This is a genomic window from Stenotrophomonas sp. YJH_SMC_14-1 (genome assembly GCF_059372275.1).
In genome coordinates this window covers 1-56,075 of sequence record NZ_JCAFVK010000003.1, presented here as the reverse complement: position 1 = coordinate 56,075, position 56,075 = coordinate 1, and the positions used below count along the sequence as shown (strand labels likewise).

Here is a 56,075-nt window from a genome sequence, read left to right as displayed (position 1 = left end):
GACATCTACGGCAACGTCAATTCGACGCACGTGATGGGCACGCGGATCATGAACGGCATCGGCGGTTCCGGCGACTTCGCCCGCAACGGTTTCCTGTCGGCGTTCCTGAGCCCGTCCACCGCGAAGAACGGCACCATTTCGGCGATCGTGCCGATGGCCAGCCATGTCGACCACACCGAGCACGACGTGTCGGTGATCGTCACCGAACAGGGCCTGGCCGACCTGCGTGGCCTGACCCCGCGCAAGCGCGCGCAGGTGCTGATCGACAACTGCGCGCATCCGGATTTCCGTCCGCAGCTGCAGGATTACTTCGACCGCGCCAGCCGCGAGAGCTACGGCAAGCACACCCCGCACCTGCTGCCGGAAGCGCTGTCGTGGCACCAGCGTTGGCTGGATACCGGAACGATGAAGGGCTGATTGCGTTGGGGGTCAGAGCCCTTTTCTGCCAGAAAGGGATCTGACCCCAGCTACGGAATCGGGTAGAGCCGGCCGCTGGCCGGCTTCCCCAACAGCCGGCCAGCGCCCGGCTCTACCTTCACGCGAATCGCAGGCTCGCCAGCGATTCGGCCTGCAGCCGCTCGTAGATCTCGAACTCGTCATGCACCGCCACGCCCAGCGCCTGCTCGAAGGCCTCGCGGTTGGCATGTGCGGCATAGGCGCGCTGTTCTTCACCACCCAGGTTCGACTGGAAGATGCCCGCGGCACTGACCGGCAGGAAATCCTCGTAGACGATCGGGTCCGCCGTGGCCAGGCCGGCGGCCACCAGCACCTCAGCCGGCAGATCCGCCACGCGCTCCGGCGCGGTGCGGCCAGCGTCGGTCAGCTGGTAGCGGTAATAGCCCAGTCCTTCCTGGCGCAGCGTGTCATGGTCATCCGGGAAGCTGGCGAACACCGCCTGCAGGCGCTGGCCGTAGTCGCCGCCGGTGCTGCCTTCGCCACCGGCATCGCGGGCCTGCGACAGCAGCTGGTCGTACAGCGCGCGGCCCTTCGGGGTAAGCGCAAGGCCGCGCTGTTCGATCTCGCCGAAGCGCGCGGTGTGGGTGCCGGCATCGCCGCCTTCGCCGCCCGGGAAATGCACGGCCTCTTCCAGTGCCTTGAAGCTGGTCTGGCGCAGCAGGATCGGGCAGGCGCGGCGCGGCGGGCCTTCGATCACCGCCTTGGCCGCCATGCCGTGTTCGATCATCGCCGCCTGCGCAGCGTCGATGTCCAGCGTGCGCGGGGTCAGGTGATTGATGTGCGGGCCACGGAAACTGACTACGTCGGCCACCAGCCGATGCGCGTTGTGCAGCGCGTGGTAGGTCGGCAGGTCGACCGTGGCATCGCCGTGCCAGCGGAAGGTTTCCAGTGCTTCCTCGACGAAGCGCTCGGCATCGGCCTGCGCCAGGCCACCGTCACGCTCGGCCTGGTCGATCAGCGCCAGCGCGCCCTCGGTGAAGATGCGGCGGCCTTCGAGGATGCGCGCGGACTCGGCACGCAGCGCTGCGTCTTCGATCAGCTCCAGACGCAGCAGCGAGGTGAACACGCGGAACGGATTCTGCGCCAGCGCGAGGCCGGTGAGCGGGCGGAACGCGGTGGAATGCACCGGCACGCCCGCGACCGACAGGTCGTAGTAGCCGACCGGGTACATGCCCATCACGGCGAACAGGCGGCGCAGCGTCGCCAGCTCCTGCGCGGTGCCGACGCGGATCGCGCCATGGCGCTCTTCGTCCAGGCGCGCACGCTCGTCGTTGCGCTGCAGCTGCGCGGCCAGCGCCGGATCCTGCTCCAGCACCTGCGCGTTGATCCGCTCCACCAGTTCCACCAGCGTGCCGTACAGCGGCACTTCGGTGCGGTACATGCGGGACATGGCCTGTGCGAACAGGCGGCGGATCACATCAGGCGAAACCAAAGAGGCGCTCATCAGTCACTCGATTACGGGAACGGGGGAACAGCTCGGACCCGTATTGTCGCCGGAGCGCGCGGTGGCGGCGATATGCAGAGCAACATGAAACAAACCGGTAGTGCCGGCCGCTGGCCGGCAATCTCCGGATGCCTGGAAGGGTGCAATTGCCGGCCAGCGGCCGGCACTACCGCTTGAGCTGGCGCTTCAGGGTGGCATCCAGGGTGATCGGACGGTCCCAGTGCTGGTAACTGGCCACGATGGCGTGGCGCACGGCACGGTAATGCAGGTTGTCCGGCCTGGTGGGCATCCGCTTTACCACCACTTCCCAGCCGCCGTCCGGGTCCTGGCTGAAGGCGCGCACGCTGTCGCGGCAGGTCTGGCCACTGGCCTTGGCCCAGAAGCAGGCGAAATAGATGTCCCCGGCCTGCCAGCCATGAGTGGTGAACAGCGCGCTGATGTAGCCACGGGGCACGTCGGCATAGCGCGATACCTCATCGAGAAAGGCATCCGGGTAGCGTTCGGCGTAATGGTTGATGTCCTGCAGCTGGGCATCAACCCAGCTGTCGCCGGTTGCCACCTCATACGCAGCCGAACGCTCGGCGGTCTGCTGGGCCAGCACGGTGGCCGGCGCCAGCAGCAGGGACAACAGCAACACGCGCAGTCGGTAATTCATGCCCCGATTCTGCCGCAGCCGCCGGGCCCTGTCAGGCCGCCGCAGCGGCCTTGGCTTCGATCGCCGCCAGTGCGGCCGGCCAGTCGTGGGCGGTATCGGCGGTGACCATGCGAGGTTCATCGTCGGCCACGCCGTGCTGGGTCTCGTGGGCCCAGGTCACCGCGTACGGGGTATGCACGCCCCAGCCACCCAGGGTAACCACCGGCTCGATGTCCGAACGCAGCGAGTTGCCGACCATCACGAAGCGCTGCATCGGCAGGTCGAATTCGGCCAGCACGCGGGCGTAGGTTTGCGGGTCCTTCTCCGAGACGATCTCGATGCGCGGGAACAGCTCGCCCAGGTTGGCGACCTTGATCTTCGCTTCCTGGTGGAACAGGTCGCCCTTGGTGATCAGCACCACCGGGTAGTGCTCGGCGATGGCCGCCACGGCTTCGCGCACACCGTCGATCAGCTCGACCGGGTGGCGCAGGGTGTCGTGGCCGATATCGAGGATGCGCTGGATGTCCTTCGCTTCGATGCGCTGGCCGGTGATGTCGATGGCCGCTTCGATCATCGACAGGGTCATGCTCTTCACGCCGTAGCCGAAGGTGCCCAGGTGGCGCTGCTGCACTTCCAGCAGGTGGCGCGCGGTCTGGGTGTCATGCACGTCGACGTAGCGCGACAGCAGGTCAAGGTAATCCTGCTCGGCCTTGCGGTAGTAGTCCTCGCTCTTCCACAGCGTATCGTCACCGTCAAAACCGACCAGGCCGATGGCGCGCGACGGCGCAGGCGTGGAGGTGTTCATCGGCCAAGGATACAGGGGTGGCGATGACGAAAAAAACCCGGGCGGCCGAAGCCGCCCGGGTTCCCATACGCCCCGATACAGGTCTTACCTGCCCTGCGCACCCTGCGCTGCGCCGCCGGCGCCGGCCTGCTGGGCGGCCACATAGGCCTTGTACTCATCGGCGCTCAGCTCGCCGTCCTTGTTGGTGTCAGCCTGGTCGAACACCTGGGCCAGGCCCGCGTTCACCTGCGCCTCGGTCTTGCTGATGGTGCCGTTGCCATCGGTATCGATGCTGGCCCAGGTCTGGCCACCGCCGTTGGCCTGCGCCGATGCGGCTGCGGCAGCGTTGGTCGCCTGGTCGGCGGCCTGGCCGGCCTGTGCAGCCGCCTGCTGGGCCTGTGCGGCCTCGTTCTGCGCATGCGCCGCCTGCTGCTTGGCCGACTGGGCCATCGCCGGAATGGCCAGCACGCTGCCAGCGGCGACGATCAGGGCGATCAGGGGCTTGCGGTTGCGAATAGTCATCAGGGGTGTCTCCTGCCAATTGGGTGGTGTTGCGCGGCGTGTTGTCTCCGCACGGCACCTACCCTGCCACCCCGTTTCTGAATCGATTTTGCCCCGCGACCGGCGTCAGCACGCACCATTAACCACTCGCCCCCGCGCATGCATTAGCGCGGTGGTTAGCAGCAAGTGAGCAGCTCATAAGATGCGCATTCAGCGCTGCCGGATTTAACCGCCAGCCAACGAAAAACCTGCGTCAGTCGACGGTTTTTTCCGATGACCGCGAACTGAACAACACCCAGCCGAGCGCAACACCGGCGAGCGCACCGGCGATTTCCAGCACCACGCGGCTGCCGAGTTCGTTCGGATCGTGGATGGTTGCCAGGAACAGGCGCGCGTACAGCGGCGACTCCAGCCGCACGATGCCCATGTAGAACAGCTTCCATGCATCGATGCCGGCGGAGATGATCACGGCGATGACACAGGACCACCCGATCGCGTGACCCGCGGTCCAGTGCAGGAGCCGGCACAGCTGCGACCACAGGAAGTACACCAGCAGCCCGACCAGCAGGGCGATGGCGCCGGCTTCCAGGGTACCGAGCAGGCCGAAGTGCAGGGGAAGGTTCATCGGGTGGGCAGGGATGAAGAGGCGGCCAGTGTAAGGGATCTGCCCCGGACCCAATCCGGTAGCCCCAGTAGATCCACGCCATGCGTGGATGAATCTCCATCGAGATCGAATATCGCGACGATTGAACAAGAAGCAGCCGACGAACAAAGAGCAGCCGAGTATGGGCTCGGCTCTACAACGGACCGCGCGGGAAACTGTCAGAGGCTGGGCGGTGCCGGAGTGCGGGGTGTCAGCCGCATGGATGCGGCTGCCAAGCCTCCATGGACGGATTTACGGCGTCCCCGCACTCCGGCACCGCCCAGCCAACCCACGGAACGCACGCTGTTGCTGTTGCGTCTGATGTTGCCGGCCAGCGGCCGGCACTACCGCGGGTGCAGGGCGCAGCCCTGCCGATACCACCTAAAGCACTGGCACGTCGTACGCGGTGCCGGGATCCGGTTCGGGCTGCAGAGTGTAATGCCACCACTCCTGCGGATAGTTGACGAAGCCACGGCGCGCCATCGCCTGCACCAGCTGCTGGCGGTTCGCCTGCTGCACAGTGCTCAACCCGCTCGTCCGGGTATGCGCGCGCGGGCCGAAGAAATCGAAGTCGGTGCCCATGTCCAGCGGCGTGCAGGCGCCAGTGCGGCAATCCAGCAGGCCAAGATCAACCGTGGCGCCACGACTATGGCCAGAGCGCTCGGCGATGTAGCCGTCGGCCAGCAGCCGTGGCTTGTCCAGGTCCGGGTACTGCTGTGCCTTGCGCGAGAGTTCGCGCGGATCGTTCACCCAGGCCATGAAGGCCTGCACCGAGCGCACCGGCCGGTAGCAGTCGTAGAGGCGCAGGCCAAAGCCCTGCGCGCGCAGATCCTGTTCTACCTGCGCCAGCGCTTTCGCCACGGGCGCCAGCAGGTAGCAGGATGGCGCCTCATAGCCGGGCACGCGCGCGCCGGTGAAGTTGTTGGCATTGGCGTATCGGATGTCCATGTCGATGCCTGGCGACAACGTGCGGATCTCCACCAATCCGGCGCTGGCCGCATCGGTGGCCGGCGAAACGCGCGGTGGCTCAGCGGCGTTGGCGGTCGCCGCCAGAGCAGTCGCCAGTACGAGTGAAATGCAGGTCCTGGAAGTCATAGCTGAAGTCGATGTCAGGATCGATGGCGCGCAGGTCCAGTGTCGGTGCCGGGCCCTCGCCCGGCTGCAGCCACGCCTGCGCCTCGTCACCCAGCGTATCCCAGCGCAGCAGCCAGCGCCCCTGCAGTTGCAGCACGGCCGCTTGCAGCCTGGGCGACTTGTCCACGCTGAAGCGCAGGCCATCCTTGCCCGGGCACAGCGAAGCCGGGCCCAGCCAGGGGTCGGAGTAGCGGCCCTGCCAACGCGGCAGGTCATTGCCGCGTGCCGGCGGTGCGGCGGTGGTCGCTGACCGTTGATGGCCAGATGCTGCCTGCGCTGCCCGGTCAGCCTTCAGTTCGGCCAGGTACTCCATCGCAGGGCGCGCATCGTCTGGTGCGGTGAAGCGCTTCAGCGTGGCCTGCATCAGCGCCGTGCGTGCATCCTCGCCTTCGCCGTTGATCAGCATCACCACGCCGACCCTGCGGTCAGGAAGCAATGCCAGCGACGAGTACATGCCCGACAACGTGCCGGTATGCGCCACCTTCCACTGCCCGTCCATGTCCGACACCCGCCAGCCATATCCATAGCCGTAGAAATGCGCGTTGTCCCAGCGCCGCTGGCGTTCACCCAACGGCATCGGCATGTGCAGGGTCCACAGCGTGCGCCGCTGCTCGCTGCCCAGCCAGTCCGGCACCAGCGCGGGATCGAGCAGCACCTGCATCCAGCGTGTCATGTCGCCCAGCGAACAACGGATGCCTCCCGCCGCCATCGAGGGCAGGTCCGGGCTGATCGCAGCATCGGCGTTCACCACCTCGTTGCGTTCACCACGCCAGGCATGCGGCTGTGCCACGTTGCCCACGCGTTTCACCGACCACGCACCCACCTGGCAGCGCGTCATGCCCAGTGGTTCGAACACCTGCTCGCGCATCAGCTGGTCATACGGCTTGCCACCCGCTGCCGCCGCCACTTCGCCGGCCACCACATACATCAGGTTGTCGTAGGCGTAGTGACTGCGGAAGCTGCTGACCGGCTTGAGATGCGCCAAGCCGGCGATGATGTCGGCGCGGGTGAACGCGTTCGGCTCCGGCCACAGCATCAGGTCCCCGGCGCCCAGGCCAAGGCCACTGTTGTGGATCAGCAGGTCGCGCACCTGCATCTGCTCGCCCACCCACGCATCATGCATGCGGAAACCCGGCAGGTGTCGCTGCACTGGATCATCCCAGTGCAGCGTGCCCTGCTGCACCAGCCGCGCCAGCAGCGCGGCGGTCATCGCCTTGCTGTTGGAGGCGATCTTGAACAGCGTGTCCTCGTCGATGCGGCCGCCATCGCCACGCGCGCCCTCGGCGTGGCGATAGACCACCTGCCCGTTGTCGACCACCGCCATGGCCAGCCCGGGCAGATGCTCGGCCCGGACCACGGTCGCGATGTCGGCCTCGATGGCTGCACTGTCGACCGACGAAGCGGACGGTGCGGCCAGTGCCGCCGCGAGGATCAGCAGGTGGTGCATGCGGGCAGCCCCTCCATTGCCCGCGCCGTCACGGTGGACGGCGCGGATCGTGGCCTCAGAAGTTCCAGGTCACCACCAGCTGGGTGTAGCGCGGTGCCTGCCAGCGCGTACCGGTAGCGAACGTCGCCTCGCGATACTGGCCGGGCTGCGCCTCGTAGCGCTGGTGCACGTTGATGGTCTTCTGGTTGTTGAACAGGTTGTACACCGACAACCGGGCACTTAGGTCGATGCCCTCCACCGGCAGGCGCCAGGTCACGTTGGCGCCCATGGTCCAGGTCCACGGCAGGCGACCAAACGCGCCGCGCGGGCTGTACTCGAACTGGCGCTGGTTGTACGGGCCCGAACAGTTGGCCACGCACAGCCAACCGGTGCCACCACCACTGCCTTCACTGGACGTGCTGCCACCGGCGATGGAGTCGTTCGGCCACATCACGCCGTAGGCGGTGATCGGGCCACCGGACTGCACCTGCAGCGTGGTGCCGAACGACCACTGCTTGTTCAGCGCATACGCGGCACGCAGCTTGAACTGATGGCGGAAATCGTTGAACAGAACACCATAGCGTTCATTGGTGGCCGGGTGGTCCCAGAACTGCACCATGCCGGTGTCGCCGTAGTTGGTATCGGAGTTTACCGGGCCTTCGAAGTTGCCCTCGCTCTTCGACCACAGGTAGGACGCGTTGAACATCCACTTCTCGTCCCAGGCGCGGTCGATCTGGAACTCCAGCGCCTTGTAGGTGCGCTTGGGCTTGGAGTAACCGATCACCTCGCCACTGCCGCCCTTTCGATAGCCGCTGTTGGCGGTGTCGATGGTGATCCAGCCTTCGTTGGCGCAACCGATGCTCTTGTCGCCCCAGATCGTCAGGCTCTCGCCCGGGTTGGCGATCGGCCACAGCGTGCTGGGGGTCGGGCCGCACGGGGTGTAGTTGATGCGGATGTCATCCAGCGCGCGGGTCATGCGCCGGTAGGTGGCATTGACGCCCCACGACCAGGCCTGGTTGATCATGTTCTGGAAGCCCAGGATGTATTCGTCCTGGTAGACCGCCTTCAGGTCGCGGTCCACGCTCTGGCGCAGGTCGGCACCGCCGGTGTTCATGCGGGTGTCGGTCGGCCCGATCTGCTGGCCGACGATCGGTGCCATGTACGGCGAACCGGTCGGCGAGGTTTTCTGCTCCCAGCCGTTCAGCACGTAATAGCTGTATTCGTCGGTCAGGCCACCGGCGAAGTTCACGTTGATGTTGTTGGTGACCGGCAGGTAGTAACGGCCGGCGTTGCCGAACAGCTTGGTGCTGCCATCACCGCGCATGTCCCACGAGAAACCGACGCGTGGCGCGATCAGGTCGTCCATCTTGATGAACGCCTTGCCGGCGGCGGTGCGGTTCTCGAAGCGGTCCCAGCGCACGCCGAGGTTCAGCATCAGGTTCGGGGTGATGTTCCAGATGTCTTCCAGATAGAAGGCATTGGCCTCGGTCTCGAAGGTGCCGCCGGAGCGGCGGTTGCGAGCGCGCAGCATCTCGGTGACGCCAGCCGGTACGTAGGCGTTGGCGCCATCCCACACTTCATCGCCGGGGCGCGCCACGTAGGCGGTGTAGCTCAGCTCGGTCGGCCCTGGATAACGGGTGGACTGCTTGGTGGTCATCAGTTCGCGGTCGACACCGAAGCGCAGCAGGTGATCACCGAGCTGCCATTCGAAATCCAGGCGCGCGACATCGCGGGTGTCATCGCGCTCGGCCACCGCCGCGCCGGTCGGGTGGCAGCCCGCGCGCAGCCCCTGCAGCTTGCCCAGCCGCGGGCCGTAGGTGCTGTCGGTGAACACCGGGCTGCAGGCCTGGTCCAGCGACGAATTGGTGAAGGCACGCTGCTTGTTCTGGCCGACCATGGCGCGCGCGGTGAAATTCTGGCCGAAGTGGCCGGTGTAGGTGGCCGACCAGTTGCGGCCGCCGGTCTCGGTGACCGAGTCGCCGCCCCAGGAACCGATCCGGTCCGCATTCCAGTTGTAGCCGTACGACGCGTTGGTGACATCGCCCTCGTCGGAGAACGCCAGCAGCGCCAAGCTGTGGTTGTCGTTGATGTTCCAGTCCAGCTTGGTGCCCCAGAAGCCGTTGCCGGAGTCGTTCTTGAACCAGGTACTGCCATCGGACGAGGTGTTGTGGCCCTTGTCGCTGCGGTCCTCGTACATCGCGAACAGGAACAGCTTGTCCTTGACGATCGGCCCCGAGCCCCAGACGTTGGTCTTCAGGAACGAGTTGTTGTCGCGGCTTCCGTAGGAATGCGGGGTGCCATCGCGGTGGAAATGATCGCCGCCACTGGCGCGCCACGCACTGGGCTCGGCGGTGACTTCAACGCCGCCTTCGAACTCGTTGCTGCCCGAACGAGTCACTGCATTGATCACGCCACCGGTGGAGCGGCCGAACTCGACCGAGTAGCCACCGGTCTTGACCTGGAATTCCTTGAAGAAGGCGAACGGCGCGGTGCTGAAGCCACGACGGGTATACATGTCGGTGACATTCAGGCCGTTGATGAAGACCGCATTCTCGGCCACCGATGAACCGGCGAACGACAGGCCTCCGAATGACGAGTTGCCGCCGACCACGCCCGGCGCCATCAGCGCGACCGCGGACAGGTCCTGCGCCACCGGCAGCCGCGAGATCTCCTGGCGGTTGATGTTGAACGAGGTTTCGGTGGAGTACACATCCACGCGGTTGACCACGCGGGTGCCAACCACCTGCAGTGCATCCAGGTTGGTGACACCGCCGCCGCTGCCCAGGTTGACCGTGGTGGTACCGCCGACGGCAACGCTCACCGATACCTGGTCGCCCAGCTTCTGGCCATCGCGGCTGAGCTGCAGCTGGTAGTCGCCCACCGGCAGCTGGCCGAGGCGGTAGCTGCCATCGGCGCCTACGGTGACGGTACGGGTCAGGCCGGTGCTGCTGCTGACCACGGTCACCTGGTCACCGGCGGTTGCACGGCCGGCGACTGCACCGCTCACGTTCTGTGCCATCGCGATGCAGGGCAGCACTACGCCCAGACACGCCCCGAGGGCGACGCACAACGCCGCCCGCTTGATGCTGTAAGCCTTCATCCCCTGCTCTCTCCTGCAAGAATTGAATGGTGTGGAATGCGATGTGTCGCGCTAGCGTTGCCTGGCTGGCAGTACCCGCCACTGGAAGTCGTAGGTCCATTGGTCGAAGTACAGGTTGCCGCCTGCCCACTCGGCCTCGCCGCGCTGCGAGTCGACCGTTTCCGAGCGGAAGTGCTGCTTGGCCGGCACCAAGGGCTGGCCGAAATCGTCGTTGAAAGCAATGCGGTAGCCGTCGAGGCCACCCAGATAGAAATCGCGCAGTGCCGGCACATCGCTGGCAAGCGCGCCGGTGGTCACGTCCATCGGCAGCCAGCCGTATGGCGCCAGGTAGACCTGTCCCCAGTCATGCAGGTTGTTGTAGCCGCTGCCATCGTCGGAGAACACCATGCCCGACTGCCAGCGTGCAGGAATGCCGTTCATGCGCAGCAGCGCGATAAGCAGCAGGGTCTGCTGGCCGCAATCCGCATGGCCGGCGCGCAGCGCATGATCGCTGATGTTGCTGAGCGTCGAGTATTCGCGCGCACCGGCCCATGGAATGCGGTCCACGGCGGCAAACAGCTTGCGCACCACTTCATAGGGGCGCGTCTCGCCCTGCAGCACCTGGTCGGAGAACAGCTTCAGCGCCGGGGTGAAGCGCACATGCGGCAGCTGCTCGGCCAGATAGGGCTTCAATGCGGGATCATTCGGGGTGGCCAGCACCTTCGCGGGATCGATCGCGGTGTGTCGCGCGAAGACCGTTACCGCATAGCGTATCTCGAACCGGGTCGGCTTGCCGGCTACGGCTTTGGCTTCCAGGTAGGCGGTGCGCTGCAGGGTACTGGCCGGTGCCACCCGTGCCTTGCCCGGGGCGCTGCCCAGCCACTGCACCTGTTCCTGCTGGCCCGGGATCTCGCGCGGGTATGGAATCCAGGCGCGTACGGTTTCACCCGCCGGGACGGCATCGGCTTTCACCGTGAGCGACTGGGTGAACTCAATGCGCTGCGGCAGTACGGACGCCTGGCCACTCTGTTCGGCTGCGGCAAGCACGCGCGCGTGGTGCGCGTTGAGCACTTCGTTCTGGCCCGGCGGTGACATCGGTGCATCCGCGCGGCGGCGTGCGCGTGCTTCGTCACTGAGCAGGAACAGGTTCGACGGTGCGCGCTTGAAATACCAACGCGTGCCATCGATATCCAGATGCTCGATCAGGCCGAGCTGGTCCCAGCGCGCGAATTCCTCGTCGGTCAGGTCCGGAATCCAGCGACGCACGGCAGACTTGGCGGCGGATTCATCGAGGGAAAAATCCAAGCGGATGCGGCGCATGCGCTCACGCTGAAACGTGCCTTCGGCAGCATCGCTCCCGGTCGCCAACAGCGCATCGGCGTCGCTGAAGCGGCCGCTGTCGATCAGGTCGATCACCTGCGTTTCGCGCGCACGCTGCTGGCTGCTGCGCCCGTCTGCCGCCTGCGTGGCCGACGCCCACAGCAGCAGCGCGGCACACAGGCCGGCAGCAGCAGGCAGACGCGGTTTGCGAACGGCAGGATCCACAGCGACACTTCCCCAGCGCGGGTGGTAACGGCTGTGTAACACGGGCCGGGATGCCGGTCAATAATTTATTCTTGCTTTCGATGCCAAAAGGAATAAATATTCCAACAGGCATTCGAGGAGGGTGTGCACCGCATGAGCCTGGCTTCCCGCGAACCGCACCGGCGTTGGCCGCGCCGGTTGACCCTGGCCCTGTGCCTGCTGGCCGCACCAGCCTTTGCACAGGCGGCACCACCGCCCGACCCGGGTGCGCCGCTGCCCTATGTGATCGGCCTGCACGAGGCCTACCTCACCCCGCAGTACTGGGCCGCGCGCCTGGACAACGCTGATGCGCCGATTCTGGATCGCGCGCAGATCGAGGCGCAGAACGCGCGGATGCGGGCGCAGGACAGCCATATCCAGGACATCGCCACACTGCCCGCCCAGCTTGATGCGGCGACGGTGCGTGCCAGCATCAGCGCGCTGTCCAGCTGGCCCACGCGTGCACTGTTCAACGAGACGGGCCAGGCCATCGCCCCCGCGCTGCGCAGCGGCATCGAAGCCAACCTCGGCCTCGATGCGATTCCTGCCCAGGTGGCACCGGCCTATGGGCTGGTGGTGAAGCGCGCGGCACTGCGTACCCTCCCCACCCGCGAGCGCGTCTTCAGCACCACCGGTGACACCGACATCGACCGCTTCCAGGAATCGGCGCTGTTCCCCGGCGACAAGGTCGCGGTGGTTCACCGCAGTGCCGACGGCCGCTGGCTGTTCGTGCACAGCGAGCGCTACAGCGCGTGGATCGAAGCCGACGCCATCGCCAGCGGCGACAAGGCCACGGTGCTCGGCTATGGCACGAAGGGCCCGTACCGCATTGTCACCGGCGCCACCGCGCAGACCGCCTACACCCCGGAGGAACCGCGCGTATCGCGCCTGCAGTTGGACATGGGCGTACGCCTGCCGGTGCTGGCCGACTGGCCCGCTTCAGAACCCGTGAACGGCCAGCAGGCGCATGCCTCGTGGGTGGTGCAGCTGCCGGTGCGCGAGGCCGATGGGCGTCTGAAGCTCGTACCGGCGCTGCTGCCGCGCTCGCAGGACACCGCCGCCGACTACCTGCCACTGACCCCGCGCCTGCTGCTGCAGCAGGCCTTCAAGTTCCTGGGCGAACGCTACGGCTGGGGCCATGACTACGACACCCGTGACTGCAGCGGGTTCGTCTCCGAGATCTACCGCAGCTTCGGCGTGCTGCTGCCACGCAACACCAGTGCACAGGCGGTCAGCCCGGCACTGGATCGCCTGCCGTTCACCGACAAGGTCGGCAAGGCCGCGCGCGACCGTGCGGTCAGCGAACTACAGGTCGGCGACCTGGTCTACATCCCCGGCCACGTGATGATGGCCATTGGCCACGTCGACGGCCGCACCTGGGTGATCCACGATACGGCGGGCGGCAGCTGGTTCGGTGCCGACGGCAGACGTGTGCAGGCCCATCTCAATGGTGTTTCGGTCACGCCGCTGGAGCCGATGATGGCCAGCGATACCGTCCGCTACATCGACCGCATCACCAACATCCAGCGCCTGCGGGCCAAGACCCCCTGAATGAAGATCACTGCCATCGAACTGGGCATGCTGCGCGTGCCGCTGAAGACGCCGTTCAAGACTGCCCTGCGCACGGTGGAAACCGTGGAAGACGTGGTCGTACTGATCCGCACCGACACCGCCAACACCGGTTACGGTGAAGCCCCGGCCACCGCGGTGATCACCGGCGATACGCACGGCTCGATCATCGAAGCGATCCGCCACTTCATCGCCCCGCGCCTGATCGGCCAGGACGTGGTCAACCTCAACCATCTGTGCACGCTGGTGCAGACCGCGATGGAGCGCAACACCAGCGCCAAGGCAGCGGTGGAGATCGCGCTGTACGACCTGTGGGCGCAGCTGCACGGTGCGCCGCTGTACCAGATGCTCGGTGGTGGCGACCCGGTGATCACCACCGACATCACCATCAGCGTGGACTACATCGACAAGATGGTGGCCGATTCGCTGTCGGCGATCGAACGCGGCTTCGAGTCGCTGAAGATCAAGGTCGGCAAGGACATCGGACTGGACATCGAACGGGTCAAGGCGATCCATGCCGCCGTGGAAGGCCGTGCCCTGCTGCGACTGGATGCCAACCAGGGCTGGACCGCTAAGCAGGCGGTGCATGCGATGCGTACGCTGGAAGAGGCCGGCGTGGTGCTGGAGCTGCTGGAGCAACCGGTGAAGGCGGCTGACATCAGCGGCCTGAAGTACGTCACCGATCGCGTCAACACGCCGGTGATGGCCGACGAGAGCGTGTTCAGCCCGAGCCAGGTGATGGACCTGATCCAGCAGCGCGCGGCCGACATCATCAACATCAAGCTGATGAAGACCGGCGGCCTGTCGAATGCGATCCGCATCGCCGACATCGCCGGCATCTACGGCGTGCCGTGCATGATCGGCTGCATGATCGAGTCGAGCATCAGCGTGGCCGCCGCCGTGCACCTGGCCGTGGCCAAGAGTGATGTGATCACCAAGGTTGACCTCGACGGTCCCTCGCTGGGCCAGTTCGACCCGGTCAGCGGCGGCGTGCATTTCAACGAATCGGAGATCAGCATCAGCGACGTGCCGGGGCTGGGCATTACTGAGGTGCGTGGGCTGGAGATGCTGGGTTGAACCGATCAGTCGAGCATGGCTCGACTCTACAGGGACCATGGGTGACTGACGCCTGGTCGGGCGTTACTTTTCTTTTCGCGAAAAGAAAAGTAACCAAAAGAAACGCTCCGCCGGCCGCGAGCCGACGTGCTTCGCACGTCGGTGCCCTGCGCTCCTCGGTCCACCGAGGGACGGCGCGGAACTCGCTGCGCTCAGACACCCGCGCCTCTTCGCCCTCGCCGGACCTGCGGTGCTCGGCTCGCTTGAAGGCGGACTCAACAGCAGCTCCGGGTAGATCCACGCCATGCGTGGATGCTCTTGCTCTTGCTCTTGCTCTTGCTCTTGCTCTTGCTCTTGCTCTTGCTCTTGCCCTACCCCGTATCCCCCTCGCGGCTGGCACGCGCGCGATCTGTTTGGGGTCGGGCGGGTGGGGCTTGCGGGGGTGTCCGCCGCATGGATGCGGCGGCCAAGCCTCCATGGACGGATTCACGGCGTCCCCCGCAAACCCCACCCGCCCGACCCACTCCATGAAACGCTCTACGCTGCCAACCGCAACGCGCCTACACATGCCCGGACATCCCGCATGCCGCCCCTGCTGAAGATCCGTTCCGAGCGCGGGCAGATGTCGGCCATCGAGCGCCGCATCGCCGACTTCATCCTCGACAACGCCCACCTGCTGCGCGACTACTCGTCCCAGCAACTGGCCAGTGCGCTCGGCATCAGCCAGTCCAGCGTGGTGAAGTTCAGCCAGAAGCTTGGCTTCAAGGGCTACCCGGACCTGAAGTACTCCATCGGCCAGGATGTCGCCCGTGCTGGCGCCGATCCGCAGCAGGCCCCCAGCGAACCCGACAGCGGCGACGACTACCTGCGCCTGGGCGACACCCTGCGCCGCAGCAAGGCGCAGGCCGAAGAGGAAACCCGCCAGGCCAACCCACGCGAGGAGATCGAGCGCATCGTGCAGCTGCTCGACGGCGCGCCGAAGCTGTTCGTGTACGGCCTGGGCGACGACGGCCTGTTCGCGCGCGAGTTCGCCATGCGGCTGTCGCTGCTCGGCCTGCTGGTGGTGCCGCATACCGACCCGATCCTGATGCTGGCCAACCTGTCGGCCGCGCGCCCCGGTGATGCGCTGCTGGTGTTCTCCGAATTCGGCAACCTGCCTCAGCTTTCGCAGCTGTCGCGCCAGTTCCAGGACATGGGTGGCAAGGTGATTTCCATCACCCGCCATACCGCCAACCCGCTGCGCGCGCATGCTGACGCAGCGCTGGTGGTGTGTGCGCACGAGCGCACGCCGCAGGTCGCGCAGCTGCTGTACCGTAGCGCCATGCACGCCCTGCTCGATTTCCTGTTCGTGCTGCTCTGCCACACCAATCCGGACCGCCAGCAGCAGCTGGCGGTGAACCTGGAGCGGATCGACCACCTGCTGGATTCCTGACCGGAGCACCTGTTGATGAAATCGCTGGTCCGTCTCGCTACCGCTGCACTGCTGCTTGCCGCGGCGGCATCCGTCCACGCTGCGCCGCTGCAGGGTGCGCGCCAGCTGATCGTGGTCACCAGCGAAAGCTGGGACAGCACACAGGGCCAGCTGCAGGCCTATGTGCGTGATGGCAAGGGCTGGCATGCACATGGAGAGGCGTTCCCGGTGGCACTGGGCCGCACCGGCAGCGCCTGGGGCCTGGGCCTGCACCCGGCGCAGGCCGATGGCCCGCAGAAGCAGGAAGGCGATGGCCGCAGCCCGGCAGGCGTGTTCGCGCTCGGCAGCGCGTTCGGCTATGCCGTCACCCGCCCCGGCACCGCCATGCCCTACCAGCCGATGCTCGACAGCAGCTACTGCATGGATGTGCCGGCGTCGCCGTTCTATAACCGCATCGTCGACGCGAAGAAGGTCGGCAAGGCAGCTGTGGAAGGCTCCACCGAGCCGATGCGGCTGGATCTGCACAACAAGGGCGACGTGCGTTACCAGGAGGGCTTCGTGATCGCCCACAACCCGGACAACCAGCCCGGCAAGGGCAGCTGCATCTTCGCCCATCTGTGGCGCCAACCCGGTGAGGCCACGGCCGGCTGCACCGCCATGCCGCAGGCCCGCATGCAGGCCCTGCTGGACTGGTTGCGGCCGCAGGATGCGCCGCGCTTCGTGCTGCTGCCGCGCGCCGAGTACACGCGCCTGCAGGCCCAGTGGCAACTGCCCGCACTGCGCGGAGACGCCCGTTGAGCGCGCAGGACGAACCGCAGCTGCAGCGCGCGGTCAGCCGCTGGCAGATCGTCGGCCTGTCGATCAACGATGTGATCGGCAGCGGCATCTACCTGCTGCCGGCCGCCACCGTCGCCCTGCTTGGCCCCTTCAGCCTGTGGGGCGTGGTCGCTGCCGGCATCGTGGTCGCCCTGCTGGTGCTGTGCTACGCGCAGGCCGCCAGCTATTTCGACGAGCCCGGTGGCAGCTACCTGTATGCACGCGAGGCGTTCGGGCGCTTCGCCGGGTTCGAGATCGGCTGGATGATCTGGCTGACCCGCATCAGCTCGGCGGCCGCACTCAGCAACGCGCTGGCCGATGCGGTCGCGCGTTTCTGGCCGTGGGCCGGTGCCGGCATGGGGCGCATCGCGGTGATCGTGGTGTCGCTGGGCTTCCTCACCGGCGTCAACATCATCGGCGTGCGCTCGGCCGCGCGCACCGGCGTGGTGCTGGTGATCGGCAAGATGTTGCCGCTGCTGCTGTTCGTGGCCATCGGTGCGTTCTATATCGACCCGCAGCTGGCCTTCTCCGGCCAGCGCCCCGACCCGCACGACCTGCAGCGCATGGGCGAGGCCGCGTTGCTGCTGCTGTACGCCTACGCCGGCTTCGAGAACATCCCGGCCGCCGCCGGCGAGTACCGTAATCCGCGTCGCGATATTCCGTTCGCGCTGATCACCATGATCATCACCGTCACCGTCATCTACGGCGCGGTGCAGGTGGTGGCACAGGGCACGCTGGCCGGCCTGGCCAGCTCGGCCACGCCGCTGGCCGATGCCGCTGCCGGCTTCGGCGGCGAAGCACTGGCGCTGATCCTCACCGTAGGCGCGACCATCTCCATCCTCGGCACCAACAGCAACACGATGATGATGGGCCCACGCTTCCTGTTCGCACTGGCCCGCGATGGCTATGGGCCGAAGATCCTGGCGCAGGTGCATCCGCGCTTCCACACCCCGGCCGCATCGATCCTGTGCCAGGGTTTGATCGCACTCGGCCTGGCCCTGTCCGGTTCGTTCGTGCAGCTGGCCCTGCTGTCGATGACCACGCGCCTGTTCGCCTACATCGGAACGGCCGCTGCGGTACTGGTGCTGGCCAAGCGCTATGCGGACCGGCCGGGTGCACTGAAACTGCCGGGTGGCCCGCTGATTCCGGTACTGGCGCTGCTGCTGTGCCTGGCGCTGTTCGCCAGTGCCAGCTGGCAGAACATCGCTGCTGCGCTGGTGGCGTTCGCCATCGGCGCGGTGATCTACAAGCTGCCGCGAAAAGATGCCGACGCCGGATGACCAATAGCGCCGGGCCATGCCCGGCGGATTGATCTGGTGATCACGCTGCCGGACCGGGCCGTTAACCGCCACACAGGCAGGATCAGGCTTCGTCCACAACGGAGCCTTCCATGACCGAGTACCAGATCCCCGGCCGCGTACCGGACGACAGCACGCCGCGTGATGCGGTCAGCAACTACTGGCGTGAGCGCTACACGGCCGAGCCGTATTACGACGACCAGCTGTTCTTCGAGGATTATGAACCGGCCTACCGCATCGGCCACGCCGCGCGTGCGCAGGACATGATCCGCGCCTACGAACAGGTCGAAGCTGAACTGGAGTCGCGCTGGGCCAGCGAGCGTGGCCGCAGCCGGCTGGAATGGGCGCAGGCGCGCGGTGCCGTGCGCCGTGGCTGGGAGGATGCGCAGTTGGCGGATCCGCGGTTGAAGCGATAACGCCATGCTTTTGTCGGGCCGAGCCTACGCTCGGCTCGACTCCACAAACGCCGCAGGACAGCCGAGCATTGGCCCGGCTCTACACATTCACTCCTGTTCCGGCAGCGGCGGCACGGCCGCGCTGCGCTTGCTCTCACCGCCACCGGCGGCGATCAGGTCGCGGGTGTTCTTCTGCACCGCCACCGCGCCGAACAGCGACAGTGCATACGCCATGCCGTAGAAGCCCTTCTCGCTCGGTGCCAGCGTGGCATTCCACAGGCCAACCAGCAGCAGCATCAACGCCGACAGCAGTGCGAACCAGCACAGCGCGTAGTACAGGCCACTCACCGGAATGCCCTCGACGCGGTCACGCACGCTCTTCTGCAGCGACACCGCCGCGAACAGGCCGAACAGCAGCAGGGTCAGGTAGTAGCCCTTTTCGTTGAGCGCCATCGTGGCGTTGAACAGACCGATCAGGTAGGCCGCCGCACCCAGCAGCAGGGCCACCCATGAGGCGGCGATGAAGGCGGTGGAGGGCTTGTGGGGCATGGCAGTGTTCATTGCAGATCCTTGGCAGGCAGACGGGCACGCTTTGCCCGGGCGTGCCCACCCTAGACGATCCCGCCGCGCTCGCACAGGGGTCGCAGGACCTTCGGGCCACGACGCTCACGGCGCCAGTGGTATACAAGGGACAGCCCGGCCATCCGCATCCCCGCACTGGAGATACCCATGACCCGCACGCCCCTGCTGCTCGCCCTCGGCCTGGTGCCGATCCTTGCCACCTCCGCCTGCAATGCCGCCGACCCGGCCGCCAACGGCGCCCAGACCGCAGCGCCCGCAGCCTCCACCACTGCCGACCAGCGCCCGTTCACCGCCACCGAAATCAGCCGCTTCGACCAGCCGTGGGCGATGACCTTCCTGCCGGACGGCAGCCTGCTGGTCACCGAAAAGCGCGGCAAGCTGCAGCACCTGGACCTGGCCAGCGGCCAGAAGCACGAGATTACCGGCGTTCCGAAGGTCGCTTACGGCGGCCAGGGCGGCTTCGGTGACGTGATCCTGCACCCGCAATTCGCGAGCAACCACGTGATCTACCTCAGCTATGCCGAGGAAGGCACGCTGGACACCCGCGGCGCCGCCGTGGCCCGTGCCACGCTGGCGCTGGACGCCAACGGTGCCGGCCAGCTGAAGGACCTGAAGGTGATCTGGCGACAGAGCCCGAAGGTGAGTGGTGAAGGTCACTACGGCCATCGCCTTGCTTTCGGCCCGGACGGCAAGCTGTGGATCAGCTCCAGCGAGCGCCAGAAGTTCGATCCGGCGCAGGACATGGGCGGCAACCTCGGCAAGATCATCCGCCTCAACGATGATGGCAGCCTGCCCGCCGACAACCCGTTCGCCTCGCAGGGCGGCGTGGCCGCGCAGGTGTGGTCACTGGGCCACCGCAACATCCTCGGCATGGCCTTCGATGCCAACGGCAAGCTGTGGGCACACGAGATGGGCCCGGCCGGCGGTGACGAACTGAACCTGATCGTGCGCGGCGCCAACTACGGCTACCCGATCGTTTCCAATGGTGACCATTACGACGGCCGGACGATTCCCGACCACGACACGCGCCCGGAATTCGCCGCGCCGAAGGTGACCTGGACGCCAGTGATCTCGCCGGCCGGCTTCGTGATCTACAGCGGCAACCTGTTCCCGCAGTGGAAGGGCAGCGGCTTCATCGGCGGCCTGTCCTCCACCTCGCTGGTGCGCGTGGCCTTCGACGGCGACAGCGCGCGCGAAGCCGAACGCTTCAACATGGGCGAGCGCATCCGCGAAGTGGAACAGGGCCCGGATGGCGCCCTGTGGCTGCTGGAAGACGGCAGCAAGGCGCGCCTGCTGAAGCTCACCCCGAGCACCTGAGGTAGTGCCGGTCGCTGGCCGGCACGTTTGTCCGCAACGGCCCCGCACGCGGGGCCGCCTGCGTTCATTGGATGGTGATGACCTTCACCTCGGTCTTCGTGCAGGCCTGGTCCAGGCACTGCCCGTTCAACCACACCTGGCCGCTGCCGATCATCACGCCCTGCTGGTTGACGAACACCTTGCCGAAATCCTGCTCGGACACCGCCTTGACCACCGCCGGGGTGATGATCTTCTCGTAGTTGCGCTGGAACTCACCGGGGCCGGTGATCTTCTTTCCGCCACCGACGTTCAATGGAAAGCGCACTTCCTCGACCACCGCAGCGCGATCGCCGCCAACCACGGCGGCCTTGAACGCATTGAAGACCTTCTCGAACTGCGCCGCATCGCCAAGCAGCGTTTCGATGCGCGCGCGTGCGTCTTCGGCGGGCGCTTCCGCTGCGGGCGCGGCCGGTGCCGAAGCAGCGGGTTCAGTGGCAGATGCCGCAGGCGTTGCCGGGGCGCTGGCCTCCATCGGCGGCGGTGCATCCGCCGCAGGCTCGGCCGGCGGTGCCGCCGGCTGCGAGCAGGCGGCCAGCACCAGGGCGGGAATCAGACAAGCCATCCGGCGCATGCGCGCACTCCATCGAAACAGGGAGCCCGATGGTAGCGCCGCCGCGGTGAGGACAACAAAAAGGGGACGGAGGGGATTAAGTCGTTAGTGGCACAAACGACTTAATCCCCTCCGTCCCCTTTTTCTTCGATCAGGCCTTCAGCAGCTCGAACTGCACGGCTTCGCCGGCCGCCGAGGACGCGCAGACCCACAGGTCGAAGTGGCCCGGCTCGGCACGCAGCACGCCGTCGCGGCCGGTGAAGGCCAGCTGCTCGCGGGTGAGGGTGAACACCACGTCGGTCGACTCGCCTGGCTGCAGTGCCACCTTGCGGAAGTCCTTCAGTTCACGCACCGGACGCACGCGGCTGGCCACGCGGTCGTGGATGTACAGCTGCACCACTTCCTCGCCGGCCACGTCGCCGCTGTTGGTCAGGGTGGTGGTGATGGTGAGGGTGTCGTCCCAGCCGAGCTGCGCGGCACTCAGCTGCGGCACGCCGTAGGCGAAGGTGGTGTAACCGATGCCGTGGCCGAACGGGTACAGCGGCTCGTTCGGAATCTCGCGCCAGCGAGCCTTGAACTCCGACATGGTCGGCAGTTCCGGGCGGCCGGTGCGCGGGTGGTTGTAGAAGTACGGCTGCTGGCCGGACACCTGCGGGAAGCTGACCGGCAGGCGGCCGGACGGGCTGTAGTCGCCGAACAGCACATCAGCCACGGCATGGCCGGTCTGCGTGCCCAGGTACCAGGTCACCGCCACGGCCTGCGCATTGCGCACCGCGCCCTGCAGTGCCAGCGCGCGGCCGTTGCGCAGCAGCACCACCAGCGGCTTGCCGGTCATCGCCACCGCCTCGGCCAGTGCCTGCTGTGCCGGCGGCAGGGTGATCTCCACGCGCGACTGCGCTTCACCGCTGTAGCGCTGCGGTTCGCCCAGCGCCAGCACCACCACGTCGGCGCGCAGCGCGGCAGCCACCGCTGCTTCGGTGCCGCCCGGAATGGCAGTTTCCAGTTCGCAGCCCGGCACGATCTCCAGCAGCGCTTCATCGCCGATGGCGGCGCGCACGCCGGTTTCCAGGTCCACGTAACGCTGCTTGTCGCCGAACAGGGTCCAGCAGCCTTCAATGTTCTCGCGGTCCTGCACGAACGGACCGATCAGCGCGATCTTCTGCCCGGTCTTCTGCAACGGCAGCACGTTGTCGCGGTTGTTCAGCAGCACGATCGAACGGCGCGCGGCATCGCGCGACAGTTCGTCATGCGCGGCGAGGTACGAGGTATCGGCTTCGCGCGCCGGGTCCAGCGAACGGTACGGGTCGTCGAACAGGCCGATGGTTTCCTTCAGCCACAGGATGCGGCGCACGCCCTCATCCAGCACCGCCATCGGCACCTCGCCGCTCTCGACCAGGCCCGGCAGGTGCTCGGCGTAGAAGCCGCTCTGCATGCTCAGGTCCAGGCCGGCGGTGAACGCCTTGGCGGTGGCATCGCGGTCGTCGGCGGCATAGCCGTGCGCGACCAGTTCCATATCGGCGGTGTAGTCGGAGATCACCACGCCCGGGAACTTCCATTCACCGCGCAGGATGTCGGTCAGCAGTTCGGCGTTGGCACTGGCCGGCACGCCGTTGATGTCGTTGAACGAGGACATCACGGTGATCGCGCCGGCGTCGAAGGCGGCCTTGAACGGTGGCAGGTGCACGTCGCGCAGGGTCTGCGGCGAGATGTCCACCATGTTGTATTCCATGCCGGCCATCACCGCGCCATAGGCGGCGAAGTGCTTCGGCGTGGCCAGCAGCGAATCGGCGGCGCGCAGGTCGCCGCCCTGGAAGCCGCGCACGCGGGCGGCGGCAAAGGCACAGCCCAGCACCACGTCCTCACCGGCACCTTCGGCGCCACGGCCCCAGCGCTGGTCGCGGGCGATGTCCACGGCCGGGGCATAGGTCCAGTGCAGGCCGGCAGCGGTGGCCTCGATGGCGGTGGCGCGCGCGGTGCGCTCGGCCAGCGCCGGCTCGAAGCTGGCGGCCTCGCCCAGCGGAATCGGGAACACGGTGCGCATGCCGTGGATGACGTCGGCCGCCAGGATCACCGGGATGCCCAGGCGGCTCTCTTCGGTGGCGACCTGCTGGATCCGGCGGCCCAGTTCGGCGCCCACACCATTGAACAGCGAGCCGACCTTGCCCTCGCGCACCTGCTGCAGCACCTGGTCGGCATTGCGCACGTTGGCTTCCGGGTTCACGTCCGGGGCGAACGGGCGGACCATGTCCGCGAAGACACCCAGCTGGCCGACCTTTTCCTCGACGGTCATCTGGGCAATGAGGGATTCGATGCGATCGGAGGCCACCGGCAGTCCTTGATGAAAACGTTTACAAGCCCGGCATTCTAGCGATCCCGGGCGATTTGGCGAGGGGTTTGTTCATTCAGTTTCAGCCACCAGCGGGGTCCGTATGGCCCCGCCGGGGGCACCGCAGCTTACTCCGAGCCGGCCAGCTGGCGCTGCCCGGCCATCAACATGGCGTCGCTGGAGGCCTGGAACACCCGCAGGCCGAAGGCCGGCAGGATCGCCAGCAGGTGGTCGAAGATGTCCGACTGCACCGCCTCGTACTCGCCCCAGGCGGTGCTGCGGGTGAAGCAGTACAGCTCCAGCGGCAGGCCTTCGGTGGTCGGCTGCAGCTGGCGTACCAGCAGGGTCATGTCGGTATGGATGCCCGGGTGGCTGCGCAGGTAACGCTCCACATAGGCCCGGAAGGTACCCAGGTTGGTCACCCGGCGGCTGTTGACCTCGGCCACGCCCTGCTCGCGCAGGCGCCCGTTCCACTGCCCCAGCTCCTGCTCCTTGGCCTGCAGGTAGTCGCGCAGCAGCGCGAATTCACCGAGGAAGGCCAGGTCGCCCTCATCCAGGAAGCCGACGCTGTGCTGGTCCAGGTACAGCGCGCGCTTGATCCGGCGCCCTCCCGCCTCCTGCATGCCGCGCCAGTTCTTGAACGACTCGGTCACCAGCTTCTTGGTGGGGATGGTGGTGATGGTCTTGTCGAAGTTCTGCACGGTGATGGTGTGCAGGGCGATGTCGATCACATCGCCATCGGCGTTCTGGCTGGGCATCTCGATCCAGTCACCGATGCGCACACGACCATCGCCACTGATCTGTACGCTGGCCACCAGCGACAGGATGGTGTCCTGGAAGACCAGCATCAGCACTGCGGTGGCGGCGCCGAGACCGGTGACCAGATAGCGGAGGTCGACGCCGGCCAGGGTGGCAACGATCGACAGGCCGGCGATCACGAAGATGACGATCTTGGCGACCTGCAGGTACCCCTTGATCGGCTTGTTGCGTGCCTCGGGGCGGCGCTCGTAGAGATCATTGGCCGCATCCAGCGCATGCGAGATGGCCAGCACCACGGTCAGGATCGCCCACGCCTGGCAGGCGCCGATGATGAAGCTCACCAGCCCCGGCGGCAGGTCCGGCACGATGCGGATGCCCGAGGCGATCACCTGGCTGGGCACCACATTGGACAGACGCGAGATCACCCGCATCAGGTGGCTGCCGCGGCCGGTATCAGCACCCGGCAGGCGGCTGAGCAGGCGTCGCAGCCCGCGCAGCAGGATGCGCTTGGTCACCCAGTTGGCCAGGCCAGCGGCGATCAGCAGCGCCGAGATCATCAACGCCAGGTAGGCGCCAGGATAGGGTTCCAGTGTGTTCTGCAGCCGTTCCAGCCACTGTACTGCCACCACCGCGTCCACCATCGGTTGTCTCCTGTCTGTTTCGTTGTTGCCAAGGTTGCCGGCCAGCGGCCGGCACTACCGGGGTTGCTGGCCAATGGCCGGCACGACCGGGTCAGTCCCGCGTGCGTTCGATGATCACGCCCACAGCGCGCGCGCCGCGCACCGCGCCCGGCTTGCTCAGCTTCAGGCGCAGCCACTTCACGTCGAATTCGTCCAGCACGATCTGCGCGCAACGTTCGGCCAGGGTCTCGACCAGGCCGAACTCCGACTCGCGCACGAACTGTTCCAGGCGCTTGCTCACCGCCTTGTAGTTCAGGGTGTGGGCGATGTCATCGGTGGCTGCGGGGCGACGGTTGTCGAAGCCCATTTCCAGGTCGAACACCAGGTCCTGGCGGATCCGCCGCTCCCAATCGTAGATGCCGATCAGGGCGTCGATCGTCAGCCCCTCGATGAAAACCTTGTCCATTGCGGTTACCAGCCGAATACAGACGGCCATGGTACCGGCACGGCGGTGAGCCTGCCCGGAACGGGCGGCGGGCCACCGGCGTGGGGCGGTCCGGAAAAAACAAAGGGCCCTGCTAGCGGGGCCCTTTGGTACCTCTCAACGTCCCCGGGGGGAGCTGGAATCCAGCCGCGAGTCCCGGAGCACACGATGCAGATCGTGACGTTCATTTCCTCTACGGTCCAGAGTCAATCACGACATACTGGAGGAAGCCCAAGGCGATACAGGAATTTTGCTGCCTGACACGGCGGCATTGCCCGATATCACGCCTGCGGCAACCAGCGCAGGCTAGTGATCCGCCATGTGGTCCCGTATTTGATGAGAGAGCAACGAATCCTGCAGGCAGCGCTGTCACGCCCACGGTGGGCGACGTACAAACGCATTGCATACCGGCACTGTTTGGACGCCGCCTCACTTTACGTATGGAACATGCAGATGTGCGGCGCGCTGCTATCTCCCCTGCACGTCTGTGAAATCGTAATCCGCAATGCGGTGGCCGCGGCGCTGGCGCATACCTTCGGGCCGCGCTGGCCCTGGCATCCTGCACTGCTGCAGCGGATGCCAGCAGATGGCGCGTTGTCGGCCTTGCAGGATATCCATAGACAGGCAGATCCTCGGATGGACACTCCGGAGATCATCGCCAGTCTTCGTTTCGCTTTCTGGCAGCAGCTTTTCACGCGGCGCTTTGAGGGAGCCATCTGGGCGCGGGGCTTGAAGATTGCGTTGCCGAACGCGCCACAGGATGCTCTCAGCGTGGTCCGCACGAACATCCACGCTGACCTCGACCGCATCCGCCACCTGCGCAACCGCATCGCCCATCACGAGCCCATCCTCAAGCGCGACATCGGCGCCGACCTGGCCGCGATCGGGCGGCTGATCCATGCCCGCTGCCCACACACGCTGGGCTGGCTGCAGCGCCATGAGCGGGCGACAACCGTGCTGGCGGCGTCGCCGTTGGCAGTGCATCGGTAATGCGTCCGCCGGCCGTGGCCCGACGCTACCGGTTCACACCGCCGGCAGGGTCGCCATGTCCCAGCGCGGGGTCACATCCACCTTCGGCGGGCTGTGCTGGCCAGCCTGCAGGCGCAGCGCGCCGGCGAAGGCGATCATCGCGCCGTTGTCGGTGCACAGTGCCGGCCGCGGGAAGCAGGCGCGGCCGCCGAGGCGCTCGGCCATCTGCTGCAGGCGGGCGCGCAGGCGCTTGTTGGCGCCGACGCCGCCGGCCACCACGATCACGTTGGTGCCCGCCGCTTCCAGCGCGCGCTCGCACTTGATCGACAGGGTCTCGACCACCGCATCTTCAAAGCCCCGGGCGATGTCGGCACGGGTCTGCTCGCTCTGGTCGCTGTCGCGCCAGGCCATCAGGACCTGGGTCTTCAGGCCGGAGAAGCTGAAATCCAGCCCCGGGCGGTCGGTCATCGGCCGCGCGAAGCGATACGCGCCCGGCGTGCCCTGCTCGGCCAGCCTGGCCAGCTGCGGGCCACCAGGGTACGGCAGCCCCATCAGCTTGGCGGTCTTGTCGAAGGCCTCGCCGGCCGCATCATCCAGGGTTTCGCCCAGCAGGCGGTACTGGCCGATCGCATCCACCGCCACCAGCTGGGTATGGCCACCGGACACCAGCAGTGCCACGAACGGCGCTTCCGGCGGGTCGTCTTCCATCAGCGGGGCCAGCAGGTGGCCTTCCATATGGTGTACGCCCACGGCCGGTACCTCCAGCGCCCAGGCCAGCGAACGCGCCACGCCCGCGCCCACCAGCAGCGCGCCGACCAGGCCGGGACCGGCCGTATAGGCCACGCCATCGATATCACCTACCCCCAGACCGGCTTCGGCCAGGGTCTGGCGCACCAGCGGCAGCAGCTTGCGGACGTGGTCGCGGCTGGCCAGCTCTGGCACCACCCCCCCGTATTCGGCGTGCAGGGCGATCTGGCTGTAGACCGCATGGGCGCGCAGGGCCGCGCTGCCGGACAGGCCGGTGTCATACACCGCCACGCCGGTCTCATCACAGGAAGATTCGATGCCAAGGACTCGCATGCCTGCTATTATGACGCCCCTGCCGCCCCCTCGGGGGATGTGCAGATCTCACTGCTTTCGAACTTCCGGCCCGTATTCAGGGTTGGCCGCTTGCAGTTTGTCTATTCGCCGCTATAATGTGCGGCTCGCCGGGCGTGACCCGGTTCTACTGTGTCCCGGAGATTCCATGCCCAGCGTCAAAGTCCGCGAGAACGAGCCCTTCGAGTTTGCTCTTCGCCGCTTCAAGCGCACTTGCGAAAAGGCCGGTGTGCTGGCCGAAACCCGCAAGCGCGAGTTCTACGAAAAGCCGACCCAGGAGCGCAAGCGCAAGGCCGCCGCTGCTGTGAAGCGTCAGCTGCGCCGCTCGTCGCGCGACGTCACCAAGCGTCAGCGCCTGTACTGATCGGACGCATCTTCATTGCGGCGGGCCTGCCTGTCGCGATGGAGCCGAAGCCGGCACGCGCGAGCGTCGCCGGCTTTTTGCGTTTCCGGGTTCGGGCATCCGCGCCCGCCCCACCTACCACCACGAGGTTCCTCATGAGCATGAAGCAGCAGCTCACCGAAGACATGAAGGCCGCCATGAAGGCCGGCGAGAAGCACAAGCTGGGCGTGATCCGCCTGATCAATGCCGCCATCAAGCAGCGCGAAGTGGACGAGCGCATCGAACTGGACGACACCGCCGTGATCGCCGTGCTCGACAAGATGGTCAAGCAGCGCAAGGACTCGGTCAGCCAGTACGAAGCCGCCAACCGCGAAGACCTGGCCGAGATCGAGCGCGCCGAGATCGTGGTCATCGAAGCCTACCTGCCGGCCAAGATGGGCGAAGCCGAGATCGTGGCCGCCATCCAGGCCGCCATCGCCGAAACCGGCGCCTCCGGCCCGGCCGACATGGGCAAGCTGATGGGCGCACTGAAGCCCAAGCTCGCCGGCCAGGCCGACATGGGCCTGGTTTCCAAGCTGGTCAAGCAGCTGCTGGCGTAATCCAGCACTTGCGGTCGGATCCCTTCCGCGACACGGAAGGGCTCTGACCCCATTGATGCACCCGCTTCACCGCACCTTCGTCGGTCGCCTGCTACAACCGCACACATGGTTGAACCCGAGCCCAACGTTCCCGTGTCACTGCGCAAGTACATCAAGCGCCTGCAGGACAGCTTCCCGATGGCGGTGGCCAAGCGCTTCATCGACGTCGACGTGCTGACCCAGGCAGCTTCCGTCTCCTTCTACGCCCTGCTGTCGATGGCACCGTTGCTGGTGCTGCTGCTGTGGCTGACCGCCTCGCTGTACCCGCCGGCCCAGCAGGCACTGATCGACCAGATCAGCTCGGTGGCCGGCAGCAGCGCGGCCACCGTGGCCGAAACCGTTCTGAAGAACGCCGACAACCAGCCGGATGTCGGCTCGCTGGCGGGTGTGTGGAGCACGCTGCTGCTGTTCGTCGGCGCCACCGCCGTGTTCGCCCAGCTGCAGAACGCACTGAACCTGATCTTCCGCACCAGCGGCGAGCGCCTGGAAGGCCTCAAGGCCTGGCTGCGCAAGCGCGTGTTCTCGTTCGGCGTGGTGCTGGCGCTGGGCTTCCTGCTGATCCTGTCGATGACCGCCACCACGGTGCTGCAGGTGGCCTTCGCGCAACTGCCCTCGATCCTGCCCGCGCTGGGGTACGTCACGAGCCTGCTGCTGTACGCAGTCGGCTTCGCCTTCATGTACCACTACCTGCCCGACCGTCGCGTGGCGTGGCGCCAGGCCTTCATCGGCGGCGTCATCACCTCGGCACTGTTCGCACTGGGCCGGTACGGCATCGGCGTCTACATCGCCACCGTGGCCCCCGGCAGTGCCTACGGCTCGATGGGCGCGCTGGTGATCTCGCTGGTCTGGATCTACTACGCCACCGTCGTGTTCTTCGTTGGTGCCCTGATGACGGCGGTGATCGATGAGCGCCTGCGCGCGCGTCATCACCTGGCCGCAGCCGGCATTGATCCGGCAACCGCCAGCCAGGTGCCCGACAGGGGGTAAACTAGGCCGACCGCCCCCGGTTCCGTCGCGTGGTCCTGCACCGCGCCCTGCCCTGTTGCCCATGGCCCGTATCCCCGACGCTTTCATCGACGACCTGCTCGCCCGCACCGACATCGTCGAGGTGGTGGGCAGCCGCGTGCCGTTGAAGCGCCAGGGCAAGGAGTACGCCGCGCGCTGCCCGTTCCATGACGAGCGCTCCGCGTCGTTCACGGTCTCGCCCACCAAGCAGTTCTATCACTGCTTCGGCTGCGGCGCGCACGGCACCGCGATCAGCTTCCTGATGAACTACGACCGCCTCGAGTTCCTCGACGCGGTGGATGAGCTGGCCAAGCGCGCGGGCATGGAAGTACCGCGCAACGAGAACCCGCGCAGCCCCCAGCAGCAGGACGACAGTCGCGAGCTGTATTCGGCACTGGATGCCGCTGCCCGGTTCTTCCAGAAGAACCTGGAAGGCAGCGACAAGGCACGCAGTTACCTTGATGGGCGTGGCGTGGACGAAGAGAACCGCGCGCGCTTCCAGATCGGCTACGCCCCGGATGGGTACAGCGGCCTGCGCGATGCACTGGGCAAGGACGAGCGGCGCATGAAACTGCTCGACCGCGCCGGCCTGTTCTCGAAGAACGACCGCGGCCACGTCTACGACAAGTTCCGCGACCGGGTGATGTTCCCGATCTTCGACCGCCGTGGCCGGGTGATCGCCTTCGGTGGCCGCGTGTTCGAGAAGGACGACGGCCCCAAGTACCTCAACTCGCCCGAAACCGCGCTGTTCCACAAGGGCCGCGAACTGTACGGCCTGTGGCAGGTGCGCCAGGCCAACCAGAAGATCGAGCGGCTGATCGTGGTCGAGGGCTACATGGACGTGGTCTCGCTGTTCCAGTTCGGTGTCACCCAGGCGGTGGCAACACTGGGTACCGCAACCACGCCGGACCATGCCGAGCTGCTGTTCCGCAACGCGCCGGACGTGTTCTTCTGCTTCGACGGCGACGCCGCCGGCCGACGCGCCGGCTGGAAGGCGCTGGAGTCGGTGCTGCCGCGCATGAAGGACGGCCGCCAGGCCTTCTTCCTGTTCCTGCCCGATGGCGAGGACCCCGACACCATCGTGCGCAAGGAAGGCGCCGAGGCCTTCAACGAGCGCCTGAAGCAGGCCACGCCGCTGTCGCAGTTCTTCTTCGATGAACTGACCCGCGAGATCAACCTGGGCACGCTGGACGGCAAGGCGCGCCTGGCCGAACGCGCAAAGCCGATGCTGGCGCAGATTCCCGACGGTGCCTTCGGCGACCTGATGAAGCAGCAGCTGGCGCAGCTGACCGGGCTCGGCGGCAACGCCCAGGCTGCACGCACGCCGATGCCGCAACGCCAGCCTTCGCGCACGATCCAGCCAGTGGCCAGGCGCAGCCTGGTGCGCGGCGCGATCGCCGTGCTGCTGCAGCAGCCGTCGCTGGCGCTGACCCTGGGCGGCAAGCATCACTTCCAGGGCCTTCGCCTGCCGGGTGTGGAACTGCTGCTGGAGCTGCTGGGGCTGGTCGAACAGCGCCCGGACATCAGCACCGGCGCCCTGCTGGAACATTTCGACGGCCGCGAGGAACAGGCCTCGCTGCATACATTGGCCGCACAGACGCTGCCCGGCACCGAAGCCAGCTGGACCCAGGAACTGCACGACGCAGTGGCCCAGCTGGAGAAACAGCTGCTGGTGCAACGTCTGGAGGAGTTGTTGGCAAAGCAGCGCCAGCAGGGCCTCGACGATACTGACAAATACGAACTGCGCGAGCTGTTGAAGGCCCGCGCCGGACTGCGCTTGTAGCGGCAGGACGTTTTCACGGAGAGGACCATGCTGCTGCGCCTGACCTGCCTGCTGTTGTTGTCGCTCTGCCTGCCACTGACGGCCCTGGCCGAAGACGTGCCTCTCAACGAAGTCCGTCCCGGCCTGTATGCCGGTGGCCAGGCCAGTGCCGCACAGCTGCAGGCCTTGGCCGCACGGGGCGTACGCACGGTGATCGACCTGCGCCAGCCCGACGAGGACCGGGGCTTCGATGAAACCCGCGCGGCCGAATCGCTGGGCCTGCGCTATGTGCGCATTCCGGTGGCCGGCGCCGAGGGCCTGGATACGGCCAATGTGCGCGCGGTGCACCAGGCCCTGCAGCAGAGCCAGGGGCCGGTGCTGCTGCACTGCGCCTCCGGCAACCGCGCCGGTGCCGTGCTCGGCCTGGTCAATGCCCACTACGAACATGCCAGCCCGGAGCAGGCGCTTCAGCTCGGCCAGCGCGCCGGCCTGAAGTCGCTGGAAGCCGCCACCCGCCAGCGCCTGGCCACACCGGTCACTTCGCCCTGAACAACCCTCCGCACCAAGGACTCTGCCCACCATGACCCGCTGGTGGTCGCGCCTGCGACCGGACAACTTCACCCTCGCCCTGCTGTGCACCGTCGGCCTGGCCTCGCTGCTGCCGATGAAGGGCGCCGCCGCCATCGTGCTCGACGATGTCACCACCGTCGCCATCGCCGCGCTGTTCTTCCTGCATGGCGCGCGCCTGCCGCGCGAGTCGATCATCGGCGGCATGCTGCACTGGCGGCTGCACCTGACCATCCTGGCCTGCACCTTCCTCCTGTTCCCGCTGCTGGGGCTGATGTTCAAGCCACTGTCGGGCTGGCTGCTGACTCCGGAGCTGTACCTGGGCGTGCTGTTCCTGTGCACCCTGCCGTCCACCGTGCAGTCGTCCATCGCGTTCACTTCGATGGCCCGCGGCAACGTGCCGGCAGCGGTGTGCAGCGCCTCGCTGTCGAGCATCCTCGGCGTGTTCCTGACCCCACTGCTGCTGACCGCGCTGGCCGGCACCTCCGGCGGCGTGCATGACCCACTGCACGCGATCGGCGGCATCATGCTGCAGCTGCTGGTGCCGTTCGTGGCCGGCCACCTGCTGCGGCCGTGGATTGCCGGCTGGGTGGAGAAGCAGCGCGCGCTGCTGCGCTACACCGACCAGGGCACGATCCTGCTGGTGGTGTATTCGGCGTTCGGCGAAGCGGTGACCGAAGGGTTGTGGAGCAAGACGCCGCTGCTCTCGTTGCTGGCCGTGGCCGTGGTGGCTGCCGTGCTGCTCGGCATCGCCATGCCGCTGATTACCTTCATCGCCCGCCGGCTGCGCTTCAACCGCGAGGACGAGATCGCCATCGTGTTCTGCGGCTCGAAGAAGAGCCTGGCCACCGGCGTGCCAATCGCCAAGGTGCTGTTCGCCGGCGGCAGCCTCGGCGCGATCGTGCTGCCGGTGATGATCTACCACCAGATCCAGCTGATCGTCTGCGGCGTGATCGCGCAGCGGTATGCGCGGCGCAAGCCCTGACAGGGCACGCGGGTTGTTCCGGGTAGACCATCCACGCATGGCGTGGATCTACTCCAAACCACGGATGGCGTGAACCACCAGTAGATCCACGCCATGCGTGGATGGGTTGCCTGACACTACGAATCCACGAGCGTGCCGACGCTCAGCTCCGGCATCCACACCCACAGGTCGTACGCCCGTTCCGCATGGGTATCGCCCCGCAGCCGCGGGGCCACCTGCTCTGGAAGTGGCCGCGCCATGCAACGGTCCGCGCACGCCCACGCCTGGCCACGCAGCGCACCCAACCGCACGCTGTAGATATCCAGGTCCCGCAGCTGGGAGGCCATCGGCCGCCTCTGCATTTCCGGCGGCATACCTTCCGGCCGCCGCAGCATGGCGTGGACATTGCCAGTCAGCACCAGCATGCGTGCATTGTCTGGCAACCCTCGATAGAGCCGTCGCAATTCGGCTGCCATGAAGTCATCGCGCGTCTGGTTGCCGCCACTGCTGGCATTGACGTCATAGCCAACCACTTCGATCACGCGCCCCTGCGCCTTCAGCACACGGAGGCCTTCGATCATCGCCAGCATGTCGCGGCTACGGCGACCATCATGCTGGTCATCGCGCACGGTCCAGAACGCGCGGCCGTGCAGGTGCCGGCGCGCCCTGGCCCCGCCATCGGATTCCAGATAGTCGCGCAGCACAGGGTTCTCGGCGCGTGGCAGTTCCAGCGCCAGCAGGACCGGGCCGTTGCGGCTGTAGTCGTCCACCAGCTGACGTACCAGCAACGGGGTCTCGCGGGTGCCGTGGAATTCGCCCAGTACCAGCAGGCGGTGCTCACCGGCATGCTGGCGGATCTGTGCGGCGGTGTCATCGGCATGCGCGGTGAGGGCCACACCCAGCGCCAGCAGCAGCGCGGTGGTCCAACGGAAGATCGAATGCATCCCTGCGCCTTCCTTTCCTTTGCGGTCAGGAACAGCAATGGCGACGCAGCAACCGCGGTTCAAGTAGATCCACGCCGTGCGTGGATGCTCCCGCCATCAGACCGGGCCTGAGTCGAGCGTGGCTCGACTCTACAAAGGGCAGCCCCTCACAACCAGGGCAGGATCCAGTGGTCCACCAGCAGGAAGGCGAACAGCGCCATCAGGTACACGATGGAGTAATAGAACATCTTCATCGAGAACAATTCGTCCGGCGGGTTGAGCATGCGCCAGGCATACCAGAGGAACACCGCGTTGAGCACGATCGCGCCGCCCAGGTAGAACGCACCGCTCATGCCCACCAGGTACGGCAGCAGGCAGACCAGCGCCAGCACCACCGAATACACCATGATCTGCTTGCGGGTATGCACCACGCCGTGGGTCACCGGCAGCATCGGGATCTCCGCCTTGGCGTAGTCCTCGCGGCGGAAGATCGCCAGCGCCCAGAAGTGCGGCGGGGTCCAGATGAAGATGATCAGCACCAGCAGCGACGAGTACGCCCAGTCCGACGAACCCTGCATGCCGGTCACTGCGGCCCAGCCCAGCATCGGCGGCATCGCGCCGGCCAGGCCACCGATGACGATGTTCTGCGAGGTCGCACGCTTGAGGTACACGGTGTAGATCACCGCGTAGCCGATCAGCGAGGCGAAGGTCAGCACGGCGGTGATCAGGTTCACCCACAGCACCAGGATGGTCATCGACAGCACGATCAGCACGCCGGCAAACACCAGCACCTGCCATGGCTTGACCTTGCCCACCACCAGCGGACGCCACGAGGTGCGCGCCATCTGCGCATCGATGTGTGCGTCCAGCAGCTGGTTGATGGCGGCTGCGGCCGAGGCCGCCAGCCAGATGCCGAGGAAACCGAGCACACCGGCGCGCACCTGCTCCCAGCTCGGCACGCCCGGAATGGCCAGGACCATGCCGACCAGGGCGGTGAAGACGATCAGGGCAACGACCTTGGGCTTGGTCAGGTCCCAGTACTGGCGGTAATTGGAAAACATGGAGTCAGTCCGGGGCGCGCAGGCGGGCCAGCAGGCTGACCAGCACGAACAACAGGGCAACGGCCACGCCGTTGTGGGCCACCGCCACTTCCAGCGGCAGCGCCAGCTTCACGTTGAGGATGCCGAGGGTGACCTGCAGCACCAGCAGCGCGATCAGCGCGCTGGCCCAGCCACGCATGCTCGGCAAGCGGAACAGGCGCACGCCCAGCCACAGCAGGTAGACGGCCACCACCACCGCGAACAGCCGGTGCGCCATCTGGATGGCGATACGCGAGGCGCCATCCAGCACGCCGCCTTCGTAATCCACGCCGATGCCGCGCCACAGGGTGAAGCCTTCGACGAAGTTGTGCTGCGGCCACCACTGGTTGGCACAGCGGGGGAAGTTGTCCAGCGAGGCGCTGCCGCCGCCGCAGGCCAGCGCCGCGTAGTTGGCACTGACCCAGCCGCCCAGTGCGATCTGGGTGACCAGCACCGCCACGCCGATGCGCAGCACCCACTTCAGCTTCGGCGCTTCGGCCAGGGTGATCGGCATGTGCGTGGCGCGCCAGGCCATCCAGACCAGCAGCGCGAACATCAGCATGCCGCCCAGCAGGTGCCCCATCACCACGATGGGCTTGAGCAGCAGGGTCACCGTCCACATGCCCAGCAGGGCCTGGAAGATCACCACGGCCAGGGTCAGCAGTGCAGCGCGCGCCAGGTCGATGTTGCTCCAGCGCAGCGCGGCGATCAGCAGGATCGCCTCGCCGATCAGAGCCAAGGTACTGGCGGTGCCATGCCAGCCCATCATGTACAGGGGTATGCCGGCGGCCACCAGCACGCAGGCGGTCACCACCGCCGTGCTTCCGAATCGCCGCTTGCGCGTGGCCAGCAGCGCCAGGGTCAGGATCTCGATGCCCAGTGCGCCGGCCAGGAAGCGGTGCACCTGTTCACGCCAGGCCTTGTGGGTCTCCAGCGGGCGGATCTCCGCCGCCGGGTGGCCGATGGTCTCTTCCACGTGCTGCGGCCAGGTGGCCTGGCCATAGCAGGTCGGCCAGTCCGGGCAGCTCAGGCCGGCATCGGACAGGCGCACGAAGGCGCCGAACATGATCGTGCTCGCGGTCATGATCATGGCGAACCACGCCAGGCGGTGGAAATTGCGGTGCAGCGCCGGACGCGCGGAAAGGCTCATCAAACGGGACTCACTTCAGTTTCAGCAACGTGGCCATGTCCTTGCGCAGGCCACCGAGGTCGGAACCCGGGGCATGGCGCATGATCACGAAGCCGTTCGGATCGATCACGTAGACCGGCAGTCCCGCCGGATCATCGACGCCCGGCAACGCCGCGCGCAGGGCTGGCGACGGAGCCAGCGGCCGCAGCGCGGGCAGCGAGGCGATCGACGCCGGTGGCGTACCCAGCCACAGGATCTCGACATTATCGGCGTTATGGCCGAACAGCTGCCACACCTTGCCCAGTCCCTGCGACAAAGTGACGCACTGCGCGTCGCAGGCACCGGCCGGCGCCACCAGCAGGCGCCAGGTACGGGCTTCGGGGTTCCACGGGTACGGCTGGCCGTTGGCCAGGGTCGGCGCCTGCTGGCGCAGGTCCACCGGCGGCTTCAGCAGCTGGCCGGCATTGCGGTGCCCGGTGGGCTGCCAGCCAGAGAAGCGCAGCACGGCGGCCAGCGCCATCGCCCCGAAGAACACGGCAAACAGCAGCACCAGGGTCCGGCGGCCGGAGCCGCGCGCCTGCGGGGACGTAGCAGTGTTCATGCGGGGCATTTTCTCATGGTTGGGTGAGGGATGCGGGTGTGACGCCGCGGTAGTGCCGGCCGCCGGCCGGCATCCAGGAATGCGGGGGTTGCCGGCCAGCGGCCGGCACTACCGGGCAGCACGTCGCCTGCGCCACTCCAGTACCAGCGCGACCACCAGCACGGTCAGGGCCAGCCCGAACCACTGCACGGCGTAGCCCAGGTGGCGCTGCGGCGGCAGCGTGTTCGGCAGCAGGTCCAGGTCGCGTTCGTCGCCAAATGGCAGCGCCGGGTCCAGCCGCAGGACGCGATCGGGCAATGCCGGCAGGCCAAGCGCCGCCGCCAGGCCCTCGTCGGGCAAGCGGCTGGCCAGCCAACGCCCGGCCTCATCGGTAGCGGAGAACGCCGGGCCCAAGGCCAGCCCCGCCGACGGCGGCGGCGCCAGCAGGCCACGCACCGCCGCCGGCGAAGGCGGCGACGGCACATCCGGCAGCCTGCGATCGGGCGGCAGCGCGCGCCAGCCCAGATCGACCAGCAGCACGCTGCCCTCGTCACTGCGGAACGGGCGATAGATCTTCACGCCCGCGCGGCCGTGCCGGGTCTGGTTGTCCAGCAGCACCACGCCGGGCAGGAAACGGCCGTGGTCGGCCACGCCGTGCAATGCGCCAGGTGCAGCCAGGGCCTGCGCCAGTGGCATCGCCTGTGCCACAGCTGGACCTTGTGCATCCAACATTGCCTGTTTGGCATGCATGCGCTGCAGCTGCCACAGCCCCAATGCGGTGAAACCAACCATTGCCAGCACCGCCAGCAGCCATGCGATCACGCGCGTGTGCTGGCGCATCATGACAAGTCCGCGCAAACGCGGTCAGATAGGCGCATCCACCCTGCCCTCGAGCCGCGCATGAGTGATTCGCTGAAGACCCTGCTGGTAATCGCGTTTCTGATCGTCATCGTCTGGAATCTGGGCGCCGGCCTGTATTACCTGCTGGTCGACCGCGGCCAGACCAAGCGCACGGTCAACGCACTGACGCGCCGCATCGCGGTGTCGGTTGCGTTGATCCTGCTGGTGATCGTGAGCATCTACATGGGCTGGATCAAACCGCACGGCATCGGCGGCTGAGGTCACCGATGCGTGCGCGGTCAAAGCACGTAGACGAACATGAAGAGCATCAGCCACACCACGTCGACGAAGTGCCAGTACCACGCGGCCGCTTCAAAACCGAAATGATTGTCGCGGGTGAAGTGTCCCTTGGCCGAACGCAGCCACATCACGATCAGCATGATCGTGCCCAGCAGCACGTGCGCGCCGTGGAAGCCGGTCAGCATGAAGAACGTTGAACCGTAGATGCCCGAGCCGAGCGTCAGGTTCAGTTCCTTGTAGGCGTGGATGTACTCCTCCGCCTGCAGGGTGAGGAAGCCCAGGCCAAGCACCACGGTCAGGCCCAGCCAGATCAGCAGCTGGCGGCGGTTGCCGGCCTTCAGCGCGTGGTGGGCGATGGTCAGGGTCACGCCGGAGGTCAGCAGGATCAGCGTATTGATCAGCGGCAGGCCCCAGGCCGGGATGGTCTGGAACGCGCCGCCGATCGCCGCGGGGCCGTTGGTCGGCCAGCCGGCGGAATAACCCTGCCAGAGCAGCTCGTTGGTCATCACCCCGCGGCCTTCGCCGCTCAGCCACGACAGGCCCAGGTTGCGGGTGTAGAACAGCGCACCGAAGAAGGCGCCGAAGAACATCACTTCGGAGAAGATGAACCAGATCATCCCCATCCGGAACGAGCCATCGACCTGGTGGTTGTAGTTGCCCGCCTGCGACTCGCGCACCACGTCGCTGAACCACCAGAACAACGTCAGCACCAGCATCGCGATGCCGATGTAGAAGGTCCAGCGTCCCCAGCTGGCATCGTTGAGCCAGCTGGCCACGCCCACCATGGTCACCATCATCGCGATGGAACCCACGAACGGCCATTTGCTCTGGGCCGGGACGAAGTACACGTTGGCGTCGGTCGGTGTCTGGGCCATGTCGGTATCCGGGTCAGGGTGCGGCGTGCGCGCCTTCCGAGGTGGCGGCCGGGGCCAGCCGATCGGACAGCGCGTCGTTGCGATAGAAGGTGTAGGACAAGGTGATCGTCTTGATCTCGGGCGGCAGGTCCGGATCGACGATGAAACGCACCGGCATGTCGCGCTTCTCGCCGGCCTGCAGCGTCTGCGCGGTGAAACAGAAGCACTCGGTCTTGCTGAAGAAGCCCGAGGCACGCGCCGGCGCCACCGAAGGCACCGCACTGCCGACCACCGCCTGCTGGCTGTCGTTGCGGGCGAAGTACAGCGCTTCGTTGAGTTCGCCGGGCACCACGTCCATGGTCAGCTGTTCGGGATGGAACGACCACGGCAGGCGCGAATTGACGCCGCCATCGAACTCCACGCGCACGGTGCGCTTGCCGGTGGCGGCGCCTGCACTGGCTTCGCCACCGGGGCCGCGTTCCAGGCGCACACCGAACACCTTCTCGCAGGCGATGCGGTACAGCGGCACCAGCGAGAACGTGAGCAGGAACACCGCCACCGCCACACCGATCAGGCGCGGCAGCCCCGCACTGCGAGACGGTGTGCTGGCTGGCGCCTCGCTCATCGGCCGATCACCCCGCTGAGGATGAAGCCGACGTAGACCAGCACGGCGATGGCGCCGACCCACATCGCCGTGCGCCTGGCGCGCTGGCGTTGCTGTTCGATGCTTCCGCCCTGGTAGAGCCGACCGCTGGTCGGCTGCTTTTCGTCAGTCAAGCCTGGCTCGACTCTACCGATCGGCAGCGGGCTCTCGTTATGCATGCCCCACCTCAATGCGTGATGTCGTCATGCGCCAGATCTCCCGGGCGGATGGTCGGCGGCGTGGTGAAGGTGTGCGCCGGTGCCGGCGACGGCAGCGTCCACTCCAGGCCGCGCGCGCCTTCCCAGGAACGGGCCTCGGCCTTCTCGCCGTTGCGCAGCGAGGACAGCAGGATCGCGGCCATCATGAACGGGGTGACGAACATGCCGAACGCACCGATCGAGCTGATCAGGTTCCAGTCGGCAAACGCTACGCTGTAGTCCGGAATGCGGCGCGGCATGCCGGCCAGGCCGAGGAAGTGCTGCGGGAAGAACAGCAGGTTGACGAACACGATCGACCACCAGAAGTGCACCTTGGCCCACTTCTCGCTGTACATCCGTCCCGTCCACTTCGGCCACCAGTAATACACCGCCGCGATCAGCGCGAACACCGCACCGGTCACCAGCACGTAGTGGAAGTGGGCGACCACGAAGTAGGTGTCGTGGTACTGGAAGTCGGCGGCGACGATCGCCAGCATCAGGCCGGAGAAGCCACCGATGGTGAACAGGATGACGAAGGCCACCGACCACAGCATCGGTGCCTCGAACGTCAGCGAGCCACGCCACATGGTGCTGACCCAGTTGAACACCTTCACGCCGGTCGGGATCGAGATCAGCATGGTGGCGAACATGAAGTAGATCTCGCCGCCCAGCGGCATGCCCACGGTGAACATGTGGTGGGCCCAGACGATGAACGACAGGAACGCGATCGCGGCGGTGGCGTACACCATCGCCTGGTAGCCGAACAGCGGCTTGCGGCTGAAGGTCGGGATGATCTCGCTGACCACGCCGAAGGCAGGCAGGATCATGATGTAGACCTCGGGATGGCCGAAGAACCAGAAGATGTGCTGGTACATCACCGGGTCACCGCCACCGGCGGCATTGAAGAAGCTGGTGCCGAAGAACTTGTCGGTCAGCAGCATGGTCACCGCGCCGGCCAGCACCGGCATCACCGCGATCAGCAGGAAGGCGGTGATCAGCCAGGCCCAGCAGAAGATCGGCATTTTCAGCAGGTCGATGCCCGGCGCACGCATGTTGAGCACGGTGGCGATGATGTTGATCGCGCCCATGATCGAACTGATGCCGGCCACGTGGATGGCGAACACGCTGAAAGCGACGTTGTAGCCGCCCTGCAGCGACAGCGGCGGGTACAGCGTCCAGCCACCGGCCGGTGCACCGCCCGGCAGGAACAGGGTCAGCAGCAGCAGGCTGAATGCCACCGGCAGCAACCAGAACGACCAGTTGTTCATGCGTGGCAGCGCCATGTCCGGCGCGCCGATCTGCAGCGGGATCATCCAGTTGGCCAGTCCGACGAAGGCCGGCATCACCCCGCCGAAGATCATCACCAGCGCATGCACGGTGGTCATCTGGTTGAAGAACTCGGGCTTGACGAACTGCAGGCCCGGCTGCGCCAGCTCGGCGCGGATCACCACGCTCATCGCCGCGCCGATGATGAACATGATGAAGCTGAAACCGAGGTACAGCGTGCCGATGTCCTTGTGGTTGGTCGAGAAGAACCAACGTTCGAAGAAGCTCTGGTGGTGATGGTGATCGTCGTGCCCAACTGCCGAGTGCGCCATTGCAAAACACCTCTCAGAATCGGTTGTCACCGCGGCCGCGAACGGCTGCGGGCTTTACATCACGCTCCGCTGGCCGCGGTGGCAGGCGCGCTGCCCGCTTCTGCAGCAGCAGGCGCAGCCGGTGCCTCGCCCGTCGGTGCAGTCGGTTCGGCAGGTGCCGCAGGCGTGGCGGGCTCGGCGGGCGGCGCCGGCTTGCGCTGCGCCAGCCACTGCTTGAACTCTTCCTTGGACACCGCCTCGACCACGATCGGCATGAAGCCGTGGTCCTTGCCACACAGCTCGGCGCACTGGCCGCGGTAGACACCCGGCTGCTCGATGCGGGTCCAGGCTTCGTTGATGAAGCCGGGGATGGCGTCCTGCTTCCAGCCCAGCGCCGGTACCCACCAGGCGTGGATCACGTCGTCGGAGGTGATGACGAAACGCACCTTGGTATCGACCGGCAGCACCAGGCGGTTGTCGACATCCAGCAGGTAGTGCGGATGGCTTTCGCGGGTCGGCACGATGCCGCTCTGCCGCACCCGGTCGGACTCGCGGTCCAGGCGGCTGGTGAAGGTGACGTTCTCGCCGAGGTATTCGTACTTCCACATCCACTGGTAGCCGGTGACCTTCACCGTCATCTCGGCATCGCGGGTGTCGTACATCTTGATCAGGTTGGCCGTGGCCGGCCATGCCATCACGATCAGGATGATCACCGGGATCACTGTCCAGATGATCTCGGCCTTGGTGTTGTGGCTGAAGGTGGCCGCGACCGCGCCCTTGGATTTGCGGAACTTGAAGATGGCGTAGGCCATCGCCCCGAACACGATGACGCCGATCACCGTGCAGATGATCAACGACAGGTTGTTCGATTCCCAGGCCAGGCGCGAGGTCTGGGTCACCCCCTTGCCCATGTTCAGCTGCCACGGCTTCGGATCGGCCGCCTGGGCCCAGGCCAACGCCGGCATCAGTCCCCCGGTCGCCAGCATCGCGGCGACCGCGTTCACGCACTTCGTGCCCCACCTGCTGCTTTGCTTCATTGCCTAGACCCTTAGCGTCGTCGGTTGCCGCCATCGCTGGCGGCGAGCAAGCTTTCAAGTGTCTCTGCGAGCGTCTGACGTTCGGCCGGCGCGAGGAAACTCCCCACCTCCACCTGCCGGCCGCTGGATGCCAGCCGGACCCTCTCATCGTCGGTGAGCAGGCGCACCCAGTGGGGATGGGCCCGGAACACCGGCGATCCACCGGGTACGGGGATGACCTCCACGTACGCCGGCACTACCCGGATCTCCTCCTGCCGTTCACCGCTGCGCCACAAGGCACGCAGCGCGGCCGCCAGCACCAGGCTGTACAGCAGCGCGAACAGGGGGGCGAATGCATTGCCGGCCCACCACCCGAGGGCGGACACCAGCCACATCGCACCCGACAACACGGTGAACAACAGGACGAACTGCCGGGCATCGAGCGCCCGTGGGGGACGCAGCCGCAGCTGCGTACCTGACCCATCCGGAGCTGGAAGCACCTCGATCATGTCGCAACCGCGTTCCTGCCGCGGGAAACGCCTCGATGGTAGCCCCGCCCTCTCGCCGGTAGCAAGGGTGCATTCACACATTTTCCGATGCTGCAACACAGCATGAGGTCGGCGGTACGAATGACGAATTCGGCATAAACTCCTACGCACTTGCTGAACACGCTGAATCCACCGCAGCTATTGGCTATCAGCGCTTCACGAAGGTGGCTGCTGGGCACTTCCGCAACCCGCAAAAATGATTAAAATCGCCAAGTTTTCCACTGGCCGGACCGGCATGAACGCACCTTCCTCCTCCCCTGCAGCCCACGACGCCCCGCGTCCCGGCGCGTTGCTGTCGCCGGAACTGCCGGCGCCCCCCAACCCGTTCCGCCAGGCCATCACCGACGCCTGGTTGAAGGACGAGGCCACCCACGTGCGCGAGCTGCTGGCGCAGGCCCGCCTGCCCGCCGACGAGCAGGCCCGGGTGCAGGCACTGGCGGCCGACCTGGTCGGCCGCGTGCGCGTGCGCGCCAAGGACCAGGGCGCGATCGAAGCCTTCATGCGCCAATACGACCTGGGCAGCGAGGAAGGCGTGCTGCTGATGTGCGTGGCCGAAGCACTGCTGCGTATTCCGGACCAGGACACCGCCGACAAGCTGATCCGCGACAAGCTGGCCGATGCCGACTGGGAAAAGCACCTGGGCGGCAGCGACTCGGTGCTGGTCAATGCCTCCACCTGGGGCCTGATGCTGACCGGCAAGCTGGTGCAGATGAACGACGCCACCCGCGCCGATGCGCCCAGCGCGTTCAAGCGTCTGGTCGGCCGCGTCGGTGAGCCGGTGGTGCGCCTGGCCGTGCGCCAGGCGATGAAGATCATGGGCCACCAGTTCGTCATGGGCCGCACCATCAGCGAAGCGCTGGCGCGCTCGCACAAGGGCGACAACGCCAGCTACCGCTACTCCTTCGACATGCTCGGCGAAGGTGCGCTGACCATGAAGGACGCGCTGCGCTACCTGGAAGACTACCGTCGTGCGATCCACGCCATCGGCGGCGATCACAAGGCACGCGGCGGCCGTCCGGATGGCGACGTCAACAATGCCCCGGGCATCTCGATCAAGCTGTCGGCGCTGTACCCGCGCTACGAGCACGCCAAGCGCGAGCGCGTGCTGAAGGACCTGGTACCGGGCGTGCTGGAACTGGCACAGCTGGCCAAGAGCTACGGCATCGGCTGCACTGTCGACGCCGAAGAGTCCGACCGCCTGGAACTGTCGCTGGACATCATCGAGCAGGTGTTCTCTGACGCGTCGCTGTCCGGCTGGGATGGCTTCGGCGTGGTCGTGCAGGCCTACCAGAAGCGCACCCCGTACACGATCGACCACCTGGCCGACATGGCGCGCCGCGCCGGTCGCCGCCTGCAGGTGCGCCTGGTCAAGGGCGCGTACTGGGACGCCGAGATCAAGCGCGCGCAGATCGAAGGCTACCCGGGCTACCCGGTGTTCACCCGCAAGCAGAACACCGACGTGTCCTACCTGGCCTGCGCCAAGCGGCTGTTCACCCATGCCGACGCGATCTACCCGATGTTCGCCACGCACAACGCCCATACCATCGCGGCCGTGCGCAGCATCGCCAACGGTGGCGTGTACGAGCACCAGAAGCTGCACGGCATGGGCGACGACCTGTACGCCGAGGTGGTGCCGGCTGACCGCCTGGGCCTGCCCTGCCGCGTGTATGCACCGGTCGGTTCGCATGAAGACCTGCTGCCGTACCTGGTGCGCCGCCTGCTGGAAAACGGCGCCAACTCCAGCTTCGTCAACCGCATCACCGACGAACGCGTACCGATCGCCGACCTGATCCGCGATCCGGTCGAGATGGTCGCCTCGTTCGCTTCGATTCCGCATCCCAAGATCCCGCTGCCGGTTGACCTGCTGCGCAGCCAGAACCACGACAGGAAGAACTCCATGGGCGCCAACCTCGCCAACGACAACGAACTGCGCGCCCTGGCCGAGCAGATCAACGCGGCTGTGAAGCCCTGGCAGGCCGCCCCGCTGGTGCCGGGTGCCAACCCGACCGGCGCCGCGCTGCCGGTGACCAACCCGGCCGACACCCGTGAAGTGGTTGGCCAGTGGCTGGCCGCAGACGCCGCCACCGTGCAGAAGGCCCTGGCCAACGCCGTAGCCGCGCAGCCGGCCTGGAACCGCACCCCGGCCGCCAGCCGCGCCGCCATCCTCGAGCACGCCGCCGACCAGCTGGAAGCACGCATGCCGGAATTCATGGCGCTGTGCGTGAAGGAAGCCGGCAAGAGCCTGCCCGACAGCATCGCCGAAGTGCGCGAAGCGGTGGACTTCCTGCGCTACTACGCCAAGCAGGCGCGCGAGCAGTTCAGCCACGCCGAGAAGCTGCCGAGCCCGACCGGTGAGTCCAACGAGCTGCAGCTGCACGGCCGCGGCGTGTTCGTCTGCATCAGCCCGTGGAACTTCCCGCTGGCGATCTTCCTGGGCCAGGTCGCTGCCGCCCTGGCCGCCGGCAACAGCGTGATCGCCAAGCCGGCCGAGCAGACCAACCTGATCGGCTACTACGCGGTAAAGCTGCTGCACGACGCCGGCGTGCCGGCCGAGGCGGTGCAGTTCCTGCCGGGCGACGGTGCTACCGTCGGTGCCGCGCTGACCGCCGACCCGCGCGTGGCCGGCGTGGCCTTCACCGGCTCCACCGACACCGCCCGTGCGATCAACCGCGCGATGGCCGCGCGTGACGCCGCCATCGGTGTGCTGATTGCCGAGACCGGCGGCCAGAACGCCTTCATCGCCGATTCGTCGGCGCTGCCGGAACAGCTGGTCAAGGACGCGATCGGTTCGGCCTTCACCTCCGCCGGCCAGCGCTGCTCGGCCGCGCGCGTGCTGTTCGTGCAGGACGACATCGCCGACAAGGTGATGACCATGCTGGCCGGTGCGATGAAGGAACTGAAGGTCGGCAACCCCGGCCTGCTGTCCACCGACGTCGGCCCGGTGATCGACGCAGATGCGCTGAAGATCCTGCAGGACCACGCTGAGCGCATGGATCGCGAAGCGCGCCTGATCGCCGCCGCCGAGCTGTCGGCCGAGGCCGCCAACGGCACCTTCTTCGCACCGCGCGCGTACGAACTGAAGGACCTGGGCCAGCTGCAGAAGGAAGTGTTCGGCCCGGTGCTGCACGTGATCCGCTGGAAGGGCGACCAGCTCGACGCGGTGATCGACCAGATCAACGCCACCGGCTACGGCCTGACCCTGGGCGTGCATTCGCGCATCGACGAGACCGTCGACCGCATCAGCAACGGCGTCCATGTCGGCAACGTCTACGTCAACCGCAACCAGATCGGTGCGGTGGTCGGCGTGCAGCCGTTCGGCGGCCAGGGCCTGTCCGGCACCGGCCCGAAGGCCGGCGGCCCGCACTACCTGCTGCGCTTCGCCACCGAAAAGACGGTGACGGTGAACACCACCGCCGCCGGCGGCAACGCCTCGCTGCTGACCCTGGGCGACTGATCGCCCGGTTGATGCAGTGAACGAAAAACCCCGCGAAAGCGGGGTTTTTTATGCCTTGCTTCCTGTAGAGCCGGGCCCACGCTCGGTTTTCCTCGCACAGCCGAGCGTGGGCTCGTTCTACAGAGGCTGGGCGACACTGAACCGGTTGTCCGCACGCTTCGCCAGCTCGCCCTGCACGCGCGCGATGCGCGTCTCCAGGTCGCCTTCCAGCAGCACATACTCGACACCCTCTGCCTGCAGCTGCTCCAGGTACCACGCATGCTGCTGCGCCCGGAAGGCTTCGCCCACCCGAGTGCCGTCCTGATCGAAAGGGATATCCGGCGCACACAGGAACAGCAGGTCATACGGCCGCAATGCAGCCTGCCGCAGTGCCTCCGGCGCCGTACCAGACATCCAGCCGCTGTAGCCCAGCGTCACCAGCGGCGTGGTATCGCAGAACAGCCAGCGATGTGCCCGCCGCGCAGCCTCTTCTTCATGCTGCGGCTGGGTCATCGCGATGCGAAGCAGATCGTCCGGCATCAGGTCGCCGCCCTGCTGCTCCCAGAGCGTGCGGCCATACTCCGGTACCCAGGCGGTCTGCAGGCGCTCGGCCATCACCCGCGCCAGCGTGGTCTTGCCACTGGACTCGCCACCAATGAACGCCACGCGCTGCACATAGCCGGCATAGACCTTCGGTGCAAGGCCATGACGGTGCGCATGCGGATCGGCGCGCAGCTGGGTGCCACACGCCTGCCCGACGTCCAGTGCGCGATCGAACCGCTCATGGCGTACTGGCGCACCGAAGTGCGTGGCCAACGCCTGCGCGAAGCCGTCACCGTATTCCTCGCCGGTGTACACCGCCTGCACCGGCCCGCCGAACAGGCTCAGGCACAGCCAGGCGGTGAACTCGCGCTGCACGTGCTCGTTGTCGCTGTCCTGCGGCAGCGAGCGCACGTGCAAACCGTGCTGGGTGCACAATGCCGCCAGCCGCGCATCATCGAGCACCGCCACCGTCGCCTGCGGGAAGCGCGCTCGCAGCCAGCGCTCGCGACGCTCGGCGCTGTAGCCTGGGAAACCCGGCTGCGACCAGCCGATCACCAGCAGCTGCTGGCAGCGCGTGGCGGCGAAGTCGATCAGGCGTTCGTGACCGAGATGCAGCGGGCAGAACTTGCCCACCACCAGGCCGCGCGCGACACGCTCAGGCAGCGGCATCGGCCGCCCTGGCCTCGTCCCGCATCAGGTGCCGCCAATGGCGCAGGGCGACCAGCGCGTTTATCCAGAAACCGATGTAGAGGATCGAGGTCAGATGCAGGCCACGGCTGTAGTACAGCGGCACTGCCACGGTGTTCACCAGCAGCCACACCCACCACGATTCCAGCTTGCGCCGCATCATCAGGATCTGCGCGATCACGCTCAGCACCAGCACCGCCGAATCGATGTAAGGCGCATAGGCGTTGGTCAGTCGGGTCAGCATCCAGCCGTAGCCGAACGTGGCCACCACCGCCAGCGGCGCCAGCCAGGCCCATGCCCGCGGCCGCAGCGCAGTGATCGGCAGCGGCGCGCCATGGTCGCCGCGCAGCCACTGCCACCAGCCCAGCACGCTGATGGCGATGAAGAAGAACTGCAGCACCATGTCCGCATACAGGTGCGAGCGCTCGAACACGGCCGCAAACAATGCGCAGCCGACGATGCCCAGCCACCAGGTGTGCACGTTGTTGCGGCCGGCCAGCAGGATCGAGCCGGCGACGGCGATGTTGGCGGCCAGCTCCAGCTGGAAGCTCGGGTCGGACAGGTTCATCGCACCATTGTCGCGTAGATCCACGCCCTGCGTCGTCGGACCAGCAGATCCATGCCATGCGTGGATGGAATCAAGGCCGCGCGCGCACCAACAACCGCTGTCTCTCTCCGCTTCCCCAACGTCCTGGCTGCAGGCCGGTTGAAGAGAGCAACGGCGCAAGCCAGTCAGGCGGAACGATGTCCCAGATCACGCCATCGAACGGATGCGGCCATGGCGTTCCCTGAGGATTCGGCGAATGCAGGAACAACGCACTCTGACCGGTATCCGGCGCCAGCGTCACCCAACACTGCACATGCTCCCGCTCGCTCGACGCAACCCGTTCAAGCAGCCGCAGGAGCCCTGCGGCAACGGCGAAGCGATCACTGATATGGCGATTGCCGCGCCCCATCCAGTCAAGATGCGTGTGCCAGTAGTCGAACCATTCCGACTCCAGCACGCGATCCAGAGTCGCGTTCGCCTTGGCCTCTTCCCGAGCCCAGTATCGGATCATCCGCTTCTGGTAGCGACGATCAACCATTTTGTATTCGCCTGCACTGCGTAAATCCCGGCAAGGTGGCAGGCACTGCCAATAAAGTCACGAGCCGGAAGCGTCATCCATGCATAAAAAAAGGCCCCGCCTGCGCGGGGCCCTCCGTGTCCTGCTTCAGGCAATTGCCCGAATCAGAACTTGTACTGCATCGACGCCGCCAGCACGTCGCCGCTCACCTTGTACTTGCCGGTCACGGTGTTGGCAGTGGCCGAGGTCGAGGTGATGTTCGGATCCTTGGTGAACAGGTGGGTGTAACCCACGCTGTATTCCATCTTGTCCGAAGCGGCGTAGGTCAGGCCCAGCGACAGCCACTTGCGGGTGGTGTCCGGCACGCGCACGTCACGGTGGGCGTCGGTGGTCGGGGTCTGGTCATAGGCCAGGCCGCCACGCAGGGTCAGCTTGTCGTTCACGCGGAAATCGGTACCGATCGACGCGAAGGTGGTGTCGCGGTAGTGGAACGGCAGCACGCTGTCCGGCTGGTTGGAGTCATAGTCGACGGTGACCTGGTCGAACTTGCTCCACGCGGTGCGCGTGACTTCGGCCATGATCTGCCACTGGTCGTTCACGCGGTGGGTGAAGCCCACGGTGGCGCTGGCCGGCAGGGTGATGGTCGCGCGACCGTTGCTGTCGATGAAGGTACCCGGGGCAGCGGTGGCCAGGAAGGCCGCCGCATTCTGCGGAATGGTGAAGTCGGCCTTGCCGTCGGTGATCTTGTGCTCGACCTTCGAGCGGTAGCTGAAGGCGATGTTGGTGCCTTCCACCGGGGTGACGGTCATGCCCAGGGTGTAGCCGACCGACACTTCATCACCCTTGATGCGCAGGTAGCCATCGGCGGTGCCCGGCGAGAAGCCGAGCTGCGCGGCCTGGCGTGCAGCGGCCTGCGAGGCCGCCGCAGCCTGGGCCGCAGTGCCGCCGGCAGCCAGCACACGCGCCGCAGCGGTGCGCTGGGCCGTGGCGTTGATCGCGGTGCCGGTATCGACAGCGCTGGTCAGGTCGACGTTCAGGCGCTCAGCGAACACCGAAGCACCGAACGACAGGTACGGGTTGACGTCATAGGAGAACGCCACGCCCAGGTCGATGGCCTGCAGCTCGGTCTTGACGCCGTTGTAGCGGCCGACCCAGTCGCGGTCGTATTCGGTCTTGAAGCCGAACGGCACGGTCAGCGAAGCACCGAAGTGCATGTTGTCGTTCTCGCCGAACGGCACGTGGAAGTACGCGGCCGGAACCGGGGCGATCATGCCGGCGTCGCCGCCGTTGCCACCGGAAATCGGCGCGCCGTTGCCGTACTTGCCCTGGCCGCGGAACTTGGCGCCGAAGCTGATGGCACTGACGTCGCCCTGGACCAGGGTGCCGTCGAGCAGGCGCATGGAGGCCGGGTTGGTGGCGATGACCGAGGCGTCACCTTCGGTCGAGGTGGAGCCGGCGAACGCGCGGCCCAGGCCCTTGGCGCTGTTTTCCTTCAGCTGGAAGGCGGCAGCATTGGCATCGGCGGCGGCCAGCGCACCGGCAACGCCGACGGCCAGCAGGGTCAGTCGGGCAATGGTGGAAGCGGTTTGCATCGTAGTTCTCTCTCTCCGGTAAGCGGTGATGGTGCTCTGAGTGCGCCTGCGCCCGCCGGGTCCTGGGACCCATCGGAGCGCGCCGGATTCCCCTCCCGACATACGACGCCGTATGCGAGTATTACCCAGAGCTGTTAATGAAACAATAACAGCGCAGGCGGTTTTTTCGTCTCAAAAGCTGAACAGGACCGTCCCCACCGAAAGTGGCCGCACGCTAGGCTATTGGCATGTTCGTCTCGCTCCCGTCCCGCAAGAAGGCGGCCCTGCGCTGGGCCACGCCCGTGCTGTTCGCGTCATTGTGGCTGGCGTTCCTGTGGTCGATCTCGCGTCCGGACGATGCCCGCGGCAGCCTCTGGCTGGACTGGGGCGCGCTGTCCACCGGTCTGACCCACCCGCTGGACTGGTGGGCGACCCTGCAGGACGGCAGCGTGCTGCGGCTGTTCACCGCCCTGTTCCTGCACGCGGACTGGTCGCACCTGCTGGGCAACCTGGTGTTCCTGTTGATCTTCGGCCTGCCCGCCGAGCGGGTGCTGGGGCCGTGGCGGCTGCTGCTGCTGTTCCTGGTCGGCGGCGCAGTGTCGAACCTGGTCGCGATCTACACCATGGGCAGCCCGGACCAGATCATCATCGGCGCCAGCGGCGCGGTGTCGGCCCTGATCGGCGCCTATCTGGCCCTGTTCCCGGGCGCGCGGCTGGGCGTGGTGATCCCGCTCGGCCTGTTCCTGGAGTTCGTGCGTGCCCCGGCCTACCTGCTGATCGGCGTCTGGGCGGCGCTGCAGGTGGTGTTCGCCCACATCGGCCCAAGCTTCGGCATGGTGGCCTGGTGGGCGCACATCGGCGGCTTCGTGTTCGGCCTGGTGTACGGGGTCTACGTGCGCGCGGCGCTCGCCCGCCGGCTGCGCAAGCGCCACGGCTTCTGACCGCCCGGGTAGTGCCGGCCGCTGGCCGGCATTTGGTTTCTTCTTCCGCCCTTGAGCCGACGCCGGGCATGGCCCGGCGCTACCTCACGGCTTGGCTGGGGCCGGTGCGGGCTTTGCTTCCGGCTTTGCTTCCGGCTGTGCTTCCGGCTTAGGTTCGACCTTCGCTTCCGGCTTCGCCGCAGCGGCCTTCGCGGCCTTGGCCGCATCCGCCTTCGCCGCTTCGGCCTTCAAGCGTGCAGCCACCGAACCCGGGTTCTTCAGCTCGGCCAGCGCGTCATTGATCGGGCCATCGCCCGGCAGCACCGCACCGGCGTGGTAGCCCTCGGTGCCTTCGTCATCGCCGCGCAGATGGCCTGGCAGGGTCGCTTCGCTGTAATCGCTCAGGCTGGCCGGCAGCGCCTCGTCTTCCGGGCGCGCCGCAGGCTTCAGTTCGACTTCCGGCACGATGCCAGTGGCCTGGATCGACTTGCCACTCGGCGTGTAATAACGCGCGGTGGTCAGCTTCACCGAATCGCCGTTGTCCAGCGGCAGCACGGTCTGCACCGAGCCTTTGCCGAAGGTGCGGCTGCCGACCACGCGCGCGCGCTTGTTGTCGCGCAGCGCCCCAGCCAGCACTTCCGAGGCGCTGGCCGATCCCGCATCGACCAGCACCACCACCGGTGCGCCCTTCAGCAGGTCGCCCGGCGTCGCATCGAACCGTGCATCACTGATGCTGATGCGGCCGCGGGTGCTGACGATGTTGCCCTTGTCGAGCAGGTCGTCGGCCACCTGCACCGCGGCAGTCAGCAGCCCACCCGGGTTGCTGCGCAGATCCAGCACCAGGCCCTTGAGCTGGCCACCGGACTGCTTCTGCAGCTGCTGCAGGTGCTTCTGGAAGTCCGACCCGGTGTCGGCCTGGAAGGTGCTCAGGCGGATGTAGCCGTAGCCCGGCTCCAGCAGGCGGCTGCGCACGCTGGTCACGCGGATGGTCTGGCGGGTGAGGCTGACGTCGAACGGCTTCGGCTTGCCCGCGCGCACGATGGTCAGCACCACCTTGCTGCCGGCCGGGCCACGCAACGGTTCGCTCGCATCAATGGCGCTGATCGGCTTGCCGTCGATGGCGATGATCAGGTCACCGGCGAGGATGCCGGCCTTGGCCGCCGGCGTGTCGTCGATCGGCGAGATGACCTTCATGCTGGCGTTGTCGGGCTGCTGCTGCAACTCCACGCCGATGCCCTCGTAGGCGCCGTTGGCCTGCTCGTCGAAGGCCTGCGCGTCTTCCTTGTTGAAGTACGTGCTGTGCGGGTCGAGGTCGAGCAGCAGGCCGCGCACCGCCGACTGCATCAGCTTCTTGTCATCGACCGGGTCGACATAGGCCGCGCGCACCGCGTTGTACACCGCCACGAAGCGGCGGATGTCCTCCAGCGGCACCTTCGAGGTCACCGCCTCCTCGCTGTTCGCTGCCTGCCCGCTGGTTTCCTGGCTCGGGGCGGGCGCGGTCTGCTGCGCCCAGGACAGCGCCGGCAACAGGGCCAGCAAGAGGGTGGCGGTACGGGCTGCGCGCATGGATCACTCCTGTCGACGGTGGCATGGTGCCCAAGGCACATGCGTCGATTATGCGCGAAGCACAGCTAAATTCCCGTTGAATCCGTCCGCCACGCGACAGCGCCGGATTCAGCGCCGCTGCAGCCAGCTGTCCGGGTTGACCGGCTGCCCGCCCCGGCGCAGTTCGAAGTACAGCGCGGTCACGCCCTGGCCACCGGAATTGCCGACCTTGGCCACCGCATCGCCGCGGCTGACCCGGGCACCCGCATCCTTCAGCAGGGTGTCGTTGTGCGCGTACAGGCTCATGTAGCCGTTGCCGTGATCGACGATCAGGATCATGCCGTAGCCGGTCATCCAGTCGGAGAACACCACGGTGCCGTCGGCCACGGCGGTGACGGTGCTGCCGGCGGGCGCGCCGATCAGCACACCGCTGCTGGTGCGGCCGTCGGGCAGCTTGCCGCCATAGCGGGCCAACAGGTTTCCCGACAACGGCCAGCCCAGGCCACCGACCTTCGGCGCCGGCGCGGAAGCCACGGCAGGCGGGACCTTGGTGGGCGGCGGTGGCGGGCGGCCCTGCGCGGCGGCCTGGCGTGCGGCACGCTCGGCGGCGGCCTTTTCAGCGGCTGCTCGCCGCGCCGCGGCGCGGCGCTCGGCTTCGGCCCTTGCCGCAGCGGCACGCAGGTTGGCCAGCAGCGTCTCCAGTGCCTTGGCGTCCTGGCCCAACGCCTGTTCCTTCTCGCGCTGGTCCTTGAAGCGCTCATCCAGCGAGGCGACGGTCCTGGCGCGATCGCGACGGTCGGCTTCCAGCGCCGCAGCCTGCTGCTTCTGGTCCTGCTGCGCACCCTGCAGCTTCTGCTTGCGCTCGGCGATCTGCGCCTGCAGCACTTCCAGCTCTTTCAGGTCGGCTGTCAGCGTGGTGATGCGCTGTGCCCGCTCGCGTTGCAGGTAGCGGTGGTAGGCCAGGGCACGATTGGCATCGGCCACCGTGTCCTGCGACAGCAGCAGCTTCAGAGGTGCATGGTTGCCCAGCTGGTAGGCCGCACGCAGCAGGCCGGCCAGCTCGCGATGCTGCTGGGCGAGGTTGGCCTGCAGCGTGCTGCGGCGTTGTTCGGCCTCGGCCAGGGCCCTTCCCTGCTCGCGCAGCGCAGTTTCAGTCTGCGCAAGCGCACGGCCGGTGCGGGCCACCTTCTCGTCCGCCTCACGCAGCTGCTGCGAGGCCTGGCCCCGCTGGCCCTCGATCTGCCTGCGCTCCTGCGCCACGCCCTTCAACTCGCTACGCAGCTTCTGCAGCTTGCGCTCGGTCTCGCGGGTGGTCTGAGCGGCGCCCGGCAACGGCAGCGCCAAGGCGATGGCCAGCCCCAACAGCAGGCAGCGCCCGCCGCGGATGGCGGCGATGTGATGTCGGCGTGATGGGAAGGCGTTGTCGCGCAAGGGCTTTCCAGTGACTTCAGGCAGTTGCAGGGGGTACCGGGGAATGGTGACATCTCCGCACGCGGCCTGCCAGCCGCACATCCATCGAGGTCCCATGAAAACTCTTTCCATTCCGCTGTTGTTGGGCGTCCTGCTCGTTGCCGGCCCCGCCGGTGCCCAGGACAACATCAGCAAGGTCAACGGCAGCATCAGCGCCGAGCCTGGCCAGCGCTACGGCAAGCTGGATACCGTCAACGGCGGCATCCGGGTTGGTGAAGGCGTCGAGACCGGCAGCATCGACACCGTCAACGGCGGGGTCAAGGTGGCCGACCGTGCACGTACCGGCAAGATTGAAACGGTCAACGGCGGCGTACGCCTGGGCCGCGAGGTGATTGCACACGGCAGCGTCAGCACCGTCAACGGCAGCATCTTCACCGATCGCGGCAGCCAGATCGAAGGCGGCGTCGAAACCGTGAACGGTGGCATCGGCCTGGTCGAAAGCCGCGTCGGCAAGGACGTGGAGACCGTCAACGGCGATATCACCGTCGGCATCGGTTCCCAGGTCAACGGCGGTGTGCACGTGCGCAAGCCGAACTTCAGCGTCTCGCTCACCGCCAGCCGCAAGCCGCGCGTGATCGTCGGCCCGAATGCTGTGGTCAACGGCCCCCTGCAGTTCGAACGCGAGGTGGTGCTTTATGTGCATCGCACCGCGCGCATCGGTCCGGTCACCGGCGCTGAGCCGATCCCGTTCGACACCGAAACCGCTCCGGCGGACTGAGCGCACCGCGCCTTCGGGTTCGGTGATACTCGCTGACACCGGCCGTGCACGACGTGCGGCCGCCCTTTGTTTTCCAGGAATCGACGATGCCCCGCAAACTCCTTCTGTGCCTGGCCGCCGCGGCCGCGCTCAGTGCCTGCAAAGGCGAAGACACGCCGGCCACCGCACCGGCGTCAGCCACCGACACCGCTGCCGCGAAGCCGGCGGCTCATCAGTTCTCCCCGGAGATCAACGCCGGCGACTTCGCCGAGATGGTCAAGACCCTGGCCTCGGATGAATTCGAAGGCCGCGCGCCGGGCAGCAAGGGCGAGGAACTGACGGTCAACTACATCCGCGACCAGATGCAGCGCATCGGCCTGCAGCCCGGCAACGGCGACAGCTGGTTCCAGGATGTGCCGATGACCGAGACCACGGCCGACGCATCGACCGTGCTGAAGATCACCCAGGGTGGCAAAACCACCGAGCTGAAGTTCGGTACCGACATGGTGGTCGGCACCCGTACCGGCCAGGCTGAGGTGAAAGTCGATGCCAGCGACCTGGTGTTCGTCGGCTATGGCGTTGATGCGCCGGAGCAGAAGTGGAACGACTATGCCGGCCAGGACTGGAAGGGCAAGACGGTCGTGATGTTCGTCAACGATCCGGGCTTCCATGTTGACGACGCGAAGCTGTTCGACGGCAAGCGCATGACCTACTACGGCCGCTGGACCTACAAGTTCGAAGAGGCCGCGCGCAAGGGCGCCGCCGCGGCGCTGATCGTGCACGACACCGCCGGTGCCTCCTATGGCTGGGACGTGGTGAAGAACTCCTGGGCCGGCCCGCAGTACGACCTGCCGGCCAAGGATGACCCGGAAGCCCGCATCCCGGTGCAGGGCTGGCTGAGCGCCGACGCCGCCAAGGCGCTGTTTGCCGGTGCCGGCCTGGACCTGGCGCAGGCTTACAAGGATGCGAGCAAGCGCGGCTTCAAGCCGGTGCCGCTGAAGGCCACCGCCACGGTCGACCTGAAGAGCCAGATCGCGCAGAAGCAGTCGCGCAACGTGGTGGGCGTGCTGCCAGGCAGCAAGCGTGCCGACGAGGCCGTGCTGTACATGGCGCACTGGGACCACCTGGGCAAGCACGAGGGTGAAACCGGCGACAACATCTACAACGGTGCGGTCGACAACGCGACCGGCGTGGCCGGCATCCTTGAGGTGGCCGAAGCCATGGCCCACCAGGATCCGAAGCCGGAGCGCTCGGTGGTGTTCCTGGCGGTGACCCTGGAAGAGTCCGGCCTGCTGGGTTCGAAGTACTACGTCTCCCACCCGACCTTCCCGCTGGACAAGATCGCCGGCGTGATCAACCTCGACGCGATGTCGGTGGCCGGCCGTGCCAAGGACGTGACCGTCACCGGCTTCGGCAGCTCGGAGCTGGAGGACATCCTCAAGCCGCTGGCTGCGGCCCAGGACCGCACGCTGCATGGTGAGACCTCGGTGCAGAGCGGCTTCTACTTCCGCTCGGATCACTTCAACTTCGCCAAGGCCGGCGTGCCGGCCCTGTACGCCGATGGTGGCGAGGACCTGCGCGAGGGTGGCGTGGACGCCGGCCGCAAGGCCGCGGCGGACTACGGCGCCAACCGCTACCACGGTCCGAAGGACGAGTTCGACGCGTCCACCTGGAAGCTGGACGGGACTGTCGAGGACCTGCAGCTGATGTACGGCGTCGGCAAGGAACTGGCCGGTGGCGATCGTTGGCCGAACTGGTACGAAGGCAACCCGTTCAAGGCAGCCCGCGACGCGATGATGAAGGACAAGGCTTCGGCAAAGTAAAGCCGGGCCATGCTCGACTGAACATCGTTGAGAGCAGAGCGGCGCCCCACGGGGCGCCGCTTTTCTTTTGTCTACCGTCGGCGGCTCATCCACGGTTGGTGTGGATCTGCCGGTAGTGCCGGCCGCTGGCCGGCAATCGATTGGTAGCGGCCAACCTTGGTTGGCGCCATGCTTCCTCGCGGAACACCCACGCATGGCGTGGATCTACCGGGCAATGCAACGCCATCGGGTTGCCGGCCAGTGGCCGGCACTACCGGGGTTTCCTGCGCACAAAGAAAAACCCCGCTGCGTGAGCAGCGGGGTTTTGGGTGTAAACCCTGGCGATGACCTACTCTCGCATGGCTTGAGCCACACTACCATCGGCGCAGCTGCGTTTCACTTCCGAGTTCGGGATGGGATCGGGT

The 56,075-nt window shown here is 66.8% G+C and carries 52 protein-coding genes and 1 rRNA gene (1 of these 53 running past the window's edge); 20 read left to right on the top strand and 33 right to left on the bottom strand.

Going from position 1 to position 56,075, the window contains the following annotated elements:
• Positions 1-417, top strand: the 3' end of a protein-coding gene (gene scpC, locus AC5P9P_RS09705; protein ID WP_005407828.1) for a succinyl-CoA:acetate CoA-transferase ScpC. 1,098 nt of this gene lie to the left of the window's left edge; the window shows 417 of its 1,515 coding nt (coding positions 1,099-1,515); its start codon lies off the left edge, out of view; its stop codon occupies positions 415-417.
• A gap of 118 nt (positions 418-535) precedes the next feature.
• On the opposite strand, the gene hglS is transcribed toward scpC, so the two are convergent.
• The 9 genes from hglS to AC5P9P_RS09660 form a co-directional block, all read right to left on the bottom strand.
• Positions 536-1,900 (bottom strand): 2-oxoadipate dioxygenase/decarboxylase HglS, encoded by a 1,365-nt coding sequence (gene hglS / locus AC5P9P_RS09700; RefSeq protein WP_184014261.1) that lies wholly within the window; start codon positions 1,898-1,900, stop codon positions 536-538.
• Between the two features lie 166 nt (positions 1,901-2,066).
• Positions 2,067-2,555, bottom strand: coding sequence for a hypothetical protein (locus tag AC5P9P_RS09695; protein ID WP_184014264.1), 489 nt, complete (start codon positions 2,553-2,555; stop codon positions 2,067-2,069).
• Between the two features lie 31 nt (positions 2,556-2,586).
• A complete protein-coding gene (locus AC5P9P_RS09690; RefSeq protein WP_033833656.1) occupies positions 2,587-3,339 on the bottom strand; it encodes an HAD family hydrolase in 753 nt (250 codons plus the stop codon).
• 84 nt (positions 3,340-3,423) lie between these two features.
• Positions 3,424-3,840 carry an EF-hand domain-containing protein gene (locus tag AC5P9P_RS09685; protein WP_005407824.1) on the bottom strand — a complete coding sequence of 139 codons (417 nt, stop codon included), beginning with the start codon at positions 3,838-3,840 and terminating at the stop codon, positions 3,424-3,426.
• 232 nt (positions 3,841-4,072) lie between these two features.
• A complete protein-coding gene (locus AC5P9P_RS09680) occupies positions 4,073-4,444 on the bottom strand; it encodes a hypothetical protein (protein WP_012478956.1) in 372 nt (123 codons plus the stop codon).
• Positions 4,445-4,843: 399 nt separating this feature from the next.
• A complete protein-coding gene (locus tag AC5P9P_RS09675) occupies positions 4,844-5,557 on the bottom strand; it encodes a M15 family metallopeptidase (RefSeq protein WP_049403719.1) in 714 nt (237 codons plus the stop codon).
• Positions 5,490-7,043, bottom strand: coding sequence for a serine hydrolase domain-containing protein (locus AC5P9P_RS09670; RefSeq protein WP_288419231.1), 1,554 nt, complete (start codon positions 7,041-7,043; stop codon positions 5,490-5,492). The genes AC5P9P_RS09675 and AC5P9P_RS09670 overlap by 68 nt, the downstream gene beginning before the upstream one ends.
• A 55-nt stretch (positions 7,044-7,098) precedes the next feature.
• Positions 7,099-10,122 (bottom strand): TonB-dependent receptor, encoded by a 3,024-nt coding sequence (locus AC5P9P_RS09665; RefSeq protein ID WP_495232718.1) that lies wholly within the window; start codon positions 10,120-10,122, stop codon positions 7,099-7,101.
• Between the two features lie 51 nt (positions 10,123-10,173).
• Complete coding sequence (locus AC5P9P_RS09660; RefSeq protein WP_495232717.1) at positions 10,174-11,646, bottom strand: transglutaminase-like domain-containing protein; 1,473 nt, start codon at positions 11,644-11,646, stop codon at positions 10,174-10,176.
• Between the two features lie 132 nt (positions 11,647-11,778).
• On the opposite strand from AC5P9P_RS09660, the gene AC5P9P_RS09655 reads away from it, so the two are divergent.
• The 6 genes from AC5P9P_RS09655 (at position 11,779) to AC5P9P_RS09630 (ending at position 18,230) form a co-directional block, all read left to right on the top strand.
• Positions 11,779-13,215 carry a C40 family peptidase gene (locus AC5P9P_RS09655; protein ID WP_495232716.1) on the top strand — a complete coding sequence of 479 codons (1,437 nt, stop codon included), beginning with the start codon at positions 11,779-11,781 and terminating at the stop codon, positions 13,213-13,215.
• Entirely contained in the window at positions 13,216-14,310 is a 1,095-nt protein-coding gene (locus AC5P9P_RS09650) for a dipeptide epimerase (RefSeq protein WP_033833650.1), read from the top strand.
• 562 nt (positions 14,311-14,872) lie between these two features.
• Complete coding sequence (locus tag AC5P9P_RS09645) at positions 14,873-15,721, top strand: MurR/RpiR family transcriptional regulator (protein ID WP_049459316.1); 849 nt, start codon at positions 14,873-14,875, stop codon at positions 15,719-15,721.
• Positions 15,722-15,736: 15 nt separating this feature from the next.
• Positions 15,737-16,498, top strand: coding sequence for a L,D-transpeptidase family protein (locus AC5P9P_RS09640; RefSeq protein ID WP_049448553.1), 762 nt, complete (start codon positions 15,737-15,739; stop codon positions 16,496-16,498).
• Positions 16,495-17,796 carry an APC family permease gene (locus AC5P9P_RS09635; RefSeq protein WP_005407814.1) on the top strand — a complete coding sequence of 434 codons (1,302 nt, stop codon included), beginning with the start codon at positions 16,495-16,497 and terminating at the stop codon, positions 17,794-17,796. The genes AC5P9P_RS09640 and AC5P9P_RS09635 overlap by 4 nt, the downstream gene beginning before the upstream one ends.
• A 110-nt stretch (positions 17,797-17,906) precedes the next feature.
• Entirely contained in the window at positions 17,907-18,230 is a 324-nt protein-coding gene (locus AC5P9P_RS09630) for a hypothetical protein (protein ID WP_033833647.1), read from the top strand.
• Between the two features lie 87 nt (positions 18,231-18,317).
• On the opposite strand, the gene yiaA is transcribed toward AC5P9P_RS09630, so the two are convergent.
• A complete protein-coding gene (gene yiaA, locus AC5P9P_RS09625; RefSeq protein WP_033833646.1) occupies positions 18,318-18,770 on the bottom strand; it encodes an inner membrane protein YiaA in 453 nt (150 codons plus the stop codon).
• Between the two features lie 168 nt (positions 18,771-18,938).
• Here yiaA and AC5P9P_RS09620 point away from each other — a divergent pair, with 168 nt between their 5' ends.
• The gene (locus AC5P9P_RS09620; protein ID WP_495232715.1) at positions 18,939-20,108 is read left to right on the top strand and encodes a PQQ-dependent sugar dehydrogenase; all 1,170 of its coding nucleotides are present in this window, start codon (positions 18,939-18,941) and stop codon (positions 20,106-20,108) included.
• Positions 20,109-20,172: 64 nt separating this feature from the next.
• Here AC5P9P_RS09620 and AC5P9P_RS09615 read toward each other — a convergent pair whose 3' ends face one another.
• The 4 genes from AC5P9P_RS09615 to folB all read right to left on the bottom strand — a co-directional run bounded on the left by AC5P9P_RS09615 (position 20,173) and on the right by folB (position 24,868).
• On the bottom strand, positions 20,173-20,718 hold the full coding sequence (locus AC5P9P_RS09615; protein ID WP_049433369.1) for a hypothetical protein: 546 nt from the start codon (positions 20,716-20,718) through the stop codon (positions 20,173-20,175).
• 130 nt (positions 20,719-20,848) lie between these two features.
• Entirely contained in the window at positions 20,849-23,023 is a 2,175-nt protein-coding gene (locus AC5P9P_RS09610; protein ID WP_322535312.1) for a glycoside hydrolase family 3 N-terminal domain-containing protein, read from the bottom strand.
• Between the two features lie 128 nt (positions 23,024-23,151).
• Complete coding sequence (locus tag AC5P9P_RS09605) at positions 23,152-24,423, bottom strand: mechanosensitive ion channel family protein (protein ID WP_495232714.1); 1,272 nt, start codon at positions 24,421-24,423, stop codon at positions 23,152-23,154.
• 91 nt (positions 24,424-24,514) lie between these two features.
• The gene (gene folB / locus AC5P9P_RS09600) at positions 24,515-24,868 is read right to left on the bottom strand and encodes a dihydroneopterin aldolase (RefSeq protein ID WP_005407807.1); all 354 of its coding nucleotides are present in this window, start codon (positions 24,866-24,868) and stop codon (positions 24,515-24,517) included.
• Between the two features lie 354 nt (positions 24,869-25,222).
• On the opposite strand from folB, the gene AC5P9P_RS09595 reads away from it, so the two are divergent.
• On the top strand, positions 25,223-25,876 hold the full coding sequence (locus AC5P9P_RS09595) for a hypothetical protein (protein ID WP_495232713.1): 654 nt from the start codon (positions 25,223-25,225) through the stop codon (positions 25,874-25,876).
• Between the two features lie 33 nt (positions 25,877-25,909).
• Here AC5P9P_RS09595 and tsaD read toward each other — a convergent pair whose 3' ends face one another.
• Complete coding sequence (gene tsaD / locus AC5P9P_RS09590; RefSeq protein ID WP_032966370.1) at positions 25,910-26,935, bottom strand: tRNA (adenosine(37)-N6)-threonylcarbamoyltransferase complex transferase subunit TsaD; 1,026 nt, start codon at positions 26,933-26,935, stop codon at positions 25,910-25,912.
• A 166-nt stretch (positions 26,936-27,101) separates the two neighbouring features.
• On the opposite strand from tsaD, the gene rpsU reads away from it, so the two are divergent.
• The 6 genes from rpsU to AC5P9P_RS09560 all read left to right on the top strand — a co-directional run bounded on the left by rpsU (position 27,102) and on the right by AC5P9P_RS09560 (position 32,253).
• Entirely contained in the window at positions 27,102-27,317 is a 216-nt protein-coding gene (gene rpsU, locus AC5P9P_RS09585; RefSeq protein ID WP_002808376.1) for a 30S ribosomal protein S21, read from the top strand.
• A 134-nt stretch (positions 27,318-27,451) separates the two neighbouring features.
• The gene (locus AC5P9P_RS09580; RefSeq protein WP_005412032.1) at positions 27,452-27,895 is read left to right on the top strand and encodes a GatB/YqeY domain-containing protein; all 444 of its coding nucleotides are present in this window, start codon (positions 27,452-27,454) and stop codon (positions 27,893-27,895) included.
• A 105-nt stretch (positions 27,896-28,000) separates the two neighbouring features.
• Positions 28,001-28,921: a YihY/virulence factor BrkB family protein gene (locus AC5P9P_RS09575; protein ID WP_049402636.1), complete on the top strand. Its 921-nt coding sequence runs from the start codon at positions 28,001-28,003 to the stop codon at positions 28,919-28,921.
• A gap of 61 nt (positions 28,922-28,982) precedes the next feature.
• Positions 28,983-30,722 (top strand): DNA primase, encoded by a 1,740-nt coding sequence (gene dnaG / locus AC5P9P_RS09570; protein ID WP_033833640.1) that lies wholly within the window; start codon positions 28,983-28,985, stop codon positions 30,720-30,722.
• Between the two features lie 27 nt (positions 30,723-30,749).
• Complete coding sequence (locus AC5P9P_RS09565) at positions 30,750-31,250, top strand: protein tyrosine phosphatase family protein (protein ID WP_111188389.1); 501 nt, start codon at positions 30,750-30,752, stop codon at positions 31,248-31,250.
• Positions 31,251-31,281: 31 nt separating this feature from the next.
• Positions 31,282-32,253, top strand: a complete 972-nt coding sequence (locus AC5P9P_RS09560) for a bile acid:sodium symporter family protein (RefSeq protein WP_005407800.1) — start codon at positions 31,282-31,284, stop codon at positions 32,251-32,253.
• A 116-nt stretch (positions 32,254-32,369) separates the two neighbouring features.
• On the opposite strand, the gene AC5P9P_RS09555 is transcribed toward AC5P9P_RS09560, so the two are convergent.
• From AC5P9P_RS09555 to AC5P9P_RS09535, 5 genes are all read right to left on the bottom strand, one after another.
• A complete protein-coding gene (locus AC5P9P_RS09555) occupies positions 32,370-33,176 on the bottom strand; it encodes a calcium-binding protein (RefSeq protein ID WP_495232712.1) in 807 nt (268 codons plus the stop codon).
• A gap of 146 nt (positions 33,177-33,322) precedes the next feature.
• Positions 33,323-34,216 carry a heme o synthase gene (gene cyoE, locus AC5P9P_RS09550; RefSeq protein WP_005407798.1) on the bottom strand — a complete coding sequence of 298 codons (894 nt, stop codon included), beginning with the start codon at positions 34,214-34,216 and terminating at the stop codon, positions 33,323-33,325.
• A 4-nt stretch (positions 34,217-34,220) separates the two neighbouring features.
• Positions 34,221-35,384 carry a COX15/CtaA family protein gene (locus AC5P9P_RS09545; protein ID WP_005407797.1) on the bottom strand — a complete coding sequence of 388 codons (1,164 nt, stop codon included), beginning with the start codon at positions 35,382-35,384 and terminating at the stop codon, positions 34,221-34,223.
• Between the two features lie 10 nt (positions 35,385-35,394).
• Positions 35,395-35,964: a redox-active disulfide-containing membrane protein gene (locus AC5P9P_RS09540; RefSeq protein WP_033833636.1), complete on the bottom strand. Its 570-nt coding sequence runs from the start codon at positions 35,962-35,964 to the stop codon at positions 35,395-35,397.
• 108 nt (positions 35,965-36,072) lie between these two features.
• A complete protein-coding gene (locus AC5P9P_RS09535; protein WP_495232711.1) occupies positions 36,073-36,786 on the bottom strand; it encodes an SURF1 family protein in 714 nt (237 codons plus the stop codon).
• A 57-nt stretch (positions 36,787-36,843) separates the two neighbouring features.
• On the opposite strand from AC5P9P_RS09535, the gene AC5P9P_RS09530 reads away from it, so the two are divergent.
• Complete coding sequence (locus AC5P9P_RS09530; RefSeq protein WP_005412025.1) at positions 36,844-37,062, top strand: twin transmembrane helix small protein; 219 nt, start codon at positions 36,844-36,846, stop codon at positions 37,060-37,062.
• Between the two features lie 20 nt (positions 37,063-37,082).
• Here the strand turns inward: AC5P9P_RS09530 and AC5P9P_RS09525 are convergent, their stop codons facing one another.
• The 6 genes from AC5P9P_RS09525 to AC5P9P_RS09500 are packed head-to-tail and all read right to left on the bottom strand — an operon-like array spanning position 37,083 to position 41,879.
• Positions 37,083-37,958 carry a cytochrome c oxidase subunit 3 gene (locus AC5P9P_RS09525; protein WP_005412024.1) on the bottom strand — a complete coding sequence of 292 codons (876 nt, stop codon included), beginning with the start codon at positions 37,956-37,958 and terminating at the stop codon, positions 37,083-37,085.
• A gap of 13 nt (positions 37,959-37,971) precedes the next feature.
• Positions 37,972-38,562: a cytochrome c oxidase assembly protein gene (locus AC5P9P_RS09520; RefSeq protein ID WP_005412023.1), complete on the bottom strand. Its 591-nt coding sequence runs from the start codon at positions 38,560-38,562 to the stop codon at positions 37,972-37,974.
• Positions 38,559-38,759, bottom strand: a complete 201-nt coding sequence (locus AC5P9P_RS09515) for a hypothetical protein (protein WP_111173227.1) — start codon at positions 38,757-38,759, stop codon at positions 38,559-38,561. The genes AC5P9P_RS09520 and AC5P9P_RS09515 overlap by 4 nt, the downstream gene beginning before the upstream one ends.
• A gap of 8 nt (positions 38,760-38,767) precedes the next feature.
• Positions 38,768-40,375 carry a cytochrome c oxidase subunit I gene (gene ctaD / locus AC5P9P_RS09510; protein ID WP_005407790.1) on the bottom strand — a complete coding sequence of 536 codons (1,608 nt, stop codon included), beginning with the start codon at positions 40,373-40,375 and terminating at the stop codon, positions 38,768-38,770.
• Positions 40,376-40,434: 59 nt separating this feature from the next.
• On the bottom strand, positions 40,435-41,391 hold the full coding sequence (gene coxB / locus AC5P9P_RS09505) for a cytochrome c oxidase subunit II (RefSeq protein ID WP_049453411.1): 957 nt from the start codon (positions 41,389-41,391) through the stop codon (positions 40,435-40,437).
• Between the two features lie 11 nt (positions 41,392-41,402).
• Complete coding sequence (locus tag AC5P9P_RS09500; RefSeq protein ID WP_021202927.1) at positions 41,403-41,879, bottom strand: DUF2244 domain-containing protein; 477 nt, start codon at positions 41,877-41,879, stop codon at positions 41,403-41,405.
• Between the two features lie 274 nt (positions 41,880-42,153).
• Between AC5P9P_RS09500 and putA the strand changes: the two genes are divergently transcribed.
• A complete protein-coding gene (gene putA, locus AC5P9P_RS09495; protein WP_164133488.1) occupies positions 42,154-45,372 on the top strand; it encodes a bifunctional proline dehydrogenase/L-glutamate gamma-semialdehyde dehydrogenase PutA in 3,219 nt (1,072 codons plus the stop codon).
• Positions 45,373-45,489: 117 nt separating this feature from the next.
• On the opposite strand, the gene AC5P9P_RS09490 is transcribed toward putA, so the two are convergent.
• The 4 genes from AC5P9P_RS09490 to AC5P9P_RS09475 form a co-directional block, all read right to left on the bottom strand.
• The gene (locus AC5P9P_RS09490; protein WP_495232710.1) at positions 45,490-46,563 is read right to left on the bottom strand and encodes an AAA family ATPase; all 1,074 of its coding nucleotides are present in this window, start codon (positions 46,561-46,563) and stop codon (positions 45,490-45,492) included.
• Positions 46,550-47,149, bottom strand: a complete 600-nt coding sequence (gene pnuC / locus AC5P9P_RS09485) for a nicotinamide riboside transporter PnuC (RefSeq protein WP_111173230.1) — start codon at positions 47,147-47,149, stop codon at positions 46,550-46,552. The genes AC5P9P_RS09490 and pnuC overlap by 14 nt, the downstream gene beginning before the upstream one ends.
• A gap of 70 nt (positions 47,150-47,219) precedes the next feature.
• Positions 47,220-47,666 (bottom strand): hypothetical protein, encoded by a 447-nt coding sequence (locus AC5P9P_RS09480; protein WP_033834988.1) that lies wholly within the window; start codon positions 47,664-47,666, stop codon positions 47,220-47,222.
• A 143-nt stretch (positions 47,667-47,809) separates the two neighbouring features.
• Positions 47,810-49,237: an outer membrane protein transport protein gene (locus tag AC5P9P_RS09475; RefSeq protein WP_053498726.1), complete on the bottom strand. Its 1,428-nt coding sequence runs from the start codon at positions 49,235-49,237 to the stop codon at positions 47,810-47,812.
• A gap of 227 nt (positions 49,238-49,464) precedes the next feature.
• Here AC5P9P_RS09475 and AC5P9P_RS09470 point away from each other — a divergent pair, with 227 nt between their 5' ends.
• Positions 49,465-50,157: a rhomboid family intramembrane serine protease gene (locus tag AC5P9P_RS09470; protein ID WP_495232709.1), complete on the top strand. Its 693-nt coding sequence runs from the start codon at positions 49,465-49,467 to the stop codon at positions 50,155-50,157.
• Between the two features lie 84 nt (positions 50,158-50,241).
• Here the strand turns inward: AC5P9P_RS09470 and AC5P9P_RS09465 are convergent, their stop codons facing one another.
• Positions 50,242-51,702 carry a S41 family peptidase gene (locus tag AC5P9P_RS09465; protein ID WP_111173233.1) on the bottom strand — a complete coding sequence of 487 codons (1,461 nt, stop codon included), beginning with the start codon at positions 51,700-51,702 and terminating at the stop codon, positions 50,242-50,244.
• Between the two features lie 108 nt (positions 51,703-51,810).
• Complete coding sequence (locus AC5P9P_RS09460) at positions 51,811-53,112, bottom strand: murein hydrolase activator EnvC family protein (protein ID WP_032965528.1); 1,302 nt, start codon at positions 53,110-53,112, stop codon at positions 51,811-51,813.
• A 94-nt stretch (positions 53,113-53,206) separates the two neighbouring features.
• Between AC5P9P_RS09460 and AC5P9P_RS09455 the strand changes: the two genes are divergently transcribed.
• A complete protein-coding gene (locus tag AC5P9P_RS09455) occupies positions 53,207-53,869 on the top strand; it encodes a DUF4097 family beta strand repeat-containing protein (RefSeq protein ID WP_005407780.1) in 663 nt (220 codons plus the stop codon).
• Between the two features lie 86 nt (positions 53,870-53,955).
• On the top strand, positions 53,956-55,671 hold the full coding sequence (locus tag AC5P9P_RS09450; protein WP_033834984.1) for a M28 family metallopeptidase: 1,716 nt from the start codon (positions 53,956-53,958) through the stop codon (positions 55,669-55,671).
• Positions 55,672-55,986: 315 nt separating this feature from the next.
• On the opposite strand, the gene rrf is transcribed toward AC5P9P_RS09450, so the two are convergent.
• Positions 55,987-56,075 (bottom strand): 5S ribosomal RNA (gene rrf, locus AC5P9P_RS09445); the annotation flags it as partial.

Bases quoted from the DNA above. Each gene is read 5' to 3' on its own strand.
- AC5P9P_RS09620 (WP_495232715.1), top strand. From the start codon at position 18,939: ATGACCCGCACGCCCCTGCTGCTCGCCCTCGGCCTGGTGCCGATCCTT.
- AC5P9P_RS09525 (WP_005412024.1), bottom strand. From the start codon at position 37,958: ATGGCCCAGACACCGACCGACGCCAACGTGTACTTCGTCCCGGCCCAG.
- ctaD (WP_005407790.1), bottom strand. From the start codon at position 40,375: ATGGCGCACTCGGCAGTTGGGCACGACGATCACCATCACCACCAGAGC.
- cyoE (WP_005407798.1), bottom strand. From the start codon at position 34,216: ATGTTTTCCAATTACCGCCAGTACTGGGACCTGACCAAGCCCAAGGTC.
- AC5P9P_RS09465 (WP_111173233.1), bottom strand. From the start codon at position 51,702: ATGCGCGCAGCCCGTACCGCCACCCTCTTGCTGGCCCTGTTGCCGGCG.
- AC5P9P_RS09640 (WP_049448553.1), top strand. From the start codon at position 15,737: ATGAAATCGCTGGTCCGTCTCGCTACCGCTGCACTGCTGCTTGCCGCG.
- AC5P9P_RS09580 (WP_005412032.1), top strand. From the start codon at position 27,452: ATGAGCATGAAGCAGCAGCTCACCGAAGACATGAAGGCCGCCATGAAG.
- AC5P9P_RS09685 (WP_005407824.1), bottom strand. From the start codon at position 3,840: ATGACTATTCGCAACCGCAAGCCCCTGATCGCCCTGATCGTCGCCGCT.
- AC5P9P_RS09480 (WP_033834988.1), bottom strand. From the start codon at position 47,666: ATGGTTGATCGTCGCTACCAGAAGCGGATGATCCGATACTGGGCTCGG.
- AC5P9P_RS09520 (WP_005412023.1), bottom strand. From the start codon at position 38,562: ATGAGCGAGGCGCCAGCCAGCACACCGTCTCGCAGTGCGGGGCTGCCG.
- AC5P9P_RS09535 (WP_495232711.1), bottom strand. From the start codon at position 36,786: ATGATGCGCCAGCACACGCGCGTGATCGCATGGCTGCTGGCGGTGCTG.
- AC5P9P_RS09615 (WP_049433369.1), bottom strand. From the start codon at position 20,718: ATGCGCCGGATGGCTTGTCTGATTCCCGCCCTGGTGCTGGCCGCCTGC.
- putA (WP_164133488.1), top strand. From the start codon at position 42,154: ATGAACGCACCTTCCTCCTCCCCTGCAGCCCACGACGCCCCGCGTCCC.
- AC5P9P_RS09565 (WP_111188389.1), top strand. From the start codon at position 30,750: ATGCTGCTGCGCCTGACCTGCCTGCTGTTGTTGTCGCTCTGCCTGCCA.
- AC5P9P_RS09605 (WP_495232714.1), bottom strand. From the start codon at position 24,423: ATGGTGGACGCGGTGGTGGCAGTACAGTGGCTGGAACGGCTGCAGAAC.
- folB (WP_005407807.1), bottom strand. From the start codon at position 24,868: ATGGACAAGGTTTTCATCGAGGGGCTGACGATCGACGCCCTGATCGGC.
- AC5P9P_RS09490 (WP_495232710.1), bottom strand. From the start codon at position 46,563: ATGCCGCTGCCTGAGCGTGTCGCGCGCGGCCTGGTGGTGGGCAAGTTC.
- AC5P9P_RS09650 (WP_033833650.1), top strand. From the start codon at position 13,216: ATGAAGATCACTGCCATCGAACTGGGCATGCTGCGCGTGCCGCTGAAG.
- pnuC (WP_111173230.1), bottom strand. From the start codon at position 47,149: ATGAACCTGTCCGACCCGAGCTTCCAGCTGGAGCTGGCCGCCAACATC.
- AC5P9P_RS09675 (WP_049403719.1), bottom strand. From the start codon at position 5,557: ATGACTTCCAGGACCTGCATTTCACTCGTACTGGCGACTGCTCTGGCG.
- AC5P9P_RS09500 (WP_021202927.1), bottom strand. From the start codon at position 41,879: ATGATCGAGGTGCTTCCAGCTCCGGATGGGTCAGGTACGCAGCTGCGG.
- coxB (WP_049453411.1), bottom strand. From the start codon at position 41,391: ATGAAGCAAAGCAGCAGGTGGGGCACGAAGTGCGTGAACGCGGTCGCC.
- AC5P9P_RS09575 (WP_049402636.1), top strand. From the start codon at position 28,001: ATGGTTGAACCCGAGCCCAACGTTCCCGTGTCACTGCGCAAGTACATC.
- dnaG (WP_033833640.1), top strand. From the start codon at position 28,983: ATGGCCCGTATCCCCGACGCTTTCATCGACGACCTGCTCGCCCGCACC.
- AC5P9P_RS09630 (WP_033833647.1), top strand. From the start codon at position 17,907: ATGACCGAGTACCAGATCCCCGGCCGCGTACCGGACGACAGCACGCCG.
- AC5P9P_RS09470 (WP_495232709.1), top strand. From the start codon at position 49,465: ATGTTCGTCTCGCTCCCGTCCCGCAAGAAGGCGGCCCTGCGCTGGGCC.
- AC5P9P_RS09595 (WP_495232713.1), top strand. From the start codon at position 25,223: ATGAGAGAGCAACGAATCCTGCAGGCAGCGCTGTCACGCCCACGGTGG.
- AC5P9P_RS09655 (WP_495232716.1), top strand. From the start codon at position 11,779: ATGAGCCTGGCTTCCCGCGAACCGCACCGGCGTTGGCCGCGCCGGTTG.
- AC5P9P_RS09455 (WP_005407780.1), top strand. From the start codon at position 53,207: ATGAAAACTCTTTCCATTCCGCTGTTGTTGGGCGTCCTGCTCGTTGCC.
- AC5P9P_RS09475 (WP_053498726.1), bottom strand. From the start codon at position 49,237: ATGCAAACCGCTTCCACCATTGCCCGACTGACCCTGCTGGCCGTCGGC.
- AC5P9P_RS09645 (WP_049459316.1), top strand. From the start codon at position 14,873: ATGCCGCCCCTGCTGAAGATCCGTTCCGAGCGCGGGCAGATGTCGGCC.
- AC5P9P_RS09450 (WP_033834984.1), top strand. From the start codon at position 53,956: ATGCCCCGCAAACTCCTTCTGTGCCTGGCCGCCGCGGCCGCGCTCAGT.
- hglS (WP_184014261.1), bottom strand. From the start codon at position 1,900: ATGAGCGCCTCTTTGGTTTCGCCTGATGTGATCCGCCGCCTGTTCGCA.
- AC5P9P_RS09545 (WP_005407797.1), bottom strand. From the start codon at position 35,384: ATGAGCCTTTCCGCGCGTCCGGCGCTGCACCGCAATTTCCACCGCCTG.
- AC5P9P_RS09560 (WP_005407800.1), top strand. From the start codon at position 31,282: ATGACCCGCTGGTGGTCGCGCCTGCGACCGGACAACTTCACCCTCGCC.
- yiaA (WP_033833646.1), bottom strand. From the start codon at position 18,770: ATGAACACTGCCATGCCCCACAAGCCCTCCACCGCCTTCATCGCCGCC.
- AC5P9P_RS09690 (WP_033833656.1), bottom strand. From the start codon at position 3,339: ATGAACACCTCCACGCCTGCGCCGTCGCGCGCCATCGGCCTGGTCGGT.
- AC5P9P_RS09555 (WP_495232712.1), bottom strand. From the start codon at position 33,176: ATGCATTCGATCTTCCGTTGGACCACCGCGCTGCTGCTGGCGCTGGGT.
- AC5P9P_RS09540 (WP_033833636.1), bottom strand. From the start codon at position 35,964: ATGAACACTGCTACGTCCCCGCAGGCGCGCGGCTCCGGCCGCCGGACC.
- AC5P9P_RS09680 (WP_012478956.1), bottom strand. From the start codon at position 4,444: ATGAACCTTCCCCTGCACTTCGGCCTGCTCGGTACCCTGGAAGCCGGC.
- AC5P9P_RS09515 (WP_111173227.1), bottom strand. From the start codon at position 38,759: ATGCATAACGAGAGCCCGCTGCCGATCGGTAGAGTCGAGCCAGGCTTG.
- rpsU (WP_002808376.1), top strand. From the start codon at position 27,102: ATGCCCAGCGTCAAAGTCCGCGAGAACGAGCCCTTCGAGTTTGCTCTT.
- AC5P9P_RS09670 (WP_288419231.1), bottom strand. From the start codon at position 7,043: ATGCACCACCTGCTGATCCTCGCGGCGGCACTGGCCGCACCGTCCGCT.
- AC5P9P_RS09530 (WP_005412025.1), top strand. From the start codon at position 36,844: ATGAGTGATTCGCTGAAGACCCTGCTGGTAATCGCGTTTCTGATCGTC.
- AC5P9P_RS09695 (WP_184014264.1), bottom strand. From the start codon at position 2,555: ATGAATTACCGACTGCGCGTGTTGCTGTTGTCCCTGCTGCTGGCGCCG.
- AC5P9P_RS09665 (WP_495232718.1), bottom strand. From the start codon at position 10,122: ATGAAGGCTTACAGCATCAAGCGGGCGGCGTTGTGCGTCGCCCTCGGG.
- tsaD (WP_032966370.1), bottom strand. From the start codon at position 26,935: ATGCGAGTCCTTGGCATCGAATCTTCCTGTGATGAGACCGGCGTGGCG.